Genomic DNA, 57373 nt, shown 5'->3' on the forward strand with positions numbered 1-57373 from the left:
CTTCGTTGGGCCCGGGATCGGGGATGGTGATCGTCTCGATGGAGACGGGCTCGCCCTTGCTCTTGGCGACGACGGCGCGGACCTGCTGCGGCATGGTTGATGCTCCTGAGAGTGGTTGCGCAGCGGCATTCGGTGCAGCTGTGCGTATTGGAATCGCGTTAATATATCAGTTACCGGGCAGTATGGATTGTTAAATGCGAGTATCGAAGCCGGTTGGAGTTTTCTGGGTCCATCTGTATTTCCGCTGTTGAGGGCTTGTGCGCAATCGGAAATTACGGCAACAAACGTATCGCAGCACCGCGCCATCTCTTGACATCGCTCTCAGGTCGGCTCAGTCTAGTTCGGGTTCGAGTAAATCGAAGTTGCGCAGAGAGCAACGCGTCGCGCATCAATCCGACCACCCACGCTGCGTGCACGGGCGACATACCTATTCGGCGACAGCCGGAGGGAGAACGATGTGACAACGAACAGCAAACCCCGGGGCGACAAAACTCGCGTCGCTGCACCCGAGAAACATGCCCCTCATCATTACGGCCCCCTCGAGGTCTACCACCACGGAGAGGAGGGCAAGCCGCGCACCGACAAGGTGGTGTTCGGTATTACCGCCGCCATCGTCATCGCGATTCTGGCATGGGGCATCCTCGGCACCGAGAACATGAAGTCCGTCAACGCGTCGGTACTCGACTGGGTCGTGACCAACGTCGGCTGGCTGTTCATCTTCTCGGCCACCGGGTTCGTGATCTTCGCGCTGTGGCTCGCACTCAGTCGATACGGGAAGATTCCGCTCGGCAAAGACGGTGAGAAGCCCGAATTCAACACCGTCAGCTGGATCGCGATGATGTTCAGCGCCGGCATGGGAATCGGCTTGATCTTCTGGGGAGTGGCCGAGCCCCTCACTCACTTCGTCACCCCGCCGCCCGGAATCACCGATTCCACTGTGGGAACGGCACTCTCGACGGCCATCTTCCACTGGGGGCTGCACCCCTGGTCGATGTACGCGGTGGTCGGATTGTCCATCGCCTACGGCACCTACCGGATGGGCCGCAAGCAGCTCATCAGCTCCTCGTTCATTCCGCTGATCGGTCGCCGCGCCGAAGGCCCCATCGGCAAGGTCATCGACATTCTGGCGATCTTCGCCACGATGTTCGGTACTGCGGCCTCTCTCGGCCTCGGTGCACTCCAGATCGGTTCGGGTATCGAGGTTCTCGGCTGGGTCAACCAAGCGGGGACGCTTCTGCTCGTGGCGGTGGTCGCCATCCTGACGCTCGCCTTCGTGGCCTCGGCAGTGTCGGGAATTTCCAAGGGAATTCAGTGGCTCTCCAACATCAACATGGTGCTGGCCCTCCTGCTCGCGGTGTTCGTGTTCGTCGCCGGACCCACCGTGCTGATCCTGAACCTCCTGCCCACCACGCTCGGTGACTATGCCGCGCACATCGCCGGAATGTCGGCGCGTTCGGCGGCATCCGGTGGTCCCGAGACCGAGTCCTGGCTCTCGTCCTGGACGATTTTCTACTGGGCATGGTGGATCTCGTGGACTCCTTTCGTCGGTATGTTCCTCGCTCGCATCAGTCGTGGCCGCACCATTCGCCAGTTCGTGATCGGCGTCATCCTCATTCCGACGTCGGTGAGCTTGGTCTGGTTCTCGATCTTCGGTGGAGCGGCAATCGGCGAGCAGCAGAAGGGGACCGAAGACCTGGTGGCCCTCGGTAAGCCGGAATCGCAGCTGTTCGCGGTTCTCGACCACTTCCCGTTGGCAGGCATCTCGTCGGTGCTGGTGATGGTGTTGGTCGCTATCTTCTTCGTCAGTGGGGCCGATGCCGCCTCGATCGTGATGGGCACCCTGTCGCAACGAGGCACCCTGGATCCGTCCCGTGGGGTCGTCGCCTTCTGGGGTGTCGTCACCGGCGGCATCGCGATCCTGATGCTGTGGACGGGAGGATCGGACGCCCTCAACGGGTTGCAGACGATGACCATCATCGTGGCGGCACCGTTCGTGCTGGTGATGATCGGTACTTGTGTCTCGCTGTACAAGGACGTCACGAACGACCCGTTCATCGTCAAGAGCCCCAAGACTCCGCCGAAAGTGAAGTCCGACAAGTGAAGTGAGCCGTCGGTGCGGGACGCGTACACACGTGTCCCGCACCGTCGGTATTTCCGGGGTTGACCGCAACCATCGCTGCCCATACTCTTGATATATCAATCTATGGTTAGTTGTCGTGCAGGCCGTCGATCATCCCGGCCGAGCTCCATCTCTCCACCCCGATACGGAAGGACCACCATGGGTTCACCGAGAGTTGTCATCATCGGCGCCGGCATCGTCGGTACCAACGTGGCCGACGAGCTCACCGCACGCGGTTGGGATCGCATCACCGTGCTCGATCAGGGGCCGCTCCCTCTCACGGGTGGATCCACCTCGCACGCACCGGGACTGGTGTTCCAGACCAACGCATCCAAGACGATGACCGAACTCGCCCGATACACGGTCGAGAAATTCATGGGCCTCGAGGTGGACGGGCAGTGGTGCTTCAATCAGCTCGGCGGCCTCGAAGTGGCGACCACCGAGGAGCGACTCGCCGACCTGCACCGCAAGCAGGGGTGGGCCACGTCCTGGGGCATCGAAGGATCGGTGATCGACCCGTCCGAATGCGCCAAACTGCACCCGCTACTGGATCGTTCGCGCGTTCTCGGCGGTCTGTACGTCGAGACCGACGGTCTCGCCAAGGCGTCCCGCGCTGTCGTGGCACTGACCCGACGCGCAGAATCGCGTGGAGCCGTGTTCCGCGGCTCCACCAAGGTCATCGGCATCGAACAGACGGGTGGCCGAGTCACCGGTGTGGCTACCGACCACGGCGTCATCGAAGCCGACATCGTGGTGTCCTGCGCCGGCTTCTGGGGCCCCGATGTGGGCGAACTGGTCGGCATGAAGGTGCCGCTGCTGCCGCTGGCGCACCAGTACGCCAGGACCGACCAGATCCCGGAACTTGTGGGACGCAACACCGAAGCGGCCGAGGCGGGCATGCCAATCCTTCGCCACCAGGATCAGGACCTGTACTTCCGCGAGCACGTCGACCGTCTCGGCATCGGCAGCTACGCCCACCGCCCGATGCCGGTCGACACCAAGACCCTGCCCGGCGGAGACGATGTGTCCGACGAGGCCATGCCGTCCATGCTCGACTTCACGCAGGAGGATTTCGCCCCGTCGTGGGAGCAGTCCAAACTGCTGTTGCCGTGCCTCGAGACGGCCAAGATCGACCACGGTTTCAACGGAGTCTTCTCGTTCACACCGGACGGCGGACCGCTGCTCGGTGAGTCCCCGGACGTCAAGGGCTTCTGGATCGCCGAGGCCGTATGGGTCACGCACTCGGCCGGAGTCGGCAGGGCCATCGCGCAGTTGCTGGTCGACGGACAATCCGAGGTGGAATTGCACGGATGCGACGTCAACCGCTTCGAGGACTTCCAACTCGATCCCGCGTACGTCAGCGAGACCTCGCAGCAGAACTTCGTCGAGATCTACGACGTCCTGCATCCCTTGCAGCCGCGGTTGTCCCCGCGTGATGTTCGGGTCAGTCCCTTCAATGCGCGGCAGCACCAACTCGGTGCCGTATTCCTCGAAGGCGGCGGGTGGGAACGCCCGCACTGGTACGAGGCCAATGCCGATCTGGTGCAGCAGCTTCCGGCCGAGTGGCAGCCGCCGAAGCGCGACGAGTGGGCATCGATGTTCCATTCGCCCATCGCCGCAGCCGAGGCCTGGAAGACCCGTACCTCCGTCGCCATGTACGACATGACCCCGCTCAAGCGGCTACGCGTACGCGGACCCGGTGCGCTGGCACTGTTGGAGGGTTTGACGTCCGGCAAGATGGACAAGTCCGTCGGGGCCGTCACGTACACTCTGGCTCTCGACGAGAAGGGCGGCGTCCGAAGCGATCTCACCGTGGCGCGGTTGTCCGCCGACGAGTTCCAGGTCGGAGCGAACGGCAACCTCGACTTCGACTACCTTCGCCGCGAAGCACCGAGTGACGGCAGCGTCACCGTCGACGACATCACCGGATCCACGTGCTGCATCGGTCTGTGGGGTCCGCACGCTCGCGAGGTCGTCGAGAAGCTGACCCAGGACGACTTCTCGAACGAGAACTTCAAGTACTTCCGCTGCAAGCAGGTTCGCATCGGGGGAGTGCCCGTCACAGCGATGCGGTTGTCGTACGTGGGCGAGCTCGGGTGGGAGCTGTACACCACTGCCGATTACGGGCAGCGACTGTGGGACATGTTGTGGCAGGCCGGTTCCGAGTTCGGCATCATCGCCGGCGGGCGCGCTGCGTTCAACAGCCTGCGTATGGAGAAGGGCTACCGGTCGTGGGGCTCGGACATGACCACCGAGCACAATCCCTACGAGGCGGGTCTCGGCTTCGCGGTGCGCCCGCAGAAAGGTGAATTCCGCGGCCGCGACGCCGTGCTCGAGATGTCCGACGACACCGTCTCCAAGAAGTTGGTCTGCCTGAAGATCGACGACGGCACGTCGGTGGTACTCGGCCACGAGCCCGTCCTGGTGGACGGCGAACCCGCCGGCTACGTCACCAGCGCCTCGTTCGGGCACACCGTCGGTGCGCCGATCGCCTACGCCTGGGTTCCGGCCGGTAGCGCAGAACCCGGTGCAGCAGTTCAGATTCGATACTTCGATCGGCTCGTGTCCGCCACCGTCGTGGCCGAGCCCCTCGTCGACCCCGAGATGGCCAAGATTCGCAGCTGACGACCCACCAGTACCAGGAGATTCGATGACCGAGAACTTCACCCTCACGCTCAGCTGCGGACAGCGGCCGGGCATCGTCCGGGCCGTCAGTGCATTCCTCTTCGACAACGACTGCGACATCGCCGAACACCAACAGTTCGACGACTCCACGGACGGCTCGTTCTTCCTGCGCACCTCGTTCGTGGCCGGCGGCACCACCGACATCGAGAAACTGACCGAGAGCTTCCGCGAAGTAGCGGAGCGATTCTCGATGATGTACACCTTCAACGGCTGCAGTCAGCCCCGCATTCTCGTCATGGTCTCCAAAATGGGGCACTGCCTGAACGACCTTATCTTCCGTTGGCGCTCACAGAACCTCGGCGGAGAACTGGTGGCCGTGGTGAGCAACCACGAGGTCCTGCGGCCGATGGCCGAGGCCGCCGGGCTGCCGTTCGTCCACGTTCCCGTCACCCCGGGCACCAAGGCCGAGGCCGAGCAGCGTCTGCTGGACCTCGTCGCCGAGTACGAGGTCGATCTGGTGGTGCTGGCCCGGTACATGCAGGTGCTCTCCGACGAGACGTGTCGAGCGTTGCACGGCAAGGCCATCAACATCCACCATTCCTTCCTGCCCGGCTTCAAGGGCGCGAAGCCCTACCACCAGGCCTTCGACCGGGGCGTCAAGCAGGTCGGTGCGACGGCGCACTATGTCACCCCCGATCTCGACGAGGGCCCAATCATCGAGCAGCAGGTCATTCGCATCGACCACACTCACGACCCGTCTCGTCTGGCCACCGTCGGACAGGACGCAGAGGCACTCGCACTCTCGCGAGCGGTGCGCTGGCACTGCGAGAATCGCGTCCTGCTGCACGGACACCGGACGGTCATCTTCAGCTGAACAGACACACGCAAGGGCCCGTACCGAATCGGTACGGGCCCCTTGCGTGTGAACCCCACACCCTTTCTGCCGAGTGCGCGCTGGTTCCAGCCTCCGAGAACGGGCGCGCACCCTCGAAAAAGGGCGTGAGGTCCCCCTGCTCTAGCACTCCACGAAATTGACCGGCACGTTGATCGCGAGTCCGCCGCTGGAGGTCTCCTTGTACTTCGAGTGCATGTCTGCCCCGGTGGAGCGCATGGTCTCGATCACCTGATCCAGACTGACGCGATGAGTACCGTTACCGCGCAACGCCATACGAGCTGCGTTGATCGCCTTGCCGGCGGAGATCGCGTTACGTTCGATACACGGAATCTGAACCAGCCCGCCGATGGGGTCGCACGTGAGACCGAGGCTGTGTTCCATCGCGATCTCGGCCGCGTTCTCCACCTGTTCGGGAGTGCCGCCCAATACCTCGGCCAGACCGGCTGCGGCCATCGACGCAGCCGAACCCACCTCGCCCTGGCAGCCCACTTCGGCACCGGAGATCGACGCCATCTCCTTGTACAGCGACCCGATTGCGCCGGCGGTGAGCAGAAAGCGCACCGTGCTGCCGTCGGGATCGGCGACCCCGTTGGCGGTGTAGCGAGTGGCGTAGTGCAGCACAGCCGGGATGATGCCGGCCGCGCCGTTGGTGGGGGCTGTCACGATGCGGCCGCCGGAGGCGTTCTCCTCGTTGACCGCGAGCGCCACGAGATTGACCCAGTCCTCGGCGAATTCGCTCGAACGGTTCGGATCCTCGGCATCGAGTCGGAGGAACCAGTCCCTCGCTCGGCGTCGCACTTCGAGCGCGCCCGGCAGATAGCCGTCGCGGGAGATGCCGCGAACCTCGCACTCCACCATGACGTCCCGGATGTGCAGCAGCCCATCTCGTATCTCGTCGAGCGTGCGACGTTCTAGCTCGACCTCGGTCATGACGTCGCTGATGCTGCAGCGTCGCCGTTCACAGATCTGGAGCAGTTCCTTGGCCGACGCGAACCCGTTGGCGGAGGCGAGTGGCGCGACGGCCTCGATGCTTTCGGCCTCGGTCACCACGAAGCCGCCACCCACCGAGAAGTAGGTCTGGGTGTGCAGTTCGGTCGAATCCACCGCGCGGGCAGTCAGTTTCATTCCGTTGGGATGGAACGGCAGTACCGTCAACGGGCGCAGCACGATGTCGTCCACCGCGAGGTCGATCTCGCGGGCACCGCCGAACAGAATGCGCCCGGTGGCCTCCATCGACGCTTGCCGCTGTTCCATCACCTTGGTGGAAATGGTCTCGGGCAGTAGTCCTTCCAATCCGAGCAGCACTGCGGTCATGGTGCCGTGGCCGGCTCCGGTCGCGGCCAGCGAACCGTACAGGTCCACGGCCACCTCACGAACGTCCTCGAAGGCGGACATGGTGCGCAGATCGTCGACGAACCGAGCGGCCGCACGCATCGGACCGACCGTGTGGGAACTCGAGGGTCCGACTCCGACGGAAAAGAGGTCGAACACACTGATCGTCATGAGTCCACCCGAGCTGCGTCGGTGGGTTCGCGCGTGGTGAGGGCCTCGAACGACGCGGCGGCGGGAGTCAGGACGGCGAACAACCAGCCGGCACCGAGTGGATCGGCAGCGACGAGCGACGGGTCCTCGCGTACAGCCGGATTGACGATCGTGACCATTCCGCTCACCGGGGCGAACACCGTGACCGAGCCGGCGGAGGTATGGATGGTGCCGCACGCGTCTCCGGAAGTGAGCACGGTACGTACCGCCGGAAGGTCGACGCCGACGATGTCGGCCGCGTCGGCCAACGCCGCCGGTGTCACACCCACACGGCTCGGAGTCTGTGCGGGTGAGCCGAACGGGTCGACGGCCATCCAACCGTGCTCGGCGCTGAAGAGCCGACGGGCGGAGGAGAGGGATGCAGTCATGAGGTGGCCTCGGCATTCGTCGTGGATTGACCTGGGGGTGAGTGCAGTACGTCGAGAGACCGCACTGCCCGCAGCACGGCCAGTGCATCGATGGTGGCGGCGACGTCGTGGACCCGCAGGAGTGACGCCCCGTTCTGGGCCGCGATGATCGCGGCGGCGAGTGATCCGGCGAGTCGGCCGTCGACCTCTCGGCCGGTAATGGCACCGATCATTCCTTTCCGAGACACACCCGCCATGATCGGTCGACCGGCCGCGGTGATTGCCCGAAGGCCCTGCAGCAGTGTCAGGTTGTGCTCGAGAGTCTTTCCGAATCCGAATCCGGGATCGACCAGGATGCGGTACGCCGGGATTCCGGCTCGGATGCATTCGGCAGCCCGGTCGTCGAGGAACTCGCACACCTCTGCGGTGACGTCGCCGTAGCGAGGGGAGTGCTGCATCGTCGACGGATCGCCCTGCATATGCGTCAGGCATACGGCAACGTCCAGTTCGGCTGCTGCGGCGAGTGCGCCCGGAAGGCGAAGAGCGCGCACGTCGTTGATGACGCTCGCCCCGGCGCGCACCGCCTCTCGCATCACCTCGGGTCGTGAGGTGTCGATCGACAGTGGTGTCGAGGTAAGCCTGGACAGGGCGTCGATCACCGGTACAACTCGGGCGATCTCCTCGTCGACGGTGGGCGGGGTTGCCCCCGGCCGGGTCGACTCACCGCCGATGTCGAGTAGCTCTGCTCCCTCGTCGACCATCGACAGTGCATGCGCCACAGCACGATCCGAGTCCAGGAAGCGGCCGCCATCGGAGAACGAATCCGGGGTCACATTGACGATCCCACAGACCACGGGATGAGAGGTCGTCAGTCGAGTGAGCAGTCGGTCGCGGGTATCGGCTACCCGTGTTGCCGTGGAGACGCTCGTGAGCACTGCGATCACCTTTTCTCTCGCGCGGGGTTCAGAGTCCGAATCAGCCGACGTCGGTGTATTCCTCGGCCGCGTCGGTCAACCAGGCCGCGAGATAGCGTGCGAACGACGAGCGCACGAGGATGCGGTAGTCGGTTCCGGTGTCGTCGCAGGCGATCAGGATCATGCCTGCCATCGCGAGCATCGTCTGTACCGTCGACCCGGCCGGAAAGATGCGGGGGTGCAGATCGATCGAGCACCCCTTGGCCAGCACGTCGCGGGCTCTGGAACCGCTCAGGCGCAGGCTGGTTCGCTGGGCGGAGACATCGGTTGCCGCACCCCGATGCTCACGAACGGCCGTGCCGAGACGGTGTTCGAGTTCGACCGGATCGAGTCCTGCCCCGATCACCAGCCACTCCTCGGGACCGAGCCAGATCGCGGTGGTGTTCGTGCCCTCGGCGACGCGGCCGGGGCCGGGCAGCTCGGTGCCGAGTTCGGTCGAGGCAGCTGCACCGCCGGGCCCGTTCGGGTCGACCCACAGGTCGATCCCGGCGAGGAACGGCTCCTCCACGATGCGCACAGCGGGCGAATCCGGCAGAACAGTCTCTGCAAGTGGGCTTCTGGCGGCGAGTCGGTCAGCCATCACGGCGGTTACCTTCCGGGTCGACGAGTACGGAGCCGGTGACTTCCACGGCGACGAGGGTGTCGCCCACCGGGACGTGCAGGATGTCGCCGAGTCGGTCACGTCCGGCTTCGAGCAGGGCCAGCCCGAACGGCCTGCCCAGTTCGGCACTGGCGTAACTCGACGTGACGTGGCCGAGCATCGGTACCGGAAGCTCGGGGAGGACGCCGCTCTCGGAGTGCTCGATGATCTGCGAGCCCTCCGGGAGGACGGTCTCCCGATCGACGGGCAGCAGCCCGACGAACTGCTTGCGCAACGGGTTCCGGTTCTCGGCACGCTCGAACGAGCGCTTTCCGATGAAGTCGAGCTTCTTCTTCGATACCGCCCAGCTCATGCCGAGATCCTGCGGCGTGACGGTGCCGTCGGTGTCCTGGCCGACGATCGGGTAGCCCTTCTCGGCCCGCAGCACGTGCATGGTCTCGGTGCCGTACGGGGTGATGCCGTACTTCTCGCCCGCATCGATCAGCCGCGACCACAGTGCGTGGGCGTGCCAGGAATCGATGTTCACCTCGAAGGCCAGTTCACCGGAGAAGCTGATGCGCGCCACGCGCACCGGCACACCGTCGACCGACGCGTCTCGCCAGGCCATGAACGGGAACGCCTCGTTGGACACGTCGAGTTCGGGAAAGATCTCGCCGACGAGGTCGCGAGAGCGTGGTCCGACGACGGGGAACGTGGCCCACTGCTCGGTGACCGACGTCAGCCGAACTGCGAGGTGCGGCCACTCGGTCTGCAGCCATTCCTCCATCCAGTCGAGCATTCCTGCTGCGCCGCCCGTGGTGGTGAACACCTGGAATCGGTCGTTCGCCAGACGCATCACGGTGCCGTCGTCGATCACCATGCCGTCGGCACCGCACATCACGCCGTACCGAACCATGCCGACCTTCAAGTTGCTCATCATGTTCGTGTAGAACATGTCCAGCACCACACCGGCGTCGGGGCCCTGCACGTCGATCTTGCCGAGGGTCGAACCGTCCAGCATGCCGACGCCCGAACGCACGCCCGCACACTCGCGGAGCACGGCGTCGTGCATCTCCTCGCCGGGCAGTGGGTAGTAGCGGGGCCGCTTCCACTGTCCGACGTCCTCGAAGACCGCGCCGCGTGCGACGTGCCAATCGTGGACTGCGGTAACCCGTTCCGGGTCGAACGCCATGCCTCGGTTGCGGCCGGCCAACGCTGCGAACGCCACCGGGGTGTACGGCGGTCGGAAAGTGGTGGTGCCGAGGTTCTCCACCGGCTTGTCGAGCAGTTCCGCCACGATGCCCGAGGACACCACACCGGAGGTCTTGCCCTGATCGTGCGCGGTGCCGATCGTGGTGTAGCGCTTGATGTGTTCCATCGACGACATGCCTGCACCGACGGCACGGACCAGATCCGCCACTGTCGCGTCGCGCTGCACATCGACGAACTGGTTGTCGGCTCCGAAGTCGTCGCGCACGCGCCACAGCACCAGCGACTCGCTGCTCGGGACGGATTCGACTGCTGGAAGCGGGGTTTCGGGAGCCTCGAAGCCGAGGCGGGTCAGTGCACCTGTCGCGGCCGCGCTGCCGTCACGTAGACATCCGGCCAGGTCGAAGACCCCCGATGCCGACCCGGCGACACTGATGCCCTCGACGTCGTCCGCAGGCACGAATGCGCCGAGTTCGCCGTCGTAGCGCAGCTTTCCGCGGGCCTGGCTGAACAGGTGCACGGCAGGGTTCCAGCCTCCACTGACGAGAAGTACGTCGCAGCCCACGGTCTCGGTGGCACCGCTCGCGCCGGTCAGAAGTGCGTGTGTGACGCGGTTGTCGCCGTGGGTGCCGGACACGACACTGCCGGTGCGCACCTCGATACCGCGCTCGCGGCACAGGCCGAGCCAGTATTCGGGCGCAGTGTCGCGGGCGTCGACGATGCGCGCGATGCGGACCCCGGCGTCGTGCAGATCGACGGCGGCCTTGTACGCGCTGTCGTTGGTGGTGAACACCACGGCCTCGGTTCCTACCGTCACGCCGTAGCGATGCAGGAACGTACGTGCACTGTGCGCCAACATGATTCCGGGTCGATCGTTATCGGTGAAGACGACGGGCCGCTCGTGGGCACCGGTGGCCACCAGGATGTGACGCGAACGAATACGCCAAACTCGCTGACGACTCAGTGCGGCAGGCGCTTCCAGTCCCAGGTGATCGGTGCGGCGCTCGAGGGCGAGCACGAAGCCGTCGTCGTAGGAACCGAACGCGGTGGTGCGGCGCAGCAAGGTCACGTCGGGGAAGGTCGACAACTCGGCCACCGCGTCGGCCACCCAGTCCAGGGCCGGCCGGCCGTCGATGACGTCGTCGGAGCCGAGCAGGGAGCCGCCGAACTCGCTCTGATCGTCGACGACGACCACACGAGCGCCACTGCGGGCGGCGACCAGAGCGGCCGTCAGACCGGCCGGACCGGCGCCGACGACCAACAGGTCGGCGTGGGCGTGCATGGCGTCGTACTTGGCGGAGTCGGAGATCTCGGCGAGTCGGCCCTGCCCAGGGATGCCGCGGGCGACCAGGCCGTCGTACAGCTCGATCGTCGTGGCGAGCAGCATCGGCTCGGGGAACGGCTCCTCGATCTGTACGAGTCCGCCGGTGTCCTCGGCCCACGCTGCGGTGAATCCGCGGGGCCTACCCAGCTTGATGCTGGTGGTGACCTGGTGAATGCCGTTGGCGAGCAATGCAGATGCCAGCGTGTCGCCTGGGTGGCCCTGCAGGTCCGAGCCGCCGAACGTGAAGTCGAAAGTGCTCGTGCGGTCGATGCGACCGCCGGATGCGGTGCGGAATGCGGTCATGGGTTCACCGGCTTCGGGTCGTCGAGGCGATAGACACTGTGGATTCGGTACGTGGCGGTGTCCCGCACGGCGTTGAACCAACGCCGACAGCCCGCGCTGTGGCTCCACCGTTCCGCGAAGAGCCCCTTGGGGTTGTCGCGGAAGAACACGAAGTGCGCCCACTGTTCGTCGGTGAGGGCCGAGGGATCCTCGGGGTAGGCGATGTGCGCCTGGCCGCCGTAGTGGAACTCGGTTTCTTCTCGACTCCCGCACCACGGGCATTCGATCAATTGCATTGCCACTCCAAGATTTCTCGTTCGGGTGCTGCGTGTGTCGGGGCGGAGAAACTAGTGAGCCACGCCTGCGGCACCGTGCTCGTCCACCAGCGCGCCGGTGACGAATCGGTCCAGACTGAACGGTGCGATGTACTCGTGCACCTCGTCGTTGGCGATGGTGTCGGCCAGGCACCAACCGGCACCGGGGGTGGCCTTGAATCCACCTGTACCCCAACCGCAATTGAGGAACACGTTGTCGAACGGCGTGCGTCCGACGATGGGGGAGGCGTCGGGGCAGACGTCCACGATGCCGGCCCAGGTGCGCAGCAGATGTGCGCGGGCGAAGACGGGGAACAACTCGACCGCAGCTGCCATCTGTCGTTCGATGATGTGGAACGCACCGCGCTGGCCGTAGCCGTTGTAGGAGTCGACGCCCGCACCCATCACCAGTTCGCCCTTGTGGGCCTGGGAGACGTACACGTGCACGGCATTCGACATGACGACGGTGGGATGCACGGGCTCGAGCAACTCCGAGACGAGGGCCTGCAGCGGATGGCTCTGCAGCGGAGTCTTGATGCCGAGCATGTCCGTCAGCGTCGAGGTGTGCCCGGCCGCGCAGAGCGCAACCTGGCCGGTGGCGATGTCGCCACGCGTCGTCTTGACCCCGGTGACGCGGTTGCCGTCGGTGGTGAAGCCGGTGACCTCGCAGTTCTGGATTATGTCGATACCGGCCGCGTCGGCGCGTCGGGCAAATCCCCAGGCGACGTAGTCGTGCTTGGCGATGCCGGCACGCGGTTGGTACGTCGCACCCAGAACCGGGTAGCGAATATCGCTGGAGATGTTGACGATCGGGCACAGCTTCTTGACCTCGTCGGGGTCGACCCACTGAGCGTCGATGCCGTTGAGTCGGTTGGCCTCGACGCGTCGCACGCTGTCACGCACGTCCTGCAGGCTGTGCGCGAGGTTGAGGACGCCGCGCTGGCTGAACAGGATGGGGTAGTCGAGGTCGTCGGCGAGCCCTTCCCACAGCTTCAACGAGTGCTCGTAGATGCGCGCGCTCTCGTCCCATAGGTAGTTCGAGCGAATGAGGGTGGTGTTACGCGCCATGTTTCCGCCGGCGAGCCAGCCCTTCTCCAGCACAGCAACATTGGTGATGCCGTGGTTCTTGGCCAGATAGTGCGCGGTGGCCAGGCCGTGTCCGCCGCCGCCGATGATCACGACGTCGTACGACTTCTTCGGCTCGGGGTTGCGCCACAGGAAGTCCGGGTGGTCGGGCAGATGTGCGCCCGGTGGGGTTGCGGGGGCGGTCATCGGTAGCCTTCCGTCAGGTCGGAGTAGAGGGGGAACTGCGCGGCAACGGATTCGACCCGGATGCGCAGTGCATCGAGTCCGCGGTCGTCGGTGTCGGGACGCAACGCGTGGGCGATGACGTCGGAGACCTCGGCGAACGCCGTGGCGTCCAGGCCGCGGGTCGCGAGTGCCGGGGTGCCGATGCGGACTCCTGAGCTGATCATCGGTGGTCGTGGATCGAACGGAACTGCGTTGCGGTTCACGGTGATTCCGACGTGGTGGAGTCTGTCCTCGGCTTGCTTGCCGTCCAGTTCGGACTTGCGCAGGTCCACGAGAACGAGGTGAACGTCGGTGCCGCCCGAGACCACATCGATGCCTGCGGCTGCTGCGTCGTCGGTCAACAGTCGATCGGCCAGGATCTTCGCGCCTTCGAGGGTGCGCTGCTGACGTTCCCGAAAGTCCTCTTCGGCAGCAAGTTTGAAGGCGACGGCCTTGCCGGCGATGACGTGTTCGAGGGGCCCGCCCTGCTGGCCGGGAAAGACCGACGAATTGAACTTCTTCGCCAGAGCGGCGTCGTCGGTGATGATGACGCCGCCTCGTGGACCGCCGAGCGTCTTGTGCGTCGTCGAGGTGACCACGTGTGCGTGCGGTACCGGTGACGGGTGCAGTCCGGCGGCGACCAGGCCTGCGAAGTGTGCCATGTCCACCATCAGGTAGGCACCGACTTCGTCTGCGATGCGGCGGAATTCGGCGAAGTCGAGGTGCCGAGGGTAGGCGGACCAACCGGCCATGATCAGCTTGGGACGGTGTTCGCGGGCGAGGCGTTCCACCTCTGCCATGTCGACAAGATGATCGTCTTCGCGGACGTGGTAGGCCGAGACATCGTACAGCTTGCCGGAGAAGTTCAGCTTCATGCCGTGCGTGAGGTGTCCGCCGTGGGCCAGTGCGAGACCGAGAATCGAGTCGCCCGGCTGTAGCAGTGCCGCCATGGCAGCGGCATTGGCCTGCGCACCGGAGTGTGGCTGCACGTTCGCGAACGACGATCCGAACAGGGCGTTGAGCCGGTCGATCGCGAGTTGCTCGATGACGTCGACGTTTTCGCATCCGCCGTAGTAGCGCCGACCGGGATAGCCCTCGGCGTACTTGTTCGTCAGTACCGAACCCTGCGCCTGCATGACGGCCAATGGTGCGAAGTTCTCGCTCGCGATCATTTCGAGGGTGTTCTGCTGGCGGCCGAGCTCGGCACTGATCGCGCGGTGCACCTCGGGGTCGAGATCTGCGAGTACGCGGTTGGTCACGCCTCTCGGGTGCGGTGCCGTCGCTGTCGGTGCGAAGTCCTGCGTCAAGATGGCCGCCCTTCTGGAAGATCAATGATCTGGAACTGATATATCAAGATGCCAATAGAGTAAGATCACAAAGCAGGGCCGTCAAGGGCGGGGCATCGACCGGGAGTGAGCAGAGAAGATGACGATCGAAATTCAGCCGGTGATGGATGCAGCGCAGTTTGTCGGAACCAATGCCGATCGAGCCTACGAAATAGTGCGTGAGCAGCTGATCATGCTGGAAATTCGTCCGGGCGAACCGATCAACGACGACCGCCTGGCCGAGCAATTGGGGTTGGGGCGTACACCGATTCGTGAGGGTCTCAAACGACTCGAACGAGAGCGCCTCGTCGTCGCGTATCCCCGGCGCGGAACCTTCGCGACCGCCGTCGACATGACCGACCTGGCCAACATCTCGGAGATCCGCAAGCAGCTCGAGCCGGCGGCGTCGGCGCGTGCGGCGCGCACGGCGACGCGGGCAGCCAGAGACCGGCTGGCCGAGCTCGCGGCCTCCATCGCGAGCATCGACGACACCGACGATTCACGCGAGGTGCTGCGCAAAGATGTTGCAGTGCATCGGGAAATCTATCGTGCGTCGGGAAATCCCCACCTCGAAGACATCCTGGTCAGCCTCGACGCACACGCCACCCGCATCTGGTGCCTGTTTCTCGACCGACTGCCGAACGTCGCCGGCCATGTTCGTGAACACGTCGTGCTGCTGCAGGCCATCATCGACGGCGAGGCCGACACGGCAGCGGAACTGACCCTCGAACACGTCACCGGGTTCGAGAACGCAATCAGGGAACTGTTGTAGTAGCCGCCGAAATACGCTCGGCCGCACCTCTCAATGCGGTCGAAATCGCATACATCGCGGGGGTGTACTGACGCCGAGCGAGTGACGCGATGTAGATGACGCGGGTAGGAACCCGATCCGATTCCGGGAATGCCACCGCGGTCACGTCGGGTCGGTGATGCACCACCGACAAACGGGGAACCATCGCGATACCGACGCCGGCGGCCACCATGGCCTCGATCTCCTGGTAGTCGTGGGCCTCGTACACGACGTCTGGCTCGAATCCTGCTACGCGACAACTGCGATAGAGAACTTCGGCCGCGGGGTGGTCGTTGCTGCGGATGATCCATCGCGCGCTCTCGAGGTCGTGCAGCGACACGTCGTGCTGCAGTCGATCGTCGTCGATCGGCAGCAGCAGCACGGTCTGGTCTTCCATCAGTGGCTCGAGTGACAGCGATCGTTCTGCCTCCTCCGTCCAGGCATAGCTCCACAGCAGCGCCAAGTCGATTTCGCTCGAATGCAGCATGTCCAGCAGTTGTGGGCGAACGGCCGACCGAACCCGAACGTCGACATCCGGCCAGCGTGAGTGGTAGTCCTTCAGTGCATCGGAAAGCAACGATGCACTGACCGTGGGAAACGAGCCGAGTCGGACCGAACCGCGCTGTAGTCCACGGATGGCTTCCAGGTCGCCGCTCGCGGCACGCATCTCGCGTCGAAACAGGCGGGCACGGCTGGTGAGGATCTCACCGGCCTCGGTGAGTTGGACGCCGCGCGGTAGACGGGTCAGCACGGGCTGTTTGATGCCGTGTTCGAGTTTGCTGATGCGCTGGGAGGCAGCGGATGCCGTCATGTTTGCGCGCTCGGCCCCCGCCGTCAGAGAGCCGGCCTCGGCGATGTCGAGCAAGAGGAACAGCGTGACGACGTCGAACGTGTGGTTCATGAACGTATCCTTCAGCTGAGCTAAATGACCAGGTAGCAAAACGATATTGTCCTAAAAGACCGGCGTCAATAATGTGACAGAGGCAACGTTCGAGTGCAGATGTAACCCGGCACTTACCACCACCTGAAAGACGCCCATGACCTCCATCGAGATCCTCCCGCTCATCGCATTGGTCGCGATGTTCCTGATCGCAACCTTCTTCCCGATAAATATCGGCATCCTCGGCTTCATCGGTGCCTTCGTGGTCGGGTACTTCGCGCTGGGATTCGACGACAAGGAGATACTGAACGAGTTCCCGAGCTCGATCGTGTTGACCATCGTCGGCGTCACCTACTTCTTCGGAATGGCCAAACGCAACGGCACCATCGATCTGCTGGTCAACAGCTGCATCAGGGCGGTGCACGGCCGAGTGACGGTCGTTCCGTGGGTGTTCTTCTTCGTCGCATCGGTGTTGACCGCGCTGGGGACCTTCAGCCCCGCCGCAGTCGCGCTGATCGTGCCTGCAGCGATGGCTTTCGCGGCCCGTACCGGTATGAGCCCGCTGGTGATGGGCATCATGGTGATCAATGGTGCGCATGCAGGAGCGTTCTCCCCGATTTCCGTTTCCGGCGTTCTGGTTCGTGACATCGTCGAGAACAACGGCCTAGCGCTCGACCCGTGGACGCTGTTCTTCGCCAGCTACGGCATCAACCTGCTGCTCTCGGTGCTGACGGTCGTCGGCTATGCAGCCCTGGCCCGCGTGAAGGGCTTCGAGTACACCGCAACAGGTTCCACCGACCCCGCGCCCGGCAGCGGCCCGGTGGGCGGATCCCCGGTCACGACGTCCCTCCCCACCGGCGGCGGCACCGGCGGTGGCAGCACCGGCGGCGGCAGCACCCAAGTGCTCATTCGTCCGACGACAACCACACTGGTCGACGCGCCGGCCCCGGTCACGTTCGTCCAGAAGCTCACGCTGTTCCTCATCGGCGCACTCCTGGTGCTCGTTCTCGTGCTGCATCTGCCGATCAGCTTCATCGCCATCGGAGCCGGAGCAGTCCTGGCATTCACGGATCTGAAGAAGCAGAACGAAGCCATCGCAGACATCAGCTGGTCGACGGTTCTGCTGGTCGCAGGCATGGTCACCTACATCTCGATCCTGCAGGAAGTCGGCACCATCGATCACCTGGCCGAAATGGCGATCACCATCGGCGCTCCGATCATCGTGGCCATCGTGCTCTGCTACGTCATCGGCATCACCTCGGCGTTCGCGTCCTCCACTGCGCTGCTGGCCGCCGTCATCCCGCTGGCCATGCCGCTCCTGGGCACCGGTGCACTGCCGGTCGTCGGTGTCGTCGCTGCTCTGGCCATCTCGGCCACCGTCGTCGACGTCTCGCCCTTCTCGACGAACGGTGCGCTCGTGTTGGCCAACGCACAGAACATCGACCGCCCGCGCTTCTACCGTCAGCTGCTGCTCAACGCAGGAGTCGTCGTGGCCATCGCGCCGGCTCTGTGCTGGTTGATCCTGGTCGTCGTTCCCGCCCTGTTCTGACCGAGCAGACGCGTTAAGTGTTGCTGCACGACATGAACATATTTCGTAATTGTGCTTGAGCATCCTCTGTCGCAGGGTGGAAGCATCGGATCCTGATCGGAAGGCACATCGGATGTTCACTCTTCGTGGAACGTGGATGCGTGGAGGCACCAGCAAGTGCTGGCTGTTCAACGCTGTCGACATCGACCCGTACATCGCCGACGCCGGCGGTCTCGACAACATCCTGACCGCGGCCTTCGGTTCCGGTGACCCGCGGCAGCTCGATGGAGTGGGTGGAGGCAGCTCCACCACCTCCAAGGCTGCGATCGTCCGCCGCTCCAGCGCGCCGGGGATCGATGTCGATTACCTCTTTGCTCAGGTAGCCATCGAGAACCGCACCGTGGAGTGGGGCAGCAACTGCGGAAACTGCGCGACGGCGATCGGTCTCTACGCCGTGCAGACCGGTCTCGTGGCTGTCGACGATCGCGTCACCGTGGTACGGATGCGAAACGAGAACACCGGTGCACTGCTCTCGGCGGAGATCGACACACCGGGCGGACGCATTCCCGTCGAGGGGGACGCGTCCGTCCCGGGAACCACAGCCCTCGGTGTCCCGGTGGGGTTGACCTTCACTGACCCGGCCCCGGTTCGCTCGGCGATGCTGCCGACCGGAGCTGAGGTCGATCGAATTACGCTCGGCCACAACGAATACAGTGGCACCTTCGTGCGGGCAGGCGCACCTGCCGCACTGTTCGACGCCGCGGATTTCGGGCTCGCCGGGTCCGAGAGCAACAGCGTCGTCGCAGCGCACGTACCCACCCTGATTGCGCTGCGCCGACAAGCAGCGTTGTCGATGGGACTCAGTAAGCCCGAAGAACCCGTCTCGCACGCTGTTCCGAAGGTCGGCATAGTCGCACCTCCGGCGGACTACACCACGACCACCGGTCAGTGCATCGTTGCCGCGGACTACGACATTTCGGTGCGGATGCTCTCCATGATGGCACCGCACCCAGCGATCGGACTGACGTCAGCGGTAGCCGTCGCAGCGGCCGCGACAGTCGCCGGCAGTGTCGTCACTGCCAATGCTCGCATCGGCTGGCCCGGATCACTCCGCATCGGCACAGCGGCCGGAGTGCTCGACGTCGACTACATCGTGGACCATGACGGACTTCTACATTCGGTCACACTTCATCGGGCGGTACGCCGGATCGCCACCGCTGACTTGTTCGTGGTGCCCGTGACCGCCTTGGTCGGCTCTCGTTCGGCCTGAGCGGCGTCGCTTCAGAATTGGGCGGCTACGTCCTCGAACATCTTCAGCAACACTGTTGCGCTCGGCGAGAGCTTCTGTTCTGCCAGGTGGGCCAACAGTATTCGACGTGACGGTGCACCCGTCAACGGGACCAGGCGCACATCGTCTCGAATGTTGGACAGTGCCAGGCGTGGTGCGAACGAGACGCCGAGGTCCACCGCCACCATCGCCTGAGCCTCCTGGTAGTCGTTGGCAGCGAACGAGACCGACGGTGAGAACCCGGCAGCGTGGCACGCGCGTTCGAGTGCAGCACCCACCGGATGAGTGTCTTCTCTGGTGATCCACTGCTCGTGTTCCAGCTCCGTCAGATCCACCGAACTGCGTTCGGCTAGAGGGTGATTGACCGCCAAAACCAGCATCGGCGGATCGATCATGAGCTGGTGCACCTTCAGGTCCGAGTCGGTGATTCTGGCCCACTCGTAGTCCCACAGCAAAGACAGCTCCACCTCGCGGGTGTCGAGCATTCCCCGCAATCCGGCGAATCGCGAGCTCCGCACCGTCAGTGCAACTGCTGGATGGCGTGACTTGAACAGCTTCACCACCGGCGGTAGCAAGCTCGCACCGGCGGTCGGAAAAGTGCCGATTCTCAATGTACCGGCGCGTAGTCCGGATAGATCTTCGAGTTCGTTACGCGCAGCGAGCAATTGAGTTTCGATGCGCTCGGCGTGCCGGACCAGCACTTCGCCGGCCTCGGTCAAGCGCACTCCGCGCGCGTGCCGTTCCAGCAGCGGCTGCCCGGCTTCCTGTTCGAGCTTGCTCAGCTGTTGCGATACCGCAGATGTGGTGAAGCTCAACCGAGTTGCGGCCCCGGTGATTGACCCGGTGCGCACCACCTCGACCAAGAGCAGCAGGCGTCGAGTGTCGAACATGATCGAACCACCTTTAAGTGAAAGTTAAGGGATCTCGACTTTTTCGTAATTGTACTCGACGGATGTGTGATGCAGGCTGTGTACAGCAACTGCACGAGAGCTGCGTCACATGACCGCACTGCTTCCTCGAATGTTGAACTCCAAGAGCATTTTCGAGAGCAACGATCGGAAGGTATCCGAGGATGTATTCACTGCGTGGCACGTGGATGAGGGGCGGGACCAGCAAGTGTTGGCTGTTCAGCTCTGTCGACGTCGAGCCGCTGATCGAACAAGCAGGGTCGCTGGACGAGATTCTGGTCTCCGCCTTCGGATCCGGCGATCCCCGCCAGCTGGACGGAGTCGGCGGCGGTAGCTCGACCACCTCGAAGGCGGCCATCGTCAGCAGGTCCTCCGAGGACGGAATCGACGTGGACTACCTCTTCGCTCAGGTCGCGATCGGTGACCGAAAGGTGGAGTGGGGAAGCAACTGTGGCAATTGCGCAACCGCGATCGGCCTGTACGCACTTCAGCAAGGACTGGTCGCGATCGATCCGGTCGCCACCGTCGTGCGGCTGCGTAATCGCAACACCGGTGCCGTGCTGCTCGCCGAGATCGACACACCGGGCGGCGTCGTTCCGTCCGAAGGGTCGGCCCAGGTTGCCGGAACGTCGGCCCTCGGCGTTCCGGTCGGACTGACGTTCGTCGACCTGGGTGCCGATCGCACTCGGCTGCTCCCCACCGGGGCGGTGGAGGACACCGTGGATCTACATGGATCGCAGTACCGCGGAACCATGGTGGTCGCCGGCGCTCCCGCTGCGTTGTTCGGAGCATCCGACCTAGGTATGACCGGAGCCGAGACCGCTGCCGAACTGACAGAACGTGTTCCGCTACTGGTCGAATTGCGCCGCAGTGCAGCACTGCTCATGGGGCTGTCGCGCCCGCAGGATCCGATCACGCACGCAGTGCCGAAGGTCGGCATCATCGCTCCGCCGGTGGATTACCACCTCGAAGACGGAACGCTCGTCACGGCCGGCGAATACGACGTCTGCGTGCGCATGCTCTCGATGATGGCACCGCACCCGTCCATCGGCCTTACGTCGGCGGTCGCGGTGGCCGCTGCAGCAACCGTGCGCGGCGGTGTGGTGAATCGGGTCGTCCACGGTGCCGCCAGCTCGACCCTGCGGCTGGGGACACCGGCAGGTGTGTTGGCCGTCGATGTCGACATCGCTGCGGACGGCAACCTCACCAGCGTGACCCTGCACCGTGCAGCGCGACGGATTGCGACTGCAGAATTGTTCGTTTCCGCTGCTGCGACAGCACTTTCGATCGGATAGCTCGACCTGTGAACACGGCTTCGACGACTGAAGAAAAGGAAGATCATGAAGGTTAGCATCGAGAATCTGAGCCTCGCTTACTCGGGAAACACTGTTGTGCGAGACCTCGACCTGGAGATCGCCGACGGAGAATCCCTGGTGTTGCTGGGGCAGTCCGGCTGCGGTAAGACGAGCACGATGCGCTGTGTTGCAGGGCTCGAGACCCCCAGCGCCGGCCGTATCACCATCGGTGACCGCGTCGTCCACGACTCGTACACGAACAAGACGATCCCGCCGCACAAACGCAACGTGGGCATGGTCTTTCAGTCCTACGCAGTGTGGCCGCACCGGACTGTGTTCGACAACGTGTCGTTCTCGTTGAAGATGCAGAAGGTCAACAAGACCGAGATGAACCAGCGCGTCCTGGAGGCCCTCGACCTCGTCGGGCTGGGTGAAATGGCCCACCGGGGAGCGAGCCTGCTCAGTGGCGGTCAGATGCAGCGGGTGGCGCTGGCTCGGTCCTTGGTGATGCGCCCCAGCGTGCTCCTCCTCGACGAGCCGCTGTCCAACCTCGATGCACGACTGCGCGAACGGCTTCGGATGGAACTGCGCGAATTGCAGCTCCGCCTCGGATTGACCACCGTCTACGTCACCCACGATCAGGTCGAGGCGTTCGCCCTTGCCGACCGAATCGCGTTGATGCAGAACGGCCGAATCGTGCAGATCGGTACCCCCGAGGACATTTACACCTCGCCGTTGTCGGCCTCGGTGGCCGAGTTCCTGGGTGTCGGCAACATCTTCCGCGCCACGCCTGCGTCGGGACCGCGCTCGACGATGGAGCTGACGGACTTCGGGCAGATTGCAGTGTCGGTCGATGCAGCGTCGGCGGCCGACGGGCCCGTCGTGGTGTGCCTGCGGCCCGAGGATCTGTTGGTCACTCCGTTGGACGATGCCGAGCCCGAGGGTCAGTCCTGGATGGGCACAGTCGATGTCGCCAGCTATCAGGGTGCGTCCATTCGGTACCGCGTCACACTGGACGACGGCCCCGAGATCGAAGCCGTCGCCACCGGACACGCGAGCCGAATCCTGGGAATGGGAGAACGCGCACGGGTCACAGCAGTAGCAGGCGGAGCTCAGGTTCTCGTCGACGATCGCGTCGCCTCCGAGGCGGTGCCGGTATGAGCGCCCCCACCGACAATCGGCCCGTCACCACGGCGACGCCGCCGGTCGACACTCCGACAACCCAACGCAGACCGGGTCTGAAGAAGTGGATTCCGACGCTTCTGCAGTTGGCTCTGCTCACCGTGATCGTGCTGTTCCCGATGTTCTTCATCGTGATGGGCGCATTCACCGACAACGCCGAGCGCACATCGCTGTTCGACTTCGGTAACTTCACCCTCGACAACTTCTCGCTGCTCGGATCCTCGACTGCGCAGAGCGCCCTGTGGAATTCGGCTCTGGTCGGCATCGGGTCCTCGATCGTCGCGTTGGCGATCGGGTGCACGCTCGCCTTCCTGGCAGCACGTACCAACGTTCCCGGTCGAAAGATGATCTACGGCATCGGTATTGCGCCGCTGTTCCTCCCGGCGCTCGTCGGGGCACTGGCCTGGGCATTGCTGGCCGGGCCGGCTACCGGTTATATCAACCTGGTCCTGACCGCAATCGGTCTGCCCGGCTTCATCGACATCTACAGCTTCGGCGGGATGATCTTCATCCTCGGCATCTACTACGCGCCGTATCCGTTCCTGATGGTCCACTCCGCGCTCTCGTTGATGAATCCGGACCTCGAAGACGCCGCCAGTCTGCACGGTGCGAAGTTGACGAAGATGCTGAGCAAGATCACGTTCCCGCTCGTCATGCCTGCCGTGATCGGTTCCGGAATATTGGTTTTCGCGCTCACCGTGGAGAACTTCCCGGTGGCACAGGTGATCGGTGTGCCCGGCGGGGTCGACACCCTGCCGACTCTGATCTACCGGCTGATGAACGCTTCGCCTGCCCGTGGCAACGACGCCGCCGCTGTCGCAGTCGTTCTCACCGTCTTGCTGGTCGCCGTCGTCGCCTTCCAGCAGCGCGCGATGAGCAGCAAGGAATACACGACCGTCAGCGGCAAAGGTGTTCGGGCGCGTCAGGTTCCGCTGCGGGCATGGCGCATCCCGGCTGCAGTGTTCGCCTGGGTGTACTTCACCCTGGCCGTTCTCCTGCCATTGATTGCCTTGGTGTTGGCGGCATTGCAGACCAGCCCCTACGTAGCGAACATCGGTCAGCTCTTCGATTCGGGTGCCCTGTCGTTCTGGGGACTGGGTGAAACGTTGCGCAGCGCCGACTTCCACAGCGTGATGACCAACAGCGTCATCGTCGGTGTCGCCACTGCTGCTATCGGTACCGCGTTCTGCTTCGCCTTGGCATACACGAGGTACCGCACGAACGCTCCAGGCCGAAAGCTGTTGGAGTACCTGGCGATGTTGCCGCTGGCCGTTCCTGCCATCGTGCTCGGCCTGGGTCTGCTGTGGACGTGGCTGGCACTTCCGCTACCGATATACGGAACACTCGCGGTGCTGGTGATCGCATTCGTCGCCGTCACCATTCCGCAGGGCTACCGCGGAGTTTCGGCGTCCATCATCCAGCTGGACAAGGACTTGGAAGACAGCGCAGTGATGTTGGGTGCACGGCGGCACCGGGCAATCTCGTTCGTCACCGCTCCGCTGCTCAAGGTCGGTCTGTCGTCGACCTTCCTGCTGCTGCTGATGCTGTCCATGCGTGAGCTCACTGCAGCGTTGTTCTTGTTCACCTCCGACACCCGGTTGCTGTCGATCGCGATCTTCGACGCATACGACAACGGCTCGTTCCAGTCGGCCGCCGAGTTGAGCCTGCTGTACTGCGTCGTCATCGGCGTACTCGCAATCCTTTCGCGTCGCTTCGGATCCAAGGAAACTGTCTGATGAGAAAATTGGTCACAGCAATCGCGCTTGGTGTCGCAGTGGCGACGGCCACGGCCTGCTCGCCACCACCCGAACGCCCCGATCTGGCTCGGGCGGCAGAGGAGATCATCACCGACAACGGCCTCGTCATCGACGGCGAACAGATCGCCGATCCGGATCTGTGGACTCGGGCCCAATCCGAGGGCGGCATCACCCTCTACAGCGGCTACACCGCCGTCACCGAGGCCACGGTGCTGAAGAACTTCGAGAAGGACACAGGACTCGACGTCAACCTCGTGCGGCTCACACCGAACCGGCTCTACGAGCGACTGGTGGCCGAGTACGGCGCGGGTCGTCTCGACGCGGACGTCGTGCGAATCTCCGATGCCGGCTTCGTCAGCGGACTCAGCGAGCGGGGTGTGTTTCAGCCGTACACACCGCCCACTGCCGGCGAGCTACAGGACGACGTGGTGTTCGACGGCGGCAACTACTACCGTACCTTCGACCCGATCTACACGATGGGCTACAACAGCGCTCTCATCGAGGGCGATGACAGGCCGGCGGCATGGTCGGACCTCCTCGATGATCGATGGAAGGGGAATCTGGGTATCGCTCAGGCCGGAGCAGGCGGTAGCGCGTTGGCATTGACGCGGTTCCAGCGGGAGGTGCTCGGTGACGACTATCTGCGCCAATACTCCTCGGAAGCAAGAGTATTCGATTCCATCGGAGCCCAGCTCGATGCACTCGCCCGGGGCGAGATCGAGGCGGGAACCGTCGTGGTGAGTAGCGTCAACATCGCGAACAACGAGAATGCGCCGGTCAACTTCGTGGTACCGGTGGAGGGGCTCACCGCCTACGACTACTACACCGGTGTGGCGTCCACTGCGAAAAACATTGCGGCCGCGCAGGTATTCATGAACTGGAACCTCTCCAAGAGGGGTCAGCAGGTGTTCAGCGACCTCGGTGAGTACTCGGTGCGCAACGACATCGACCCACCGGTGATCCGCGGAATAGAGCTTCCGGAGTTCACCGACCCCAAGGTCAACCGGATCACGCAGTCGGAGTCGATCGAGAACTCCGCTGACGACCAGGAGGCCTGGAACGCCATCTTCGGCTACAACGAATAGAAGAACCACCTCATTCGCGGCCGCGAGTCCATGGGACTCGTCGGCCGCGAATCTGTCTGGGCTGAGACGATATTCGATGGTGCGGGCACAGTGTGCGCCGATACGCTCGCGCGGTGAAGATCGTATCGATCAATGCATGGGGCGGTGCCAGGCACGACGCGCTGATTCCGTGGATCAGCGAAGTGGATGCAGACATCGTCTGTGTCCAGGAGGTGACGCGTACTCCGCGCGGGTCGGGGTGGGCCACCTTTTCGGACGGCGAGCGAACGTTGCCGCAGCGGCTGAATCTGTTCGACGACATTTCATCGGTGCTGGCGGGATACAGATCGCACTTTGTCGCCCACGACGCCGGTCCGGTCACCGATCGCGACGGAACGCGGTGGCGTCAGGACTTCGGCATCGCGACGTGGGTACGCGACGGCCTCCCGATTGTCGGTCTCGACGCCCGTTTTGTGCACTTGGAGTTCGTGAACCACGTCGATTGGACTGTCGAGGACCGTCCTCGTGCGGCCCTCACCGTTACGGTGCGAGACCCGTCGAGCAGTCGAATCGTATCGGTTGTCCAGCTTCACGGGCTGCGTGATCCGGCGGGTAAGCACGACACTCCCGCTCGTGCGGATCAAGCTCGCCGGCTGTCGTCCATCGTCGAACAGATGCGCTCGACGAGCGACGTCGTTGCGCTGTGCGGCGATCTGAACCTGCTGCCGACGAGTGCCACATTCCAGGTGTTGGGCCGGCAGGGAATGGTCGATCTGGTCGGTGAAGCCGATACTCGAACGTCGCTTTACCGTAAGCCGATTCGCAGTGCCAGCTACCTATTGGTCTCTCGGATGGATGCGGTCCGACGTTTCGAAGTCGTACAGCAACCGGAAGTATCCGATCACCGGGCTCTGCTGCTCGAACTGTGAACGAGTGCGGCAGATGTTCGTGCCGAGAAGTCTGCCTGGATGCTGACGTCGAGAGAAGGCGTCAGATTGCGCCGACCCCGCCGAGGACCGCGTCGACCAGATTTTCGGCGTAGACGCGGTCGGTCTCGGCTCGATCGGCATCGGTGCGATGCGAGAAGATGACGTGGCTGAACACCGCTCCGGTCACCAGTTCGAGGATTCGGGTGGTATCGGCGGACTCCGGCAATTCACCTCGAGTCTGAGCTCGATGAACGATGAGGCGCGCTGCGACCAGTCGGCTCCGGTTGAGAGTGTCGATCATGTGTCCGAGAAGATCGGGGTGCACCCGCGCATCGAGGGCGACCCTCAGACTGACCAGACCTGCTGTCCCTCGGTAACCCTGCAGAAGCTGCACTGCGAGTTCGACGAGATCCGCCCGCAGCGTGCCGAAGTCGATCGGCGACGCGAGTGGACTCCTGGCTTCCAGCGCATCGACGACCAAGGCCCCCTTCGATTCCCAGCGACGATAGAGCGCGGCCCTACCGACCGAGGCGCGGCGGGCAACGGCGTCGAGTGTGAAGCCGGACCACCCTTTTTCCCAGTACACCTCGAGCACCGCGTCGTAGACGCGGTCTTCCAGATGTGGATCGCGAGGACGTCCTCGTCGGCTCTTGGCTTCGTCGGTCACCCCCGGATTGTCGCACCCGGTGGCATTGCGGACAATCTCTGTCTGTAATAGGTTTGCTTCCATGAGTTCTGTACGGCACGAGGCGTCGGCGCTGGATCCGACACGCATTCCAGTGATCGTGGCAATCGGTGAAACAAGCGGCCGCGGCGAACCCATGAGCGTCGAACCCATGGAACTGATCGCACTCGCTGCGACTGCGGCACTTCAGGACTCGCTGACTTCGGAGCCATGGATTCGCCGCGCGGACAGCATCGCGTTCTGTCATGTCGCCAGCTGGGCCTACGCCAGTCCCGCCGCTGCGCTGGCACGTGGATTCGGTGCCACACCGGCAGATCTGTTCGACGCTCCGATCGGTGGGCAATGGCCTGCCCGACTCCTCGATCGCGCGGCCGCGCGCATCGCCTCCGGAGAGTCGAGGGTTGCGGTGATCGCGGGCGGTGAAGCCCAGGCCTCGATGATCGCGCTGGTCAAGGCCGGACGAGACCCCGTGGAGGACGGAGGGTGGAGCACAGATCCGGGCGGTCCGCCCACCTTCGATCTCGATCAACTCGGCAGCGCTGCAATGCAAGAAGCCGGTCTGATCTCACCGGTTCGGATCTATCCGTTGTTCGAGAGCCGCTTTCGCTTCGAGGCCGGCATGGATCCGGCAACGCGGCAGGCCGAGTGCAGTGAGCTGTATGCGACCTTCTCCGTTGTGTCCGAGAAGAACCCGTACTCCTGGAACGGCACAGCTCGGACGGCTCTGGACATCGGCACGCCGTCGCCGAGGAACCGCATCGTGTGCGAGCCGTATCCGCTGTCCATGAACGCCATGCCGTTCGTCGACCAAGCGGCGTGCATCGTGGTGACGAGCTTGGCCGAAGCTCTCGAACGCGGTGTGCCCAAGGGTGACATCGTGTACGTGTGGGGCGGTGCCGGTGCCGAGGACACGGTCGACATTCTCGACCGCAGCAGTTTCGGCCGGTCCCCAGCGATGGAAGACGCGATGGATCGCGCGTTGCACGGAGCGGAGATCGGGGTCGAGCAACTGGACGTGTTGGACGTCTACAGCTGCTTCCCGATCGTGCCGACCCTTGCCACACGTCACCTCGGAACGCCGAAGTCGTTGATTCCCACAGTGACCGGTGGCCATTCGTCCTTCGGTGGGCCTCTCAGCAGTCATTCGTTGCATTCGATCACCGCATCCGTTCGGGAGATTCGGGGCGGGAAGAGTTGTGCGCTGGTGCACGCGAACGGTGGCTATCTGACCTACCACCACTCCGTGCTGTTGGGTGCCGACCAGCATCCGCTCGGCTACATCGGAAATCCCGAACCCACAGTGATGACGCCGGATCCGCCGCCTCGCGCACCTGTCGAGGACGGGGATCTTGTGGTGGAGACTGTCTCCGTCGAGCATTCACGGCAGCAGGAACCGAACCAGGCATTCCTCGTCGGGAGGGACGAGCACGGACGACGCGTTGCCGCACAGACGGTGCCTGGTGATACGGCCAGTGCGCATGCGTTGTCCCTCTATCGAAGCGAACCTGCACGCGAAATCATCGGAGCAACAGTCAGTGTCGAGTCGAACGAGGGGAACATTCGTGTCCGAGGCCGATAGCATCGAACCTGTTGTACTGACGAGGCGAGAAGGTCATGTTCTCGTCGTCACGATCAACCGACCGAAGGCTGCCAACAGCATCGATGCACGCGTGCACACGCTCCTCGGGCAAGCCTGGGAGTCGGCCGAGGCGGACCGTGACATCCGTGCCATCGTGTTGACCGGTGCGGGATCGTCGACCTTCTGCGGGGGTGCCGATCTGAAAGCCCTCGGCACCGGAGGCCCCGGCGCGGTGACCCCGCCCGAGACCGAGCATTGGGGGTTCGCCGGGATTGTCCAACATCCGATTTCGGTTCCCGTCATCTCGGCGGTGAACGGGTCTGCGATGGGAGGCGGAACCGAGATCGCTCTGGCCTCGGACATGGTCGTCGCCTCGGACACGGCCGTATTCGGCCTACCCGAGATCCGCCGCGGGCTCGTCGCCGGTGCCGGCGGTGCCTTTCGGCTGATGTCTGCGATACCGGAACACGTTGCGCTGGAGATGATCTTGACCGGACAGCCGATCTCCGCGCAGGAGGCCGCCCGATGGGGGTTGGTCAACAGGGTTGCCGCACCCGACGACGTCCTCGATACGGCACTCGGTCTCGCTCGCCTGTGTGCGGAGGGTGCGCCGCTCGCCGTGCGCGCATCCAAGCGTCTCGCTCGACGTATCTCCGACGGCACCATCGCGCACGAGGAAGATTCGTGGCAACAGAACCGTCAGGAATTGGATCGACTCGCCACCACGCAGGACGTCGTCGAGGGAATCACCGCATTCCTGCAGAAACGCGACCCGACCTGGACCGCGCAGTGATCGCTCAGCGCTGAAGAACGTTGTTACCCAAGCGTGACCTGCTTAGCGCAAGTAACGGAGTCGTGCCCGAGGCGATAGACCGGGCACGACGTTCGTCGCGAGTGGGGAGTCGTCATGAGGGTGCGTTCTTCGATCGGATCCGCCTTGCTGGCGGTGGTGGCCATGGCCGCCCTGACGGCGTGCGGCGACAATGACGCTCGCCCCGCCCCGCAGGCAGTAGCGACGTCCACCCAGGTGGGCGTTGCCCAACCAGGGGCTCCGGTCGAGAACGCGCCACCGGAGAGTCCGGCGGCCGAGGAACCGGATACCGGCGATGGATCAGGGCCGATCGACGCGTCGGTACCTGCACCGACCGCTGCTGCGCCCCCTACTCAGCCTGTGGTGGTCGAGCCGCCCGTTCAGGATCCGGTGCAGCCGCAGATTCCTCCTGTATCGAACCCCGATGGAGACCTCGCGTCGACGATCATGGGGGATTGGCAGCGGCACGCAAGCATTCTTCACCTCGATCCCGACCCGGCGAGCAGCACATTCACCACCGGAGCGAGTTGCTGCGACGTCGAAACCTGGACGGCCACCTACACGCCGATCGGTGACGACAAGGAAGACGGCGTGGTCGTCACGCTGCTGGAGCGCACGTTCCTGGCCGGAGACGGGCTGGGCGGAACCCTGTACGAGGGCAAACGATTCGAGGCCTCACCGAGTATCGGGTACAACGACACCCGCGTGTTGATGACCTACGATCTGGGCGACGCTCCCGGCGTCAACACGTGGTGCCGATCCGGTCACGGCGTTCCCGAGTGCGGTGCCTGACGGACCGAAGTCACCGCGATTCTGGCCGCGCAACCCGGTGAATACCGCGACTGCGACGGGCTTCTTGCCTGGAAACGTCACCATGGCAACCTTTTTGCGAATTGGGCCCGTTAGTGCCGGTCTTTCCGGCGACCTGCCCATCCGGTACAGGATTCTGCACGGTGCTTGACCGGTCTGGGTTTGCCGAGGCGGATGCAGTTCGGGAGACCCCGCCGAACAATCACGGCCAGGATCTCCCGAACTGTCCATCTAGTGGGCTGAGACGTGCTCGTGCTCGTCGCTGGCGGGATCGTCGGTCCAGGGATTGGATTCCCATGCGAAATTCAACCCGAAGACGACGCCCGCACCGACCAGAACCATCAATGCGGCTCGCCAGATCGGGATGTCTCCGCCGACGCCCCAGATAATTGCCAGCGCGACGATGACTCCGACGACCGGGCTCAATATTGCGCGTTTGCTGGCGTTCATAGAGTGCCTCCTGCTTGTTGTCGTCTGGTCAGCAGTTCTTGATACCTCCGACGATACCGCCGGCGATCCCGCCTGGGAGGGCGCCTGCAGCGCCGGCTTCGATCGTGGAGATGCCCCCGGTGAGCGCTCCCGTCCCTATGCCCTCGCCGATCCCGTTCACGCATTCCGTAAAGCCGACCTGATGAAGGAATGGCGTGAGCGGACTGGCGAGAGGGGTTTCGACCGGCGGTGGAGGTGGCGGTGGCGGCGCTGTGTCCGCGCTAGCGGTTGCCAGTCCGAGGGTGGCCGCGCCAACCAGGCTCAGGGACGCGCCCACAGCGATCGTCAAAAGTTTGCGCATTGGGAATCTCCTCATCGGTCGAGATGGATTGAGACCTTCCGTTACGTAACGGAAGTAACGATAATTGGGATTAGAACGCCTCGCGATACCGAACTTCTATGATTTGGATCACACCCATCCGCTTCTGTTGGCGGAGACTGAATTTTTTCGTGTTGGTTCAGCAGGCGATAGCAGTGGTCCGGTAGCCGCCTACCGAGCGGGTGTGATCGCATGACCCCATGCGAACCTCGACATCCACTCGACTGATCATCGCGATCTCAGCGGCGGCGCTGACTGCCGGAGTTTCCTGTTCCTCGACGGCCACCACCGAACCACCGCGATCCGACACGAATGTGTCCCGGTCGACGAGCGAACAGTCCGGTGCCGAAGGGGCATATCTCGAACTCGAGGCCAGGGACACTGCGCGGCTCGGCGTCAATGTGCTCGATCTCGAGACCGGTTCCACGCAGAGTTACCGCGGGGGCGAACGTTTCGCGTTCTGCTCCACCTTCAAGGTGTATGCCGTCGGTGCCGTACTCGCCGCCGTCGATGCAGGCAGGTTGCAGCTCACCGATACCCGAACGATCACCGCCGAGGACAAGGTGCCCGAATCCGCTGTCGATTGGGAGCCTGGCTCGGTCGTCACCATCGCGGACTTGGCTGTGGCCGCATTGACCAAGAGTGACAACACATCCGGCAATCTGCTGATTCACGAGGCAGGCGGCACCGCGGCGCTCACCGACTTCGCGCGATCACTCGGTGACACCGAATTTCGACTCGATCGCACCGAGCCGGAACTGAACACCGCCATACCTGGCGATCCACGCGACACCACGACACCGAACTCGCTGGCCGCCGGCTACCGAACCCTGCTCGACGGCGACGTTCTGACTCAGGCCTCGCGTACGCAGTTACTCGCGTGGATGGGCGACACAGAGACGTCCACCGCCCGGTTCCGGGCGGGCATTGCGCCACAATGGACTTCGGCCGACAAAACCGGCACCGGAAGCTACGGCGTATCCAACGATGCCGGACTGCTGCTCGGGCCGGACGGGCAGAGGATTCTGCTGGTCGTGCTCAGTGCGACGACGTCGGGGGTGGAAGACTCGCCGGCCATGAATTCCCTGGTAGCCGACGCGACCAGAGCAGCCGTGCAACAGGTGGAGTGAGTCAGCTTGCTGCGCGTCGAACGGCGTCGACCAACGGAACGAGATCCGGTTCATCGGATGCGTCGTCGAGAGCCTCGCGCAACGCCGCGTCGTTGGTCGGCCGCGCGGCCTCGAGCAGGGCCAGGCCTTCTTCGCTGACGTCGGTGTAGATACCTCGGCGATCGGTGGGGCACAGGTACCGCGTGAGCAGCCCCCGATCCTCGAGGCGAGTGACGAGGCGGGTAGTGGCACTCTGGCTCAGTACGACGGCATCGGCTACCTGCTTCATCTGCAGGTGGCCGCCGACCCCATCGTGCTGCCTGCCCAGGACGTCGAGCAGCCAGTACTCGCGCGCACTGAGATTGTGGTTGATCTGTAGCGCACGCTCGATGCGGCTTTCGATACGTCCGTGCAGGACGGAAAGCGCAAGCCAATTCTGCGCAAGGGCAGTCATGGCGGGGTCGTGTGCGCTCATGTGTCGTGCCTCTCGGTGCCTGTGCTCGTGACCACCCACCATACCGCGCCGACAATTAACGGCGTCTGCAATTACCTTCTCGACGAGGTTCGACGAGCGATGATGCGTCGAGCATGCGCCAGAACGGGTGCATCGACCATCTGACCGCGGAAAGTGAAGACCCCGCGGTTGAGTGCCACTGCGTCGAGCACTGCGGTAGCCCACTCGATCGCCTCGGGGGTCGGCGCGTAGGCGTCGCGAATGACCGAGATGTGGCTCGGATGAATGGCCACCTTGCCGTCAAAGCCGACGGCCACGGCGTCGTCGGCCTCCACGCGCACCCCGTCGAGATCGGGGATGTCGAGGAACACCGAATCGAGCGCGAACACCCCGCGTGCCTTAGCAGCCAGTAGCGTCCGCGACCGAACATGCTGTGCAACATCGCGGTACGAGCCGTCGCCGTGCCTGCTCGAGTTACCGCCCATGGCGGCCACCAAGTCCTCGGCACCCCACATGGCACCGATGGCGTTGTCGGCCGCGAGTGCATCGAACACCGTCATCGCGCCGAGTGGAGATTCGATCAACGCGACGACATTCAGCGGAGCCAGAGCTGCGATCTGTTCCGCCGATTCACATTTGGGAAGCATCACGGTGGAGTACTCGGTGTGCTTCAACGCCTCGAGGTCCGCGGCCTGATCGTCGGTGCCGTGCGCGTTGACCCGGACGATGGTGCGGGCCGGATCCAGCGGGGTCGTGGCCACGGAGTCACGAGCGCCCGCTTTGTCCGCGGCACCGACCGCGTCTTCGAGATCGAGAATGACCACATCCGCTCGTGCTGCGGCCTTTTCGTAGCGCTCGGGACGGTCTGCCGGGCAGAACAGCCATGCCGGACCGGGCGGAACCCAGTTCACGACGCCTCCTCCGGTGGTTGCATCCGGACGAGTGTCTTGCGGACGGCGATTGCGACGACGTCCCCGTGCTGATTTCGACCGGTGTGCGTGAACGTCACGATGCCCTCGCCGGGGCGAGACTTCGATTCGCGCTTGTCCGAGATCACGGTCTCGGCGTAGAGGGTGTCGCCGTGGAACAGCGGCTTGGGAAACGACACCTCCGAGAAGCCCAGGTTCGCCACGATGGTGCCCTGGGTCAACTGCGTCACCGACAGTCCGACGAGCGTGGACACGGTGAACATGGAGTTCACCAGTCGCTGCCCGAAAGGTGTTGTCTCGCTGTAGGCCGCGTCGAGGTGCAGGGCCTGGGTGTTCATCGTCTGCGTGGTGAACAACGTGTTGTCGGCCTCGGTGATGGTGCGGCCGGGTCGGTGCTCGTACACGGTGCCGAGTTCCATCTCCTCGAACCACAGGCCGCGTTGGCGAATCCTCTTGTCGCTCACAGTCCGAGGCTCCGGGCGATCAGCATCAGCTGAACCTCGGTTGTGCCCTCACCGATTTCGAGGATCTTGCTATCGCGGTAGTGACGAGCGACAACGTATTCGTTCATGAAACCGTAGCCGCCGTGGATCTGGGTGGCATCGCGCGCGTTGTCCATGGCCGCTTCGGAGGCGACGAGCTTGGCGATGGATGCTGCCTTCTTGAAGGGCTTGCCCGCCAACATCAATGCCGCGGCGTCGTAGTACGCGGTTCGAGCGGTGTGGGCGCGGGCCTCCATGCGGGCGATCTTGAACGAGATCGCCTGATTGCGGGCGATAGGGCTACCGAACGCCTCACGCTCTTTGGCGTACTTCACGCTCTCGTCCACGCAGCCCTGCGCCGCACCGACCGACACCGCCGCGATCGCGATCCGGCCTTCGTCGAGGATGTGCAGGAAGTTCGCATACCCGCGACCTTCCTCGCCGAGCAGATTCTCCTGCGGCACGCGCACATCGGTGAAGCTGAGCGGGTGTGTGTCCGACGCGTTCCAGCCGACCTTGTTGTAGGCAGCCTCTGCGACGAATCCCGGGGTATCGGTGGGCACCAGGATCGAGGAGATCTGCTTGCGTCCGGTCGCTTCGTCGACCCCTGTCACCGCGGTGACGGTGACGAGCTCGGTGATGTCGGTACCGGAGTTGGTGATGAACTGCTTGCTGCCGTTGATGATCCAGTCGCCACCGTCGCGTTTGGCGGTGGTCTTGGTGCCGCCCGCGTCGCTGCCGGCACCGGGCTCGGTCAGACCGAACGCGGCCAGGGCCTTGCCGGCGGTCAGCTTGGGCAGCCACTGCTGCTTCTGTGCGTCGTTGCCGAAGCGGTACACCGGCATGGCACCGAGCGAGACGCCGGCCTCGAGAGTCATGGCGACACTCTGATCGACCTTGCCGAGCTCCTCGAGCGCCAGGCACAGCGCGAAGTAGTCGCCGCCCATGCCGCCGAACTCCTCGGGAAACGGCAGGCCGAACAGGCCCATCTCGGCCATGCCTGCGACTACCTCGTACGGAAAGGAATGCTCGGCATCGTGTTTCGCCGAGACCGGCGCGACGACCGTGCGGGTGAAGTCGGCAACGGATTTGACCAGTTGCTGGTACTCGTCGGGCAGATTCGACGACGACAGGTGCTCGGTCATGGCTGGTCCTCTTCGGTGGGTGTGGGAACGATTCGGGCGAGGATCTGATCGACGCGGACCTGATCCCCCACTGCGACAGTCAGTTCGACGGTGCCGTCGATCGGGGTGGTCAGGGTGTGTTCCATCTTCATGGCCTCGACGACGACGATGGCCGTGCCCGCGGTGACGGCGCTGCCGGTGGTGGTTCCGATCGCGATGATCGAGCCCGGCATCGGCGAGAGGATCTCGGCGTCACCGGAATGGGCATCGTCCTCGCGGACGCTCGCCTCGGCAATCCGATCGATGCGCCAGGTGCCGCGAGCACTGGAAACCCAGGTGGCCGAGCCGTTTCGGGCGAAGGTCATCGATTCGCGGAGACCGTCGATCACCAGATCCACGGAATCCTCGGTGGCCGTAGCCCGGAGGGTGCGCGGCGATCCCTCGTCGACGACGACCGTTGCCGTGCTCGCTGTACCGGTGATGGCCACATGCGCCGTCCGACCGCCGGACGCGAGGCGACGATGGAACGGAGCTTTCGCGCCGACTCGCCAACCCGATGGTGCTGCCCAGACGTCCTGTCCCGCGGCCTGCCACGCGTCGAGCCACTGCACTGCGGTGGCGGCGATCAGCGCCTCGTCGGTCGCCTCGGCGGCCACGAAATCCTCGACGCGACGGTCGAGTAGGCCGGTGTCGAGATTGCCGGTACGAACATCGTTGTCGGCGAGCAGGAACCGTGCGAATTCGATGTTCGTGACGACACCGAGTACGGCGGTGTCGGCCAGTGCACGATCGAGACTGCGCAGTGCGGTCGCGCGATCGGGTCCGTGCGCGATGACCTTCGAGAGCATGGGGTCGTAGTTGCTGCCCACCTCCGTTCCGACGGCAAGGCCGGAGTCGACGCGGATTCCCGGCGCAGATGGCTCGCGCAATCCGACGACGGCACCGCCGGTGGGGAGAAATCCGCGGCCGGGATCCTCGGCGTAGACGCGGGCTTCGATCGCATGTCCGGTGAGCGTGATGTCGTTCTGCGCGAGAGTGAGGGGCTCACCCGATGCCACCCGGACCTGCCACTCGACGAGGTCGAGGCCGGTGACCATCTCGGTGACCGGGTGCTCGACCTGGAGACGAGTGTTCATCTCCATGAAGAAGAACTCGTCGGGACGCTCGGCCGAGACGATGAATTCGACTGTGCCGGCACCGGAGTAGTCGACACTGCGGGCAGTGTTGCAGGCGGCCTCGCCGATGCGTGCTCTGGTTGCGTCGTCGAGCAACGGCGACGGTGCCTCCTCGATGACCTTCTGGTGCCTGCGCTGCAGGCTGCACTCGCGTTCGCCGAGGTGGATGACATTGCCGTGTCCGTCGGCGAGGATCTGTACTTCGATGTGCCGGGGCCGCAACACGAATCGCTCGAGGAAGAGGGTGTCGTCGCCGAACGACGAGGCTGCCTCCCGGCGAGCGCTCGTCAATGCTGCAGGGAGGTCCTCGGCGCGTTCGACAAGACGCATACCTTTTCCGCCGCCACCGGCGGAGGGTTTGACCAACACCGGGAAGCCGACGTCCGGCGCACCGGCGACGAGGTCGGCGTCGGTGAGGCCGGGGCGAGAGATGCCGGGGACGACGGGTACACCGAATGCGCTGACGGCGGCCTTCGCGGCGATCTTGTCGCCCATCACTTCGATGGCCTTCGCCGGTGGCCCGAGGAAGGCGATTCCGGCTTCGGCGCAGGCTGATGCGAACTCGGAGTTCTCGGACAGGAAGCCGTATCCGGGATGAATTCCCTGTGCTCCGGTGGCTTTCGCGGCCGCGATCACCTTGGCGATGTCGAGGTAGCTCTCGCGTGCGTTGGCGGGGCCGAGTCGTACCGCGGTGTCGGCCTCGTGGACGTGGCGGGCGTCGGCATCGGCGTCACTGTAGACGGCAACGGTGCGAATTCCCATGCGGCGCAGCGTTCGTGCCACCCGCACAGCGATCTCGCCGCGGTTGGCGATCAGAATGGTGTCGATCATCGTGGTCATGCCTCTCACATCCTGAAAACGCCGTAGGAGACCGGCTCGAGCGGCGCATTGGCGCACGCCGAGAGGGCAAGTCCGAGAACCTGCCTGGTATCGGCCGGGTCGATGATGCCGTCGTCCCAGAGGCGGGCCGTCGAATAGTAGGGGTTGCCCTGGCTTTCGTACTGGTCGCGAATCGGAGCCTTGAACGATTCCTGGTCGTCGTCACTCCAGGGCTTGCCTGCCGCGTCGAGTTGTTCGCTGCGCACCGTCGCGAGCACCGAGGCCGCCTGCTCGCCGCCCATCACCGAGATTCGCGCGTTGGGCCACATGAACAGGAAGCGTGGTGAATACGCTCTGCCGCACATCGAGTAGTTGCCTGCGCCGTAGGACCCGCCGATGACGACGGTGATCTTGGGGACACGGGCACATGCCACCGCGGTGACCATCTTCGCGCCGTGTTTGGCGATGCCGCCTGCCTCGTAATCGCGGCCGACCATGAACCCGGAGATGTTCTGCAGGAAGACGAGCGGGATGCTGCGCTTGTCGCACAGTTCGATGAAATGCGCGCCCTTCATGGCAGATTCGGCGAACAGCACACCGTTGTTGGCGACGATTCCGACGGGATGGCCGTGGATGTGGGCGAATCCGGTGACGAGCGTCTTGCCGTATTCGGCTTTGAACTCGTCGAATTCACCCGCGTCGACGACGCGGCCGATCACCTCACGCACGTCGTACGGAGTGCGGGGGTCGGTGGGGACGACGTCGTAGAGCTCGGTCTGGTCGGCTACGGGGTCACGCGTCGTGACGACGTCCCATGGCCGTGGTGTCCGGGGCCCGAGGGTGGAAACGATGCGACGGACGCGGTGCAGTGCGTCTCGATCGTCCTCGGCGAGATGATCGGTCACGCCGGAGATCTTGGAGTGCAGATCACCACCGCCGAGTTCTTCTGCGGTGACGACCTCTCCGGTCGCGGCCTTCACCAGTGGCGGGCCGCCGAGGAAGATGGTGCCCTGGTTCTTGACGATGATCGCCTCGTCGCTCATAGCCGGTACGTAGGCACCGCCGGCGGTGCACGAGCCCATGACGGCGGCAATCTGCGCAATTCCCTTGGCGCTCATGGTCGCCTGATTGAAGAAGATTCGGCCGAAGTGGTCGCGGTCGGGAAACACCTCGTCCTGACGCGGGAGGAACGCGCCGCCCGAGTCGACGAGGTAGATGCACGGCAGGGTGTTCTGCAGTGCGATCTCCTGCGCGCGCAGGTGCTTCTTCACCGTCATCGGGTAGTACGTGCCGCCCTTGACGGTGGCGTCGTTGGCGACGATGACGCATTCGCGCCCGGAGACGCGCCCTATGCCGGCGATCACTCCTGCGCCGGGGCACTCGTCGTCGTAGAGACCGTTCGCGGCCAGTGGTGCGATCTCCAAGAACGGGCTGCCGGGATCGAGTAGCTCGTCGACGCGGTCGCGGGGGAGGAGTTTGCCTCGTGCGATGTGGCGTTCCCGGGATTTTTCGCTACCGCCGAGCGCCGCCGCGGCGAGCCGTTCGGCCAGCTCGCCGGTGAGACGCTCGTGATCTGCCCGGTTGGCAGCAATATCGATTGCCATGAGGTGCACGCCTTAGGGGTTGGACGCCGGTGTCACAGGAGTTCAGTTAATGGTTGATAACTGACATCATAGTAAACTACGATTAACTGAGAGTCCAGGGGCGAGGGGGAGCCAGTGCAGGAGTTGGAGGCAAGGCCGACGACGGTGCGCGAGCAGCGCAAGGCCGAGCGTAGACAGCAGTTGCTCGATGCTGCCGCATCACTGTTCGCCGAGCGCGGCTTCACCTCGGTGCGACTCGAGGACCTGGGCGCGGCAGTCGGCGTCAGCGGACCGGCCGTCTACCGACACTTCCCGAACAAGGAGGCAGTGCTCGTCGAGCTGATGGTCGGAATCTCGGAGTATCTGCTCGACGGTGGCCGTGCGGTGGTCGATCGTGGCGGGGCGGCCGTGGATACGTTGTCTGCGTTGGTCGAGTTCCATCTCGATTTTGCCTTCGACACACCGGCATTCATCAAGATCCAGGATCGCGACCTGCAGAGCCTTCCCGAGGGTGCTCGACGCAAGGTGCGCCGAATGCAGCGCGAGTACGTGGAACTGTGGGTAGGGGTGCTCTGCGCCGTCGGCCCGGAACTGAACGAGTCCGACGCTCGAACCACGGCACACGCGGTCTTCGGCCTCATCAACTCCACGCCCAACAGTGCGGGACGTAGCCCGTCACGTAATGCTCGTCCGGTGCTGCGAGCGATGGCGCTGGGGGCGCTGGGAGTATCGCACTGACATGAGTGTCCACAATTCGCTTCACCGATCGCGATCACGCCTGCGGACACAAATAGCTGACACTCAGCGCACCTGCGCTCCATAGGAAGAGCAACTCGTCGTCATCGGCCACAATGTCTCCATGACGACCCAACTCTCGCGTGTCGAGCTCGGCCGACGGCAGAGTCGATTCACTCTCGACGAGGTTCCTCGACTGCTGGCGATGGCCGGCTTCGTCGCCGCTCTGCACGTGGTCGGGTGGGGTCTGTTCACCCATTACAACTCCATTCCGAGCATCCACAACCTCACCGGAGCCGACGGCACGCTGGTCTACGCCGGAGCAGGCGTGTTGGCGTACACCCTCGGGCTCAGGCACGCGTTCGACGCCGATCACATCGCCGCCATCGACGACACCACCCGCTTTCTGCTGCAGAAGGGCAAGCGGCCGTTGGCCGTCGGGCTCTTCTTCTCACTCGGTCATTCGACGGTCGTGTTCGTCTTCGTCGCCGCCATCGCGTTCGTGGCGTCGCAGGCGACGGCGTTCCAGGACGCGTTCGCCGGAGTCGGCGGCATCATCGGCACGTTGGTGTCCGGAACGTTCCTGTATCTCATCGCGGCGTTGAACATCGCAGTGCTCGCGGGAATCGTCGGAGTCTGGCGACGCGCGAAACGAGGTGAGTTCACCGAAGCCGGCCTCGACGAGTTGCTGGCCAAGCGTGGGCTGATGAATCGACTGTTCCGAGGTCGCTACGACAAGCTGATCAACCATTCGTGGCAGATGTACCCGCTGGGTCTGCTGTTCGGGCTTGGGTTCGATACCGCCACTCAGGTCGGTCTGCTTGCGGTCGCAGGCACGACGGCCATGGCAGGCGGACTTCCGCCGATGGCGATCATCGCGCTGCCGGTTCTGTTTGCCGCGGGCATGACCACCATGGACACCATCGACGGCATCTTCATGTCCAAGGCGTACGGCTGGGCATTCGTGACGCCGGTGCGCAAGATCTACTACAACATGACGATGACGGCCGTGTTCGTGGCACTGGTGATCGGCACAGTGCAGCTGTTGACCCTGCTCGCCGAACAGTTCGAGCTGACCGGCGGGTTGTGGGACGCGTTGGCCGTCATCGATCTGAACTTGGCCGGCCAACTCGTCGTCGGCACGTTCTTCGTCGTGTGGATCGGAGCGGTCGTGTATTACAAGGTGGCGCGCATCGACGAACGCGGCGGCTTCGCACACTCGAATGGAATGGAGAACCAGTGACCTCTCGGCGTCGGATCGGTGCCCTCTCGATTGCCGCGGCGCTCGCGTCGAGCATGGTGACGGCGCTGCTGGCCGTACCCGCTTCCGCTGCACCGGCTATCACTCAGGAGATCGGTGACGTCGTCTCGACTCGCGATCTGGACCGAGACCTCTGGATTCCCGGCGCTGCCTCGGCCGAGGTGCTCACCTACGTCACCACCGACACCTTCGGTGAGAAGGCTCTGAGCACCGGCACCGTCTTCCTACCGCCGGGAACTGCGCCGGAGGGTGGTTGGCCGGTGATCTCGTGGGCTCACGGCACATCCGGGCTCGGCGACGCATGCGCGCCGTCGCTGATCGGTCCGTCCTACGCCGAGCGAGATCTGCCGTACCTGGCGAACTGGCTCGCGCAGGGCTATGCCATCGTCGCCAGCGACTATGCCGGCCTCGGAACGCCCGGATTACCGGCGTATCTCGACGGTCGAACCACGGCCCACAACGTGGTGGACATGGTCAAGGCGGGCCGCAACCACAGCGAGGACCTCTCGCGATCCTGGGTGGCCGTCGGCCAATCCCAGGGCGGTGGCGCAGCGATCTACACCGCCCGTTACGCAACCGAATTCGGCGGCCCCGATCTCGACTACCGCGGGGCGGTGGGTACCGGAACTCCCGCGTACATCGAAAAGTTGGTCTCGATCGGTGGACCGGGCGTTCCGCCGGTGGAACTACCGTCGGGCCTGACCGCCTATGTCGCGTACATCGGCGCGTCGCTGCGTTACGCGCATCCCGAGCTCGGGCTGGACGACATCCTGACCCCGCTCGGGAAGAAGTACGCAGACCTGGCCGAGACGAGCTGCGTATCGGACTTCGAGGCACAACTCGACGGTGTGACGATCGGCGACTTCTTCACCGCGCCACTGGTCGGCCTGCCGAACTTCACCGCCGTTCTCGACGACTACATGGCGATGCCCGAAACCGGCTTCGACAAGCCCTTCTTCATGGGAAACGGACTGCAGGACATCGACGTTCCGTTCCCGACCACCGCCGCCTACGTCGCCCGTCTGACGGCCGACGGTCAGCCGGTGACGTTCAGGGCCTACAACACCGACCACAGTGGAGCCTTCGTCCAGTCGCAGGCCGATACGATTCCGTTCGTCGCGAACCTGTTTCGCTAGTTCACCGGTCGTTTGCTGGGCAGTCCGTAGGCGCGGGCCGTGAACAGTTCGAGTACCGTGCGCGGCAGCAATCGCTGGGCGAAGAACACCGCAGGGGCATTGCTGCCGACCGCGTAGATGGGCAGCGTCTTCTTGTCCTCGACGGCTCTGAGAACCGTGAGGGCCACGGTCTCGGCCGTGATGCCTTCGGCCTCTTTGGCGTCGAGCTGCGAGATCACCGTGGTGAAGTCGCGGAGGTACGGTGAATGCGGGCCGCAGTACTTGGTCCGACGGGCCGAGAGCCCGGTGGCGATGGAGCCGGGTTCGACTGTGGTGATGTCGATTCCGTAGGGCTTGAGCTCGTAGCGCGCGGCGGTGGAAAACCCCTTGATCGCAGCCTTGGTGGCGGCATACGACGAACGGTAGGCCAGCGGAAAGCTCGCGAGCATCGACCCGATGTTGACGATCTTTCCGCTGCCACGATCTCGCATGCCCGGCAGCACCGCCTGGGTCAAATCGATCGCTCCGAAGACGTTGAGCTGGAAGAGCCGGGTGATCGCCTCGATGGGCAGCTCTTCGAGTGGGCCGCACTGGCTTTCGCCTGCGTTGTTGATCAGCACATCCACCGAGGTCTCGGCGATGCCGTCCACGAACCCGCGGATCGATGATGGGTCCGTCAGGTCCAGGTCGCGGTATTCGACACCGGGTATCGGGTCGGCCACCGACGAGCTGTCGCGGCTCGTTCCGATGACGTGGTAGCCGCGAGCGATCAGAACCTCGGCGACGGCCTCGCCGATTCCCGACGTCGCTCCGGTGACTATTGCAGTGTTCATCTACGCCTCTTGTTCACGGTGCGGGTAGGTGCCGGCTTCGTCACTACGGGTGCCGGGCATTCTGTCCTGCGAAAAGCTGTGGTCGGTACTTTGGTGTGCAGGGAGGGCACCGAGGTGCCCGACGCCATGACCGTGCGGTCCGGTCGCACGATGGCGGCGACAGCGTGTCCGCGGCGCAGCCAGACCCCCAGCTCCGACGACGCCGCCACCTCGACGACGACGGCTCCGCGGCGTTCGATCTCTCGACGGTGCCCGATGGCCAGGGGTGTCGACGAGACGAACAGGAACCGGCCCGGCGCGAGGTCGTCCAGACGAGCCCCGCTGTCCAACGGACTGTTGGGGCACAGCTTTCCGGCCAGTGTGCGAACCGGGACGGGCGAACGCAGCACGTACTGCGATCGAGCGAGTGACGGGGTGGTGCTGGCGGTGACCTTCTCGCCGACGAACGGTAGGTAGCCGAGGGCGGGTGCGATGTTCGTGCGCATGATGCCGGTGAGCCGGCTGCCGCCGGTCATGGCCCATCCGATCGCGACCGCCAATTCGATCATCTGCTTGGCGTGCGTCTTTCGTTCTGTCTCGTAGCTCTCGAGCGAGGTCTCCTTCAGATGCCCGTCGAGCACGCCGACGATCTTCCAGATCAGATTGCGCGCATCTCGGAGCCCTGCGCCCATGCCCTGCCCGATGAAGGGCGGCGTCAGATGCGCGGAATCGCCGAGCAGGAAGACCCGGCGATCACGCCACCGGTCCACCACCTGTGCACGAAAGGTGTACTCCGCGCTGCGAATCAGCTTCATGTCCGGGATCTCGCCGGAAACGAACCACGGTGCGATGAAAGGGTGGATGGCCGAGAGATCGGTGAACTCGTCGAGGGTCTCGCCGTCGAGCATCCGGAACTCCCAGCGGTAGCGGGTGGGGCCGATGCGCATGTACGTCGCCGATCGCTCGGAATCGCACACCTGGTGCACGCCATCCCACTGCCCGAGATCGACGTCGGTCTCGATATCCACGACCAACCATCGCTGCTCGAAACCGAGATCCTCCATTTTCGAACCGATGGACCTGCGCACCACACTGTTGGCCCCGTCGCAACCGAGGACGTAGTCGGCGGTCACCCAATGTGGCGTCCCGTCCTCGGTCGAGTCGTACCGGACCCGAACCGAATCCGTCAGGTTCTGCACATCGGTGATCTCGCATCCGCCACGCATCTGCACGGAGTCGTAACGCGCGATGTGAGAACGCATCAGACGCTCGAGTTCGGGTTGATCGAACATGTTGGCCTGCGGGTAGCCGTGCGGTCGATCGTCGGGATCGCGCTCGAACTCGGCCAGGGTTCGAATGTCCCTGGTGCACAACCTCAGTCCGCGACCGGGACGGGAGATGGCCGCGAAGTCCTCGGCCAGGCCCAGATCACCGAGAATGCGGTACACCTCGTCGTCGAGGTGGACTGCCCGCGGCTGCGGGTAGACGTCCTCCCACCTGTCCAGCACGAGGCACGGCACGCCGTACCGGCCCAGCAGCAACGCAGCGGTCATGCCCGTCGGACCGGCTCCGACGATCACCACTGGAAAGTGCGTGCCGTCGGACTCGGTACCGGTCATCGGTAGGAGACCCGGGTGCGCTGGACCCCCAGATCGAGGGCTCCGTCGGGAGTCGAGCAGGTCAGTTCGAGGACGTCGCCGTCTTTCAGGAACGCGGGATTCTTGGCCTGCTTCTTGAAGAAGACCTTCCACTTGACCGACGGCGGAACCAGCGATCCGATCATCTCGATCGGCTTGGCGGGGGCCTTCAATGCGGTGCCGCCGGGAGTGCCGGTGAGCAGCAGGTCGCCTGCGTCGATCCGCTGGAACTTGCTCAGGGCCTCGAGTGACTCGACCGGGCGGTAGATCATGTCGGCGACCGTACTGTCCTGTCGCACAGAGCCGTTGACCCGCAGGGTCAGGGCGAGTTCGCCGAACCGGTCGAACTCACCGGCCTCCAGGAGGACCAGGCGCGGCCCGACCGGAGTGAAGGTGGGATACGACTTGCCCTCGTAGAACTGAGTCTTCGGCAACTGGACGTCTCGGGCAGAGACGTCGTTGGTGAGCACGAGGCCGGCGACGTACTCGGCCACGTTGGAGGCGTCGACCTTGGTTCCGACGGTGAGCGTCTTGCCGAACACGAGTCCGATCTCGATCTCGTAGTCGAGCAGCTTCACGTGTGTCGGCTTGATGACGTCGTCGGTGGGTCCGCTGATGGAACCGGAGGTCTTGCGAAAGAACGTCAGCGGAACCGTCTCGGGGTTCATTCCCGAGTCCTTGACGTGAGAGACGTAGTTGGTCATGTTCGCCATGACGCGGCAGGGAGCCGTCACCGGCGAGATCAACGACAGTGTCTCTACTGCAACGACATCGGTTGCGCTGCGCGCGGATTCGATGGCAGGCCGATCGGCGAGGAGCTCGGCGGTGCTCACCGCCGAGGTGTCGATGCGTGACGCGCCCGCGGGGGTTTCGACCCACCAGGCGTCGGCGGTGCGGAGTACAGCGATGCTCATGAGGATGCCACTTTCATCAGGCCGCGAAGGCGATCGGTGTCGAACTCGTTGTCGTTGCGCAGTGAGGAGAAGATCGATTTCAGTTCGTGCAATGACGCTCTGCTGGGGGCGATTCCGAGGAAGTCCTTCGACGCCGGCGGCCCCCACTGGGCCAGACCGGACGCCGTCATCGGGGCCCAGCCGGGTTCGAGGGAGTTGTCGAACATGTCGCCGTCGCTGAAATGTTCCACCAGGAAACCGTCGGGATCACGCCAGTAGTCGAAGATCTGGCTGCCCTGGATGTGCCTGCCGATACCCCACGAATGCCGGTACCCGCGTTGGGTGAGGTACTCCCCGCCCGCGGCTATCGCATCGAGATCCGACACCTGGTAGGCGGAGTGCACGTACCGGTTGGACGGACCGAGAGTCATTGCGAGAGTGTGATGATCGGACGGAGTGTTGCCACGATCGCAACGGATGAAACTCATCACGGGACCGCGATCACGCTGACCGTCGTAGTAGAGGAAGTCGCTGACGATCAGGCCGAGGTGATGCAGGTACCAGTCCAGGTTCTCGAGGTAGCCGGTGCGTTGCAGCACCACGTGTCCCAGGCGCTGGACTCGGGCGGGCTGACGCGGTGGCCGTTGCGTCGCGTTGAGCCGGTAGCGGGGTTCACCGAAATTGTAGGTGTGCGCTTCCTGGCCGCGAAGTTCGGGATGGTCGGTGTACCCGGACACCACCTGGACGGGTTGCCCGCCCGGGTCGGTGAGAGTGACCGCGGCACCGCCGAGTGTGTCGGGTAGGCGCTGGACCCGCTGCCCGGTGGCTTCGGCCAATGTCACGAGGTCGGCATCGTCTGCGGCGGCGAAGGCTGCGCCCACGAAGCGTGTTCGCTTACCGCGGCGGATGATCACGCACGGCGCGCCGACCTGAGTGCCGCGCAGATGGATCTCCTCCGGAGTGCGGAGCGAGACGGTGAAACCGAACGCGACGGCGAATGCCTCGGCCTTGATCAGATCCGGCTTGCGAAACTCCAGCCAGGCGATGTCTCGAACCTTGATGATCGGATCTTTCGCGCGACCGGGGTGCTCGCCGGGGAGTGCGCCTTGGTCCACGTGCATGTCCTTGTGGCCGTCGACGTCGTGTCCCATGAAGCCCTCCCTCGTTGGTGACAATATCGTCACCTATGAGTGTGTCGTCAGTCAATAGTATTGACAAATTCGTCAGCGGTGAGGAAGGGTCAGGGCGTCGACCAGCGCAGACAGAAGTAGGGAACATGACAGAGACCCCGAATCGGCTAGAGCGGCGTAAAGCGCGCACGCGCGGCGCGCTGATCGCGGCTGCGCAAGGATTCATCGCCCGCGGCGAACTGAATGCTCCGATCGCGGAGATCACCCAGGCTGCCGACGTCGGGATGGGGTCCTTCTACAACCACTTCGTCAGCCGCGAGCAGCTGTTCCAGGCCGCAGTCGACGGTGCCCTGGAACTGCTGGGCACCTATCTCGATTCGCTGACCGACAGCTCGGCCGACCCGGCGGAAGCCTTCACCCGGTCCTTCCGAATCGCAGGCCGGCTGTTCCGGCTGCAGCCGGAACTGAGCCGCGTGCTCATCCATTCCGGTCCGGAACTGATCACCTCACAACACGGACTCGGCCCGCGCGCCGCGCGAGACATCGAGGCCGGAGTCGTTGCCGGTTACTTCCAAGTCCCGGACATCCAGCTGTCGCTGGCGTTGGTCGCGGGCGCACTGCTGGGCATGGGGCAGCTACTGCTCGAGCAGCCCGAGCGCAGCGACGTCGAGTCCGTCGACCGGATGGCCTACGGCGTTCTGCTCGCCCTCGGAGTATCCGACACCGATGCACAGGACCTGTGCGCGCGATCGCTACCGCCCATGAGTGACGTACCGAGCGTGGACGGCGACAGCGACTAGCAGTCAGCGCAGGCAGGCGAGACTCAGCGGGCGTGTGTCTTCTCCAGATCCCGGATGATCTCGGCGATCGCGCGGTCCTTCACGAGTCTGCGTTCCAGAATCGGGTTGAGAACTCCGCGGAACCAGAAGTACGGCGTCCAGGTGGACGGCGCGATGAGGCGGGCCCGACGCGTGCGGACCGAGTGCACGAGCAACTCCGCGGCGCGCTGCGAGGGCAGACGCCGGTTCAGCGGCCACGGCAGGAATCCGCCGATCCGCCGGCCCATCGGATCGCTGTCGAGGGTGTTGCGGGCCAGATCGGTATCCACCACACCGAAGTACGCGAGACCCGCCGTTGCGCCCACGGCGGCGAGTTCGATTCTCAGCGCGCGGCCGAGCTGTTCGACCGCCGCCTTGCTCACCATGTAGGCAGACCCGCCCATGCCGGGAGTGAAGGCCGCGCACGACGACACCAGCAGAATGTGGCCACCGCTCGCGACGATCTCGTCGGCCGCAGCCCGCACGATGTTGAGCACACCGCCGAAGTTCACGGCCATCACCGAGTCGAAGACCGCGCGGTCGACGGTCCTGATGGTGGCGGGCGGTGGCGTGATGCCCGCGTTGGCGATCACGATGTCGAGACCGCCCAACGTGCTCACCGTCGCGGCGACGCAGTCTGCCATCGCGTCGGGATCGGTGACGTCGCCGGTGAGCAGCAGGATCCGTTCGGAACTCGCGGCGTCCGGCGGAAAATCTCGATCCACCACTGCCACCGAGGCTCTGGCGGATACCAATTCCGCGACCGTTGCGGCTCCGATTCCACGCGCTCCACCGGTCACCAACGCCACTTTTCCGGCCAGTTCCATACGGTTCTTCATGCGAGGTCCTCGGACGTCACGAGTTCGGTATCGGGACGCACATCTGCACTGCGCCAGTGGTAGTGGCCGAGTTCGATCGTGGCCATCCGCTGAGTGAAGTCACGCACCGAACCGGGCCAGTACGTCACGTTTCGGCCCGACGGGCTCAGGTAGTAGCTTTTGCACCCGCCCGAGTTCCACACCGAACCCGCAAGCTTGCGGTCGGTGTGTTCGGCGAACGTCGACTGCGCACGCATGCTCACCTCGAGCGCGGTGATCGCGTTGGAGTCCATGGCGCGCAACGCCGCGAGAATGTAGTTCACCTGCGCCTCGATGGTGACCACCTGTGAGGTGTACACCACCGAGTTGGGGCCGAGCAGCATGAAGAAGTTCGGGAAGCCGTGCACCGTGGTACCCCGGTACGACGACATCTCGCCGTCGGGCCACCTGTCCGCCAACGACTTTCCGTCGCGGCCGACGATGCGCCTGAAGCCGGTGTGGCCGGAGACGGTGAATCCCGTCCCGAGGACGATCGCGTCCACCTCGTGCACGGTCCCGTCGGTGGTGACGATGCCCTCGGGCACGATCCGAGCGATGCCGGTGGTCTCCACGGTGACGTTCTCTCGGCACAGTGCGGGATAGAACTTGTTCGAGAAGGTAGGTCGCTTGCAACCGAATTCGTAACCAGGCGTAAGCTTCTCGCGAAGAACCGGATCCTTTACCTGGCGACGCAGGTGGGCACGCCCCATGGCCGTGAGCGGTGCCAGCAACGAGCGATGGCCGATGAGTCCGGGTACCAACGCTTCCTGGAACAGATCGAACACGCGGCGCATGGCCCGCTGGGCCAGGGGGTACTTCCTGAGCACGGATCTGCCGGATTCGGAGATCGGCCGGTCGGGGTGCGGAAGAATCCATGTCGGTGTCCGCTGGAACAGCGTCAGGTGTGCGGCCTCGGGGGCCAGACGCGGAACGAACTGCACCGCAGATGCTCCGGTGCCGATGACGGCGATGCGTCGCCCCTCGGCGGAGTGCTCGTGGTTCCACTTCGCCGAGTGGAACACACTGCCCGAGAACGATTCCAGGCCGTCGATCTCGGGCGTGGCAGGCTCGCTGAACGGACCGAGAGCTCCGATGAGGATGCGCGCCGACCACGTTCCTGCACTTGTCCGCACCACCCATCGGGCCTGCTCGTCGTTCCAGGTTGCGTCCAGTACCTCGTGCCCGAAGCGGATACGATCCCGGATTCCGAACTTGTCGGTGCAGTCGTTGAGGTACGCCTCGATCTCGGGCTGCAGCGGGTACAACCGCGTCCAGTCCGGGTTGGGTGCGAACGAGAACGAGTACAGGGCGGACGGGATGTCGCACTGCGCACCGGGATAGGTGTTCACGTGCCACGTTCCACCGACGGCGGTGTCTCGCTCGAAGATCAGAAAGTCGCCGCGTCCTTCCTGCTCGAGTCGGATTGCGGCACCGAGACCGCCGAAACCCGCGCCGATGATAGCGACGTCGATCTGCTGGATTGCCGTGCCGGATTGTGTTGCGGTCATGAGAGTTCGAGCTCCTTCTACAGATCGAGGACGACGACTTCGCCGTCGACGGCACCACGCGAGACGCACAGGGTGAGCGACTTCTCGCGTTCGGAGGCATCGAGAACGCGGTCGCGGTGATCGACGCGTCCGCCGACGAGACCGACCACGCACGCTCCGCAGAAGCCCTGGCGGCAGGAATAGGGCTGGTCCGGCCTCGACCGACGGAGGGCGTCGAGAGCGGTCTCCTGGGCACCGACCTCGACGGTCTCGCCGGAACGGTCGAGCCGCAACACGAACGGCGTGCCGTCGACCACCGGTGCGGGCGCGAACAATTCGGCGTGGAACTCACGAACGGCGGTACTCGAGAGGGCCTCGGCGCGAAGCCTGCTCGACAGTGCCGCGGGCCCACAGACGTACATCGCGGAGTTGCCCATCCCGAGATCGACGATGTCCGCCGGAATCGGAAATCCGTCGACATCGTCGGTCTTGACGATCACCTGGCCACGCGAGGTCAGTGCCAACTGCTGCAGCACGGCGACGAACGGCAGACTTGCCCGAGACCGACCGTGGTAGTACAGCGTCCACCGCGCCCCGTCCTGAACGGCGCGTTCGATCATCGCCCGGATGGGTGTGATGCCGATTCCGGCTGCCACGAAGAGGTAGTGCTCGGCCTCGGCCATCGGAAAGGCGTTGCGGGGTCCGCGAACTCGTAGGATATCGCCGCGGGTGAGGGTGTGAATCTCGGTGGACGCCGTGCCGCCGGGGATCTTGCGGACGCTGATGCGGTAGCGATCACCTGCGCCGGGGCGACCGGCGAGCGAGTACTGCCGCACCGAGCCGGACGGGGTGGTGACGTCGATGTGCGCTCCGGGCAGCCACGTCGGAAGCGGTGCACCGTCACTGCGAGACAACAACAGTGAGAGAACGTCCTCGGCCTCGTCGATCGTGTCGTCGACGACGGTCTCGAATTCGTATCCGACGCTTCGGCGGGGCCGCGCGGGGGACAGGGCCGTCACGATCGACGAATCGGTGACGAGTTTGGCGTAGATGCGGGACGCGGCACCGACGGCCCGCAGTCCGAGTCCGGGCGCGGTCACGGTGACCTCGCCCAGATGACTGTGGGTGGGAGTGGTCACCACGGTCGTGTCTGTCATTGCTGGGCCGCCAGGGCTGCGGGGGAGATGGCGAGGTACTGCACTGCTTTGTCGATGTCGCCCATCTTCGAGGGGTGGAAGCCCGGACGGATGTAGAGGGCGAGCTGTACGAACAGGAACGACAGACCGGGAATGAGATTCTTGCGTGACGCGCGTGCGAAGGCGAGGGGCCAAGGGGTGCGCATTCGGCGTCGTCCGGTGCGCGGCGTGGCAACCGAGTTCTTGTAGAGGTACGCGGCGGTGCTGAACCACAGCACGGCCAATCCGGCACTGGCGACGACTGCCGTTCGGGCACGGCGGAATCCGCCACCGTCGACGTATTGGAACGCGTCGAATGCCACGTTGCGGTGCTCGAGCTCTTCCGCGCCGTGCCAGCGCAGCAGATCCAGCATCGTGGGGTCGACGCCGATGCGGTCGAATTCGGTGTTGTCGAGCAGCCACTCGCCTACCACGGCGGTGAAATGCTCTGCTGCAGCGTAGATTCCGAGGCGTTCGTTCAGCCAGGCTTTGCCGGCGCGGCCGGTGAGGCCGTGGTCGCCGAACACCACACCCACGGCGAAGCGAATGCGCTGCAGGATCGGTTCGATGTCCACTCCGTGTGCGACGAGGTAGTTGCGGAAGCTCTCGTGGGAGGACGCGTGCGTTGCTTCCTGGCCCACGAATCCCACGACCTCCTCGTGCAGTCGACGGTCGTCGATGAACGGCAGCGCCTGGGCGAACACGTCCGCCATCGCTCGTTCTCCCTCGGGCAGGACCAGGTGCATCACGTTCCAGAAGTGGGTGGCGTACCACTCGTGGGGGATGTACTGGAGTGGAACGCCGGACCAGTCGAATGTCACCGCACGCGCCACTATCGCGTAGGACTCGTCCGTGTACTGCTCGTTCGAGTCGACCGCCTTGTTCCGAGACATTCGCAACTCCGTTTCTCCGAGATGGTGATGCTGCTGACACGGATGCTACATAGCAACAACTTGTGTTGCAATGTTGCATGACGCTGGCCGGACGACCGATAGGATCGAACGATGCATCCAGATGGTGACGACGGGCCGATTCTCGATGCAGCCTTGGAGCTGTTCGGTGAGGTCGGAATCCCTCGAACCACCATCGGTGACGTCGCCAAGCGCGCCAGAATCAATCGAGTGACCGTCTATCGTCGGATCGGGTCCAAGGACGACCTGGTGCGGGCCGTCATGGCGCGGGAGTCGTCGCGACTGTTCGTGGCGGTGGCGGCAGCTGCCTCGCAGCAGGCGTCACGAGCCGATCGGGCCGCGCACGGATTCGCGACGACCATCGACTCGGTGCGGACGAACCCCGTGCTGCTGAAGATGTTCGATTCCGAGAGTTCGTTGGTGCTCGAGCAATTGACCACGAATGCATCGGCCTTGCTCGCGCCCGCGATCAACGCTGCCGCGCACATCGCAAGGGGTGAACTGGAATCCGACACCTTTGCCGTACCGGATGCGCCGGAAATTGTTGTGCGCGTGGTTCATTCGATCCTGCTGACGCCGTCGGCCGCCGCTCCGCTCGATACCTACGACGATCTGCTCGCGTTCGCGCACCGCAACATCGTGCCGTTGCTCGTGGGCGATAGCCACCGCGGCTCCTGATTCGACGCGAAGTCACCCAGAGCACCTTCCGGCTCATTCGCGGCCATCCATGTCACGGTGTATCGACGGCGTCGCCCTCGAGAAGATCGCTGTCGTCCACGAATACGAGCACACCCGTAGCGAGTGCGACAGCCCACCGGCGTGGTTGCGCCCAATCTCGCCCGAGATCCGCATCGGACATCAGTGAGTCCGCGAAGTCCTCGACGAGCTTTCCTTCGCTGATACCGGCGTCGCGTCGAATTCGGACTGTGTCACCAACTTTGTGACTGATTTGTGTGTTACTTCGTGTTGCAGTCATGTCGGTATTGAATCAGACAGCACCCGCGCAAGCGGGTCGACGCCGCCGAACATCGAGTCGACTGTCGACCGCCGACACCTGCGGGGCAGCGGTCCGCTCCCGCGCGCACCCTCGAGGCGGACGCATCGAACAGGATCGAGCACCTCGGGCGCGTTACGGTGTGGGTATGCCCACGCTGGCCGGCTCGTTCGATCGCGACCTCCCCGGGCTGCCTCGTGGCCGCGGTTCTCTCGCGGCCGACGAAGTTCTCGACGCGCAACGTAAGCGCATTCTGCGCGCCGCGATCTCGTCGACGGCCGACAAGGGGATCGGCTCGACCACGGTCGCCGATATCGTCGGACGCGCGAGGGTGTCCCGGCAAGCGTTCTACAAGCAGTTCGAGAGCAAGGAAGCATGCCTGATCGCTGCGATCGATGCAGGCATCGAGTCGATCCTCGCCACGATCGCCACCGCGCAAGGCTCGACATCCAACCTGTCGCCGCGCGAACAACTGTCGGCGGTCGTCGGGCAGTATCTCGAAAAATGCTCGGCCGAGCCCGAATTCGTTCGAGCCTGGGTGCTCGACCTTCCTGCTGCTGGACCGGCCGGGGTCGCCAAACGTAACGAGTACGTCGAACTGCTCGCAGACGCTCTGCGTGGCGACTATCAGCACGCGTCGCAGGCCCCGAGTCGTGGGGTGTTCCTCGCGGCGATCGGTGGGTGCTACGAGTTGTTCTACCGCCATGTGTCCTCCGGTGCGCCGGAGTCGTACACGAGCCTGCACGCCCCGATCGTCTCGTTTCTCGAGCGCGTGCTCGATCTGCCGACCGACCGCTCGTAGGTGCTGTGTTTGACAAGACCCGGGTCGACCAGCATTCTCACTCATAAGAACGTTGACGTACTTATGAATGTGAGAGTGGATCATGGGAGTGCTGAACGCGCTGGTGAAACGTAGGAGTACGGCTCTTGGCCGGGTTGCAATCCGGCCCAGGCGAGTCGACTTCGACTGGGCTCGGGCACCCATGGTCTGGCTGCCGAACGAGCCGATCGCCTCGTACCTGCTCAACTCGTTGAATCTGGTCATCCCCGAGGGGGAGCGAATGATGATCCAGGCCTTCGAGCAGGCTCTTCCCGACGTTCACGACGAGAAGCTACGTGAGGACATGCTCGGTTTCATGGGGCAGGAGTTGTTGCATGCGCAGGCCCACGAAGACGTCATGAACCAGGTGTTCACTCGGCACGGTGTCGACCCCGCGCCGTTCAGCGACCAGATGCAGTATTTCTTCCGTCGGACTCTGGGAGTGGGCGAGAGCACCGATTCACGAGCGATCAGGCAGCGTCTGATCGAACGACTCGGAATCTCTGCTTCGGCGGAGCACATGTTCGCATTCATGGGCCATTGGGCGATGAACGCGGACCTGGAATCGTTCGGGGCGGACCCGCAAATGCTCGATCTCTACCGGTGGCACGGTGCCGAGGAGGTCGAGCATCGCGCCGTCGCACACGAGGTCGCCGCCTATTTCGGCGTCGGATACGTCCGCCGATCGGTATCGATGATCATCACCTGGCCGATCTTCATCGCGTGGTTGATTCGGGCTGCGATGTATCTGAGCCGCAACGACCCCAACACACCGAACATCGGCTACCCGCGACTGATCATCGGAATCGTCAGCGCCACACGACGGGGCTTGCTACCTGCCCTGTCGAAGTGGCTGTGGAGCGGTATGTCGACGTTCGTGCCCGGGTTCCACCCCGACAGCGTGGGGTCCACCGCTCAGGCCCTGGCCTACCTGGCGCAATCGCCTGCAGCCAAGAAGGTGCACGCATGAACGCACCCGCCGCCGGCCGGTCACGCAGATGGCCGGCCCCCGGCGAGATTCCGGTCGGCCTGCGTGGTGGCACGCGTCCCGACTCGATACTCCGCATTCTGGAAGCAGCGATATCGGCGCGGGTGAGGTGGCTGGTCACGCTGCACGGCGACGGCCGCCGAGACAACCCGATCGACGAGTACAAGACCCGTCTCGTCGTGACTGTGCGCACGACGGTGGCCGGCGACAGCGACGTGGTCGGCCTCGAGTTGCGTGCGCCGGACTGGAGCGACCTCGCACGGTGGTATCCCGGAGCTCACATCGACCTGCATCTGCCCTCGGGCCGGATACGCCAGTACTCGCTGTGCGGCGACCCTGCGGATCGACGCTGCTACCGGATTGCTGTGCGCCGGATCCCCGACGGCACCGGGGGCTCGAACGAGGTGCACGACGATCTGCCCGTAGGGGCGTTGGTCGGCGTGCGTGGTCCTCGTAACGCATTCGGGTTCGTCGAACCCGGGCGGAGCACGCACGTCGAGCGTGTTCATTTCGTTGCGGGCGGCATCGGTATCACCCCGATCCTGCCCATGGTTCGAGAAGCCGAACGGACAGGGCTGAACTGGACGTTGGTGTACGTCGGCCGCGAACGACGCACGCTGCCGTTCCTCGACGAACTGACGCGGTTCGGTGATCGGGTCACCATCCGCACGGACGACGAATGCGGTGCACTACCCACGGCCGACGATCTTCTACCCCCGAACGTGCGCAGCGGGGACGCGATCTACTGCTGCGGACCGGTCCCGATGATGGACCTGATCGCCGCACGAGTCCGCAGCGAACCAGGGGTGGAACTCCACGCCGAACGATTCTCCGCCGCACCGGTCGTCGACGGCCGACCCTTTCGCATCCGACTGGCCCGCACCGGCCGGATCGTCGACGTCGCCGCCGACCGAACGGCCCTCGACGCCGTACTCGGCGTGGACCCGAGAACTCCCTACTCGTGCCGCCAGGGATTCTGTGGAACCTGCGCGGTCCACGTCAGCGACGGCGAAATCGATCATCGCGACAACCTCCTGACCCAGGAAGAACGCGACGCCGGCACGATGCTGCTGTGCGTCTCACGCGCCCACAGCCCCGACCTGACGGTCACCACATGACCGACTCGCGACCGCCGAAACACCTCGCCCACCCGACACTCGAAACACACGTCGTCGACCTGCTGTGTGCCCTGCAGGACATGAACGCCGACGCCGTGCGCGAACTCGTGCATCCCGACATCGAATGGCGCAACACCGGCCTACCCGCGGTCCGTGGCAGCAGGCGAGTCGAACGAGTCCTCACCGCCGTGTCCCGACTCGTCACCGGCTACGAGGTCACCGAACTGCCCACCATGACGACCATCGGCGACACAGTGTCTTCTCGACGGACAGAGATCATCCGCATCGGATGGCTTTCCCTGCACCTCGACGTGGACGGCCACTACACATTCGATCACGATCGATTGAAGATCTGGGACGACCGATTCCGGTACGGGCAACTGGTCCGTGGAGTCACACTCGGCAGGCGGTACTGCACCGACTCTCCGCGCGGTCCCGTCGGTACGGTCCCACCGATGTCGTCGACGACGAAGGTCGACTGCGACGGTTGCGGTCGTACGACCGAAGGTGATGCTCGACTCGTCGGGGACGGCACCGCCGACGGAACGCCGACTGGATGGTCGGTCGAATCGGACGAGTACTACTGTCCTGGTTGCGCGGATACCCGATTCCGAACTTGGGGATATCGACCGGCGAACGACCCGCTACCCGACCCCGTCCGGGTGCTGTCCGGTCCGGAATCGAGATCGACAGAATCTCCGAATGCTGCTGTGATTCAGAGCAATTCGAAAGACGAGTCGATTCGGAAAGGCAGCGACTCGTATCGGTAGGGACAAAGCTGTCGAGAACGGAACGAACGCTGTTCTGCGGGGGCGCAGCGATGTTCACCGTCCACGGTGATGCGGTGACCCGCGCCGCGTGGCCCGAGCCGAGAGCCGTGGAAACTCACCGTGCCGGCGCGGGTGCACTGCGTCGGCAGGTCGCGATGGCGTCGAGTGTCTCGACAACGATGAGTGCGGGGATGGCAAGGGCGAGCACGGTCACGGACACGATGAAGCCGGGTACGAGCACGGTGTACATGGATTTGTCTCTTTCCGAAGTACCTATGAACGCGGCGGGCACGCACCGAATCCGACTGTTCGACCGGCGAGGCGTCGACGACGGGGTGCAGCGCCGGGTTCTGTTGGGCGGCAGTGTCTGCGCGGTCCGGCGTTCACCAGCCGGAGATCACCCACAGCAGGTTCTGATACTGAGCGGGGTCGGTGAGGTAGAGGGCGACCTGACCGTTTCGGGCGGCGGCTTCGTCGAAGAGTTGATCTCCGGTGACCGGTGTCCATCCGCCGGTGTACCAGATCGAATCGTCGGGGAGGGTGACCGTCCAGGAATCGCCGAGCGCGAGGTTGATCAACACACCGGCATTGGTCTCGGCGGCGAGTCGGGTTTCGGCGCGGTCGAGCACGATTCCTGCAAAACCCGCGTCGGTGTCGACGATCGGTGTCGCCGCCCCGGCGGTGCCGGCCCCGAGCGCACCGACTCCTGCGATCGTGGCTGCTGCGATCACGGCACCGGCTGCAACCGGCCGGAAGCGGCGGAAGGCGACGGAGCTTGCGGTGACGCGGTGGGTATCGGTCATGGGATTCTCCTGACTGAGTACGTGAATGGGAGGTTGGAGGCCGGTGAGGTGAAACCGGGACATCGATAGCGCTGATGTCCCCTCCGGCTCCAAGTAGTTAGCTAAATAGTAACTGATGCTGGTGTGACCGGACGTTACATCACCATTCGCGCGTCCGCCTCGACGCCGTGGATGCCCGCCCGCATCGCGGCGTAGGACGGGAGGCTGTTCGACCGTCATCGACGCGGGCCGATC

General features: G+C 64.4%; 53 protein-coding genes. 24 read left to right on the top strand and 29 right to left on the bottom strand.

What is annotated here, in order from left to right:
- Positions 1-589: 589 nt before the first annotated feature.
- The 3 genes from ABZ677_RS23015 to purU all read left to right on the top strand — a co-directional run bounded on the left by ABZ677_RS23015 (position 590) and on the right by purU (position 5618).
- Complete coding sequence (locus ABZ677_RS23015) at positions 590-2101, top strand: BCCT family transporter (RefSeq protein WP_358373739.1); 1512 nt, start codon at positions 590-592, stop codon at positions 2099-2101.
- Positions 2102-2278: 177 nt separating this feature from the next.
- The gene (locus tag ABZ677_RS23020) at positions 2279-4744 is read left to right on the top strand and encodes an FAD-dependent oxidoreductase (protein WP_358373590.1); all 2466 of its coding nucleotides are present in this window, start codon (positions 2279-2281) and stop codon (positions 4742-4744) included.
- A gap of 25 nt (positions 4745-4769) precedes the next feature.
- On the top strand, positions 4770-5618 hold the full coding sequence (gene purU, locus ABZ677_RS23025; protein WP_358373593.1) for a formyltetrahydrofolate deformylase: 849 nt from the start codon (positions 4770-4772) through the stop codon (positions 5616-5618).
- Positions 5619-5759: 141 nt separating this feature from the next.
- On the opposite strand, the gene ABZ677_RS23030 is transcribed toward purU, so the two are convergent.
- The 8 genes from ABZ677_RS23030 to glyA all read right to left on the bottom strand — a co-directional run bounded on the left by ABZ677_RS23030 (position 5760) and on the right by glyA (position 14760).
- Positions 5760-7142 carry an L-serine ammonia-lyase gene (locus ABZ677_RS23030; RefSeq protein WP_358373596.1) on the bottom strand — a complete coding sequence of 461 codons (1383 nt, stop codon included), beginning with the start codon at positions 7140-7142 and terminating at the stop codon, positions 5760-5762.
- On the bottom strand, positions 7139-7549 hold the full coding sequence (locus ABZ677_RS23035; RefSeq protein ID WP_358373598.1) for a glycine cleavage system protein H: 411 nt from the start codon (positions 7547-7549) through the stop codon (positions 7139-7141). The genes ABZ677_RS23030 and ABZ677_RS23035 overlap by 4 nt, the downstream gene beginning before the upstream one ends.
- Entirely contained in the window at positions 7546-8412 is an 867-nt protein-coding gene (gene folP, locus ABZ677_RS23040; RefSeq protein ID WP_358373742.1) for a dihydropteroate synthase, read from the bottom strand. The genes ABZ677_RS23035 and folP overlap by 4 nt, the downstream gene beginning before the upstream one ends.
- Positions 8413-8503: 91 nt before the next feature.
- Positions 8504-9082 carry a sarcosine oxidase subunit gamma family protein gene (locus ABZ677_RS23045; protein WP_358373601.1) on the bottom strand — a complete coding sequence of 193 codons (579 nt, stop codon included), beginning with the start codon at positions 9080-9082 and terminating at the stop codon, positions 8504-8506.
- Positions 9075-11918, bottom strand: a complete 2844-nt coding sequence (locus tag ABZ677_RS23050) for a 2Fe-2S iron-sulfur cluster-binding protein (protein WP_358373604.1) — start codon at positions 11916-11918, stop codon at positions 9075-9077. The genes ABZ677_RS23045 and ABZ677_RS23050 overlap by 8 nt, the downstream gene beginning before the upstream one ends.
- Complete coding sequence (locus ABZ677_RS23055) at positions 11915-12193, bottom strand: sarcosine oxidase subunit delta (RefSeq protein WP_027494732.1); 279 nt, start codon at positions 12191-12193, stop codon at positions 11915-11917. The genes ABZ677_RS23050 and ABZ677_RS23055 overlap by 4 nt, the downstream gene beginning before the upstream one ends.
- Before the next feature lie 51 nt (positions 12194-12244).
- Positions 12245-13483, bottom strand: a complete 1239-nt coding sequence (locus ABZ677_RS23060) for a sarcosine oxidase subunit beta family protein (protein WP_032367894.1) — start codon at positions 13481-13483, stop codon at positions 12245-12247.
- Positions 13480-14760, bottom strand: a complete 1281-nt coding sequence (gene glyA / locus ABZ677_RS23065; RefSeq protein WP_358373607.1) for a serine hydroxymethyltransferase — start codon at positions 14758-14760, stop codon at positions 13480-13482. The genes ABZ677_RS23060 and glyA overlap by 4 nt, the downstream gene beginning before the upstream one ends.
- Before the next feature lie 166 nt (positions 14761-14926).
- On the opposite strand from glyA, the gene ABZ677_RS23070 reads away from it, so the two are divergent.
- Positions 14927-15598 (top strand): GntR family transcriptional regulator, encoded by a 672-nt coding sequence (locus ABZ677_RS23070; protein WP_358373610.1) that lies wholly within the window; start codon positions 14927-14929, stop codon positions 15596-15598.
- On the opposite strand, the gene ABZ677_RS23075 is transcribed toward ABZ677_RS23070, so the two are convergent.
- Entirely contained in the window at positions 15582-16517 is a 936-nt protein-coding gene (locus tag ABZ677_RS23075; RefSeq protein WP_358373612.1) for a LysR family transcriptional regulator, read from the bottom strand. The two genes, ABZ677_RS23070 and ABZ677_RS23075, sit on opposite strands and share 17 nt — an antisense overlap.
- A 136-nt stretch (positions 16518-16653) precedes the next feature.
- Here ABZ677_RS23075 and ABZ677_RS23080 point away from each other — a divergent pair, with 136 nt between their 5' ends.
- On the top strand, positions 16654-18045 hold the full coding sequence (locus ABZ677_RS23080; RefSeq protein ID WP_358373615.1) for an SLC13 family permease: 1392 nt from the start codon (positions 16654-16656) through the stop codon (positions 18043-18045).
- Positions 18046-18157: 112 nt separating this feature from the next.
- Positions 18158-19294, top strand: coding sequence for a PrpF domain-containing protein (locus ABZ677_RS23085; RefSeq protein ID WP_358373618.1), 1137 nt, complete (start codon positions 18158-18160; stop codon positions 19292-19294).
- 11 nt (positions 19295-19305) lie between these two features.
- On the opposite strand, the gene ABZ677_RS23090 is transcribed toward ABZ677_RS23085, so the two are convergent.
- Positions 19306-20202, bottom strand: coding sequence for a LysR family transcriptional regulator (locus tag ABZ677_RS23090; protein WP_358373621.1), 897 nt, complete (start codon positions 20200-20202; stop codon positions 19306-19308).
- A 182-nt stretch (positions 20203-20384) separates the two neighbouring features.
- Here ABZ677_RS23090 and ABZ677_RS23095 point away from each other — a divergent pair, with 182 nt between their 5' ends.
- The 5 genes from ABZ677_RS23095 (at position 20385) to ABZ677_RS23115 (ending at position 26447) form a co-directional block, all read left to right on the top strand.
- Positions 20385-21515 carry a PrpF domain-containing protein gene (locus ABZ677_RS23095; RefSeq protein WP_358373624.1) on the top strand — a complete coding sequence of 377 codons (1131 nt, stop codon included), beginning with the start codon at positions 20385-20387 and terminating at the stop codon, positions 21513-21515.
- A 45-nt stretch (positions 21516-21560) separates the two neighbouring features.
- Complete coding sequence (locus ABZ677_RS23100) at positions 21561-22676, top strand: ABC transporter ATP-binding protein (RefSeq protein WP_358373627.1); 1116 nt, start codon at positions 21561-21563, stop codon at positions 22674-22676.
- On the top strand, positions 22673-24433 hold the full coding sequence (locus ABZ677_RS23105) for an iron ABC transporter permease (protein ID WP_358373630.1): 1761 nt from the start codon (positions 22673-22675) through the stop codon (positions 24431-24433). Before ABZ677_RS23100 ends, ABZ677_RS23105 begins: the two co-directional genes overlap by 4 nt.
- Positions 24433-25539 carry an extracellular solute-binding protein gene (locus tag ABZ677_RS23110; protein WP_358373632.1) on the top strand — a complete coding sequence of 369 codons (1107 nt, stop codon included), beginning with the start codon at positions 24433-24435 and terminating at the stop codon, positions 25537-25539. The genes ABZ677_RS23105 and ABZ677_RS23110 overlap by 1 nt, the downstream gene beginning before the upstream one ends.
- A 113-nt stretch (positions 25540-25652) precedes the next feature.
- Entirely contained in the window at positions 25653-26447 is a 795-nt protein-coding gene (locus ABZ677_RS23115; protein ID WP_358373635.1) for an endonuclease/exonuclease/phosphatase family protein, read from the top strand.
- 61 nt (positions 26448-26508) lie between these two features.
- On the opposite strand, the gene ABZ677_RS23120 is transcribed toward ABZ677_RS23115, so the two are convergent.
- A complete protein-coding gene (locus ABZ677_RS23120) occupies positions 26509-27114 on the bottom strand; it encodes a TetR/AcrR family transcriptional regulator (RefSeq protein WP_358373638.1) in 606 nt (201 codons plus the stop codon).
- Positions 27115-27175: 61 nt separating this feature from the next.
- Between ABZ677_RS23120 and ABZ677_RS23125 the strand changes: the two genes are divergently transcribed.
- The 3 genes from ABZ677_RS23125 (at position 27176) to ABZ677_RS23135 (ending at position 30314) form a co-directional block, all read left to right on the top strand.
- The gene (locus ABZ677_RS23125; RefSeq protein ID WP_358373641.1) at positions 27176-28711 is read left to right on the top strand and encodes an acetyl-CoA acetyltransferase; all 1536 of its coding nucleotides are present in this window, start codon (positions 27176-27178) and stop codon (positions 28709-28711) included.
- On the top strand, positions 28695-29504 hold the full coding sequence (locus ABZ677_RS23130) for an enoyl-CoA hydratase-related protein (RefSeq protein WP_358373644.1): 810 nt from the start codon (positions 28695-28697) through the stop codon (positions 29502-29504). Before ABZ677_RS23125 ends, ABZ677_RS23130 begins: the two co-directional genes overlap by 17 nt.
- 114 nt (positions 29505-29618) lie before the next feature.
- Positions 29619-30314: a hypothetical protein gene (locus tag ABZ677_RS23135; RefSeq protein ID WP_358373647.1), complete on the top strand. Its 696-nt coding sequence runs from the start codon at positions 29619-29621 to the stop codon at positions 30312-30314.
- 249 nt (positions 30315-30563) lie between these two features.
- Here the strand turns inward: ABZ677_RS23135 and ABZ677_RS23140 are convergent, their stop codons facing one another.
- The gene (locus ABZ677_RS23140) at positions 30564-30782 is read right to left on the bottom strand and encodes a hypothetical protein (protein WP_358373650.1); all 219 of its coding nucleotides are present in this window, start codon (positions 30780-30782) and stop codon (positions 30564-30566) included.
- A 558-nt stretch (positions 30783-31340) separates the two neighbouring features.
- On the opposite strand from ABZ677_RS23140, the gene bla reads away from it, so the two are divergent.
- Entirely contained in the window at positions 31341-32270 is a 930-nt protein-coding gene (gene bla / locus ABZ677_RS23145; protein ID WP_358373653.1) for a class A beta-lactamase, read from the top strand.
- 1 nt (position 32271) lies between these two features.
- On the opposite strand, the gene ABZ677_RS23150 is transcribed toward bla, so the two are convergent.
- The 6 genes from ABZ677_RS23150 to ABZ677_RS23175 all read right to left on the bottom strand — a co-directional run bounded on the left by ABZ677_RS23150 (position 32272) and on the right by ABZ677_RS23175 (position 38836).
- Positions 32272-32724 (bottom strand): MarR family transcriptional regulator, encoded by a 453-nt coding sequence (locus ABZ677_RS23150; protein WP_358373655.1) that lies wholly within the window; start codon positions 32722-32724, stop codon positions 32272-32274.
- Between the two features lie 71 nt (positions 32725-32795).
- Positions 32796-33614 carry a CoA ester lyase gene (locus ABZ677_RS23155; RefSeq protein ID WP_358373659.1) on the bottom strand — a complete coding sequence of 273 codons (819 nt, stop codon included), beginning with the start codon at positions 33612-33614 and terminating at the stop codon, positions 32796-32798.
- Entirely contained in the window at positions 33611-34096 is a 486-nt protein-coding gene (locus tag ABZ677_RS23160; RefSeq protein ID WP_037187309.1) for a MaoC family dehydratase, read from the bottom strand. The genes ABZ677_RS23155 and ABZ677_RS23160 overlap by 4 nt, the downstream gene beginning before the upstream one ends.
- Entirely contained in the window at positions 34093-35259 is a 1167-nt protein-coding gene (locus ABZ677_RS23165; protein WP_094740678.1) for an acyl-CoA dehydrogenase family protein, read from the bottom strand. Before ABZ677_RS23165 ends, ABZ677_RS23160 begins: the two co-directional genes overlap by 4 nt.
- Positions 35256-37253: an acetyl/propionyl/methylcrotonyl-CoA carboxylase subunit alpha gene (locus ABZ677_RS23170; protein ID WP_358373662.1), complete on the bottom strand. Its 1998-nt coding sequence runs from the start codon at positions 37251-37253 to the stop codon at positions 35256-35258. Before ABZ677_RS23170 ends, ABZ677_RS23165 begins: the two co-directional genes overlap by 4 nt.
- Positions 37254-37258: 5 nt before the next feature.
- Positions 37259-38836, bottom strand: coding sequence for a carboxyl transferase domain-containing protein (locus ABZ677_RS23175; protein ID WP_094740679.1), 1578 nt, complete (start codon positions 38834-38836; stop codon positions 37259-37261).
- Positions 38837-38950: 114 nt separating this feature from the next.
- Between ABZ677_RS23175 and ABZ677_RS23180 the strand changes: the two genes are divergently transcribed.
- The 3 genes from ABZ677_RS23180 to ABZ677_RS23190 all read left to right on the top strand — a co-directional run bounded on the left by ABZ677_RS23180 (position 38951) and on the right by ABZ677_RS23190 (position 41947).
- The gene (locus ABZ677_RS23180; RefSeq protein WP_358373665.1) at positions 38951-39553 is read left to right on the top strand and encodes a TetR/AcrR family transcriptional regulator; all 603 of its coding nucleotides are present in this window, start codon (positions 38951-38953) and stop codon (positions 39551-39553) included.
- Between the two features lie 121 nt (positions 39554-39674).
- Entirely contained in the window at positions 39675-40793 is a 1119-nt protein-coding gene (locus ABZ677_RS23185) for a HoxN/HupN/NixA family nickel/cobalt transporter (RefSeq protein ID WP_358373668.1), read from the top strand.
- A gap of 53 nt (positions 40794-40846) precedes the next feature.
- Complete coding sequence (locus ABZ677_RS23190; protein ID WP_252342001.1) at positions 40847-41947, top strand: lipase family protein; 1101 nt, start codon at positions 40847-40849, stop codon at positions 41945-41947.
- Here ABZ677_RS23190 and ABZ677_RS23195 read toward each other — a convergent pair.
- From ABZ677_RS23195 to ABZ677_RS23210, 4 genes are read right to left on the bottom strand one after another with little or no spacing between them, the layout of a single operon-like run.
- A complete protein-coding gene (locus ABZ677_RS23195; RefSeq protein WP_358373671.1) occupies positions 41944-42759 on the bottom strand; it encodes an SDR family oxidoreductase in 816 nt (271 codons plus the stop codon). The genes ABZ677_RS23190 and ABZ677_RS23195 overlap by 4 nt on opposite strands.
- On the bottom strand, positions 42756-44357 hold the full coding sequence (locus ABZ677_RS23200) for a bifunctional 3-(3-hydroxy-phenyl)propionate/3-hydroxycinnamic acid hydroxylase (RefSeq protein ID WP_094634034.1): 1602 nt from the start codon (positions 44355-44357) through the stop codon (positions 42756-42758). Before ABZ677_RS23200 ends, ABZ677_RS23195 begins: the two co-directional genes overlap by 4 nt.
- On the bottom strand, positions 44354-45289 hold the full coding sequence (locus tag ABZ677_RS23205; RefSeq protein ID WP_358373674.1) for a fumarylacetoacetate hydrolase family protein: 936 nt from the start codon (positions 45287-45289) through the stop codon (positions 44354-44356). The genes ABZ677_RS23200 and ABZ677_RS23205 overlap by 4 nt, the downstream gene beginning before the upstream one ends.
- Positions 45286-46419: a VOC family protein gene (locus tag ABZ677_RS23210; protein ID WP_358373677.1), complete on the bottom strand. Its 1134-nt coding sequence runs from the start codon at positions 46417-46419 to the stop codon at positions 45286-45288. The genes ABZ677_RS23205 and ABZ677_RS23210 overlap by 4 nt, the downstream gene beginning before the upstream one ends.
- 125 nt (positions 46420-46544) lie before the next feature.
- On the opposite strand from ABZ677_RS23210, the gene ABZ677_RS23215 reads away from it, so the two are divergent.
- Entirely contained in the window at positions 46545-47198 is a 654-nt protein-coding gene (locus ABZ677_RS23215; protein ID WP_358373679.1) for a TetR/AcrR family transcriptional regulator, read from the top strand.
- Positions 47199-47221: 23 nt separating this feature from the next.
- Here the strand turns inward: ABZ677_RS23215 and ABZ677_RS23220 are convergent, their stop codons facing one another.
- From ABZ677_RS23220 to ABZ677_RS23235, 4 genes are read right to left on the bottom strand one after another with little or no spacing between them, the layout of a single operon-like run.
- Positions 47222-48055 carry an SDR family NAD(P)-dependent oxidoreductase gene (locus ABZ677_RS23220; protein WP_358373682.1) on the bottom strand — a complete coding sequence of 278 codons (834 nt, stop codon included), beginning with the start codon at positions 48053-48055 and terminating at the stop codon, positions 47222-47224.
- A complete protein-coding gene (locus ABZ677_RS23225; protein WP_358373685.1) occupies positions 48052-49581 on the bottom strand; it encodes an NAD(P)/FAD-dependent oxidoreductase in 1530 nt (509 codons plus the stop codon). The genes ABZ677_RS23220 and ABZ677_RS23225 overlap by 4 nt, the downstream gene beginning before the upstream one ends.
- Before the next feature lie 17 nt (positions 49582-49598).
- Entirely contained in the window at positions 49599-50717 is a 1119-nt protein-coding gene (locus ABZ677_RS23230) for a PDR/VanB family oxidoreductase (RefSeq protein WP_358373688.1), read from the bottom strand.
- Complete coding sequence (locus tag ABZ677_RS23235; RefSeq protein ID WP_358373691.1) at positions 50714-51628, bottom strand: metal-dependent hydrolase; 915 nt, start codon at positions 51626-51628, stop codon at positions 50714-50716. The genes ABZ677_RS23230 and ABZ677_RS23235 overlap by 4 nt, the downstream gene beginning before the upstream one ends.
- 111 nt (positions 51629-51739) lie before the next feature.
- On the opposite strand from ABZ677_RS23235, the gene ABZ677_RS23240 reads away from it, so the two are divergent.
- The gene (locus tag ABZ677_RS23240; protein ID WP_037187345.1) at positions 51740-52324 is read left to right on the top strand and encodes a TetR/AcrR family transcriptional regulator; all 585 of its coding nucleotides are present in this window, start codon (positions 51740-51742) and stop codon (positions 52322-52324) included.
- A gap of 52 nt (positions 52325-52376) precedes the next feature.
- Here ABZ677_RS23240 and ABZ677_RS23245 read toward each other — a convergent pair whose 3' ends face one another.
- Positions 52377-52622 (bottom strand): hypothetical protein, encoded by a 246-nt coding sequence (locus ABZ677_RS23245; RefSeq protein WP_037187347.1) that lies wholly within the window; start codon positions 52620-52622, stop codon positions 52377-52379.
- Between the two features lie 166 nt (positions 52623-52788).
- On the opposite strand from ABZ677_RS23245, the gene ABZ677_RS23250 reads away from it, so the two are divergent.
- From ABZ677_RS23250 to ABZ677_RS23265, 4 genes are all read left to right on the top strand, one after another.
- Complete coding sequence (locus ABZ677_RS23250; protein WP_358373695.1) at positions 52789-53442, top strand: TetR/AcrR family transcriptional regulator; 654 nt, start codon at positions 52789-52791, stop codon at positions 53440-53442.
- A gap of 82 nt (positions 53443-53524) precedes the next feature.
- A complete protein-coding gene (locus ABZ677_RS23255; protein ID WP_358373698.1) occupies positions 53525-54430 on the top strand; it encodes a metal-dependent hydrolase in 906 nt (301 codons plus the stop codon).
- A complete protein-coding gene (locus ABZ677_RS23260; RefSeq protein WP_358373701.1) occupies positions 54427-55566 on the top strand; it encodes a PDR/VanB family oxidoreductase in 1140 nt (379 codons plus the stop codon). The genes ABZ677_RS23255 and ABZ677_RS23260 overlap by 4 nt, the downstream gene beginning before the upstream one ends.
- Positions 55563-56336 (top strand): limonene-1,2-epoxide hydrolase family protein, encoded by a 774-nt coding sequence (locus ABZ677_RS23265; RefSeq protein ID WP_358373704.1) that lies wholly within the window; start codon positions 55563-55565, stop codon positions 56334-56336. Before ABZ677_RS23260 ends, ABZ677_RS23265 begins: the two co-directional genes overlap by 4 nt.
- A 115-nt stretch (positions 56337-56451) precedes the next feature.
- On the opposite strand, the gene ABZ677_RS23270 is transcribed toward ABZ677_RS23265, so the two are convergent.
- Both ABZ677_RS23270 and ABZ677_RS23275 read right to left on the bottom strand, forming a co-directional pair.
- On the bottom strand, positions 56452-56586 hold the full coding sequence (locus ABZ677_RS23270) for a hypothetical protein (RefSeq protein ID WP_255138846.1): 135 nt from the start codon (positions 56584-56586) through the stop codon (positions 56452-56454).
- Between the two features lie 133 nt (positions 56587-56719).
- On the bottom strand, positions 56720-57139 hold the full coding sequence (locus ABZ677_RS23275; RefSeq protein WP_141216999.1) for a hypothetical protein: 420 nt from the start codon (positions 57137-57139) through the stop codon (positions 56720-56722).
- Between the last annotated feature and the right edge of the window lie 234 nt (positions 57140-57373).

This window comes from Rhodococcus sp. NPDC006774 (assembly GCF_040636045.1).
GTDB lineage: Bacteria > Actinomycetota > Actinomycetes > Mycobacteriales > Mycobacteriaceae > Rhodococcoides.

Coding starts and splice junctions, on each gene's coding strand:
- ABZ677_RS23020 (WP_358373590.1), top strand. CDS start 2,279: ATGGGTTCACCGAGAGTTGTCATCATCGGCGCCGGCATCGTCGGTACC.
- purU (WP_358373593.1), top strand. CDS start 4,770: ATGACCGAGAACTTCACCCTCACGCTCAGCTGCGGACAGCGGCCGGGC.
- ABZ677_RS23030 (WP_358373596.1), bottom strand. CDS start 7,142: ATGACGATCAGTGTGTTCGACCTCTTTTCCGTCGGAGTCGGACCCTCG.
- ABZ677_RS23035 (WP_358373598.1), bottom strand. CDS start 7,549: ATGACTGCATCCCTCTCCTCCGCCCGTCGGCTCTTCAGCGCCGAGCAC.
- ABZ677_RS23045 (WP_358373601.1), bottom strand. CDS start 9,082: ATGGCTGACCGACTCGCCGCCAGAAGCCCACTTGCAGAGACTGTTCTG.
- ABZ677_RS23050 (WP_358373604.1), bottom strand. CDS start 11,918: ATGACCGCATTCCGCACCGCATCCGGCGGTCGCATCGACCGCACGAGC.
- ABZ677_RS23055 (WP_027494732.1), bottom strand. CDS start 12,193: ATGCAATTGATCGAATGCCCGTGGTGCGGGAGTCGAGAAGAAACCGAG.
- ABZ677_RS23060 (WP_032367894.1), bottom strand. CDS start 13,483: ATGACCGCCCCCGCAACCCCACCGGGCGCACATCTGCCCGACCACCCG.
- ABZ677_RS23070 (WP_358373610.1), top strand. CDS start 14,927: ATGACGATCGAAATTCAGCCGGTGATGGATGCAGCGCAGTTTGTCGGA.
- ABZ677_RS23075 (WP_358373612.1), bottom strand. CDS start 16,517: ATGAACCACACGTTCGACGTCGTCACGCTGTTCCTCTTGCTCGACATC.
- ABZ677_RS23080 (WP_358373615.1), top strand. CDS start 16,654: ATGACCTCCATCGAGATCCTCCCGCTCATCGCATTGGTCGCGATGTTC.
- ABZ677_RS23085 (WP_358373618.1), top strand. CDS start 18,158: ATGTTCACTCTTCGTGGAACGTGGATGCGTGGAGGCACCAGCAAGTGC.
- ABZ677_RS23090 (WP_358373621.1), bottom strand. CDS start 20,202: ATGTTCGACACTCGACGCCTGCTGCTCTTGGTCGAGGTGGTGCGCACC.
- ABZ677_RS23095 (WP_358373624.1), top strand. CDS start 20,385: ATGTATTCACTGCGTGGCACGTGGATGAGGGGCGGGACCAGCAAGTGT.
- ABZ677_RS23100 (WP_358373627.1), top strand. CDS start 21,561: ATGAAGGTTAGCATCGAGAATCTGAGCCTCGCTTACTCGGGAAACACT.
- ABZ677_RS23105 (WP_358373630.1), top strand. CDS start 22,673: ATGAGCGCCCCCACCGACAATCGGCCCGTCACCACGGCGACGCCGCCG.
- ABZ677_RS23110 (WP_358373632.1), top strand. CDS start 24,433: ATGAGAAAATTGGTCACAGCAATCGCGCTTGGTGTCGCAGTGGCGACG.
- ABZ677_RS23125 (WP_358373641.1), top strand. CDS start 27,176: ATGAGTTCTGTACGGCACGAGGCGTCGGCGCTGGATCCGACACGCATT.
- ABZ677_RS23135 (WP_358373647.1), top strand. CDS start 29,619: ATGAGGGTGCGTTCTTCGATCGGATCCGCCTTGCTGGCGGTGGTGGCC.
- ABZ677_RS23140 (WP_358373650.1), bottom strand. CDS start 30,782: ATGAACGCCAGCAAACGCGCAATATTGAGCCCGGTCGTCGGAGTCATC.
- bla (WP_358373653.1), top strand. CDS start 31,341: ATGCGAACCTCGACATCCACTCGACTGATCATCGCGATCTCAGCGGCG.
- ABZ677_RS23150 (WP_358373655.1), bottom strand. CDS start 32,724: ATGAGCGCACACGACCCCGCCATGACTGCCCTTGCGCAGAATTGGCTT.
- ABZ677_RS23165 (WP_094740678.1), bottom strand. CDS start 35,259: ATGACCGAGCACCTGTCGTCGTCGAATCTGCCCGACGAGTACCAGCAA.
- ABZ677_RS23170 (WP_358373662.1), bottom strand. CDS start 37,253: ATGACCACGATGATCGACACCATTCTGATCGCCAACCGCGGCGAGATC.
- ABZ677_RS23175 (WP_094740679.1), bottom strand. CDS start 38,836: ATGGCAATCGATATTGCTGCCAACCGGGCAGATCACGAGCGTCTCACC.
- ABZ677_RS23185 (WP_358373668.1), top strand. CDS start 39,675: ATGACGACCCAACTCTCGCGTGTCGAGCTCGGCCGACGGCAGAGTCGA.
- ABZ677_RS23190 (WP_252342001.1), top strand. CDS start 40,847: ATGGTGACGGCGCTGCTGGCCGTACCCGCTTCCGCTGCACCGGCTATC.
- ABZ677_RS23195 (WP_358373671.1), bottom strand. CDS start 42,759: ATGAACACTGCAATAGTCACCGGAGCGACGTCGGGAATCGGCGAGGCC.
- ABZ677_RS23200 (WP_094634034.1), bottom strand. CDS start 44,357: ATGACCGGTACCGAGTCCGACGGCACGCACTTTCCAGTGGTGATCGTC.
- ABZ677_RS23205 (WP_358373674.1), bottom strand. CDS start 45,289: ATGAGCATCGCTGTACTCCGCACCGCCGACGCCTGGTGGGTCGAAACC.
- ABZ677_RS23210 (WP_358373677.1), bottom strand. CDS start 46,419: ATGGGACACGACGTCGACGGCCACAAGGACATGCACGTGGACCAAGGC.
- ABZ677_RS23215 (WP_358373679.1), top strand. CDS start 46,545: ATGACAGAGACCCCGAATCGGCTAGAGCGGCGTAAAGCGCGCACGCGC.
- ABZ677_RS23220 (WP_358373682.1), bottom strand. CDS start 48,055: ATGAAGAACCGTATGGAACTGGCCGGAAAAGTGGCGTTGGTGACCGGT.
- ABZ677_RS23225 (WP_358373685.1), bottom strand. CDS start 49,581: ATGACCGCAACACAATCCGGCACGGCAATCCAGCAGATCGACGTCGCT.
- ABZ677_RS23230 (WP_358373688.1), bottom strand. CDS start 50,717: ATGACAGACACGACCGTGGTGACCACTCCCACCCACAGTCATCTGGGC.
- ABZ677_RS23235 (WP_358373691.1), bottom strand. CDS start 51,628: ATGTCTCGGAACAAGGCGGTCGACTCGAACGAGCAGTACACGGACGAG.
- ABZ677_RS23240 (WP_037187345.1), top strand. CDS start 51,740: ATGCATCCAGATGGTGACGACGGGCCGATTCTCGATGCAGCCTTGGAG.
- ABZ677_RS23245 (WP_037187347.1), bottom strand. CDS start 52,622: ATGACTGCAACACGAAGTAACACACAAATCAGTCACAAAGTTGGTGAC.
- ABZ677_RS23250 (WP_358373695.1), top strand. CDS start 52,789: ATGCCCACGCTGGCCGGCTCGTTCGATCGCGACCTCCCCGGGCTGCCT.
- ABZ677_RS23255 (WP_358373698.1), top strand. CDS start 53,525: ATGGGAGTGCTGAACGCGCTGGTGAAACGTAGGAGTACGGCTCTTGGC.
- ABZ677_RS23260 (WP_358373701.1), top strand. CDS start 54,427: ATGAACGCACCCGCCGCCGGCCGGTCACGCAGATGGCCGGCCCCCGGC.
- ABZ677_RS23265 (WP_358373704.1), top strand. CDS start 55,563: ATGACCGACTCGCGACCGCCGAAACACCTCGCCCACCCGACACTCGAA.
- ABZ677_RS23270 (WP_255138846.1), bottom strand. CDS start 56,586: ATGTACACCGTGCTCGTACCCGGCTTCATCGTGTCCGTGACCGTGCTC.
- ABZ677_RS23275 (WP_141216999.1), bottom strand. CDS start 57,139: ATGACCGATACCCACCGCGTCACCGCAAGCTCCGTCGCCTTCCGCCGC.